This is a genomic window from Gluconobacter sp. (assembly GCF_047723935.1).
GTDB lineage: Bacteria > Pseudomonadota > Alphaproteobacteria > Acetobacterales > Acetobacteraceae > Gluconobacter.
In genome coordinates this window covers 1-55715 of sequence record NZ_JBDOBO010000009.1, presented here as the reverse complement: position 1 = coordinate 55715, position 55715 = coordinate 1, and the positions used below count along the sequence as shown (strand labels likewise).

Here is a 55715-nt window from a genome sequence, read left to right as displayed (position 1 = left end):
CATGATCGGGCAGGGATATTACGATACGGTTCTGCCGCCGGTCATTCAGCGCAATATTCTGGAAAACCCGGCCTGGTATACGGCCTATACGCCGTATCAGCCGGAAATCAGCCAGGGACGCCTTGAGGCGCTTCTGAACTTCCAGACGCTTGTGGCGGATCTGACGGGGCTCGATATTGCCAATGCGTCCTTGCTGGATGAGGGCACGGCCTGTGCGGAGGCTATGGCGCTGGCCAAGCGTGTCTGCAAGTCCAAGTCCGACCGGTTCTTCGTAGATGCTGATACGCATCCGCAAACGCTGGCTGTTCTGAAGACGCGGGCTGAGCCGCTGGGCTGGGAGATTGTGGCGGGTGATCCGGCGACGGATCTGGATGCGGCGTCCGTGTTTGGTGCGCTGCTGTCCTATCCGGGGTCGTCCGGGGCTGTGCGTGACCCGCGCGGTGTGATTGAGGCGGTTCATGCGCAGGGCGGTATTGTTGCCGTGACCTGTGATCCGCTGGCTCTTGTAATGCTGGAAAGTCCGGGAGCTCTGGGGGCAGACATCGCCATTGGGTCCATGCAGCGTTATGGCGTGCCGATGGGTGGTGGTGGCCCGCATGCCGGGTTCATGGCGACGAAGGATGCTTATAAGCGGCACATGCCGGGGCGTCTGGTCGGTGTTTCGCGTGATAGTGCCGGGCGCCCGGCGTATCGGTTGGCGTTGCAGACCCGTGAGCAGCATATCCGCCGGGAGAAGGCGACGTCCAACATCTGCACGGCGCAGGTTCTGCTGGCTGTCATTGCGTCCATGTATGCGGTGTATCATGGGCCGGAAGGCCTGAAGGCGATTGCGGGTCGTACGCATCGTCTGGCGGCTATTCTGGCTGCGGGTCTGAAGGCTCTGGGGGTGACGGTAGAGACGGAAACGTTCTTCGACACGCTGACAGTTCAGGCTGGTTCCGACGTGCAAGGCATCCTTGCCAAGGCTCTAGACGCCGGGATCAATCTGCGGGATGCGGGCGAAGGACGGATTGGTCTGTCCTGTGATGAGACGACGACGCCTGAGACCATTCGGGCGTTGTGGCAATGTTTTGGGGCGGATGAGGCGCGTGTTGCGGTTCTGGAGCGGGAGCTTTCTGTTGAAGACGCTCTACCGCAGGCGCTGTCCCGTCAGGCGGCTTTGCTGACGCATCCGGTGTTCCATGTTCATCGATCAGAAACGGATCTGCTGCGGTATATGCGGTCTCTGTCTGACAAGGATCTGGCGCTGGACCGGACGATGATTCCGCTGGGCTCCTGCACGATGAAGCTTAATGCGACGGCGGAAATGATTCCCATCACCTGGCCGGAGTTCGGGCGGATTCATCCGTTTGCGCCGAAGGATCAGCAGACTGGATATGCGGAACTGTTTGCGTATCTGGAACGGACGCTGTGTGCGATTTCTGGCTACGATGCTGTGTCGCTTCAGCCAAATTCTGGCGCGCAAGGTGAGTTTGCGGGCCTTTTGGCGATCCGTGGGTATCATCAGGCGCGCGGGGATATGAATCGGGATGTGTGCCTGATTCCGGCGTCCGCCCATGGGACAAACCCGGCTTCCGCCCACATGGTGGGGATGCGTGTTGTTGTTGTGGCCTGTGACAGCAATGGCAACGTTGATGTTGAGGATCTGAAGGCGAAGATCTCGCAGCATGACGGGCGTGTGGCGGCCATCATGATTACCTATCCGTCCACGCATGGTGTGTTTGAGGAACGGATTGTCGAGATCTGTGATCTTGTTCATACGGCTGGCGGGCAGGTTTATCTGGATGGTGCGAACCTGAATGCGCAGGTTGGTCTGGCACGGCCGGGTCTATACGGGGCTGATGTTTCGCATTTCAATCTGCACAAGACGTTCTGCATTCCGCATGGCGGTGGTGGACCGGGCATGGGGCCGATTGGTGTGGGCAGCCATCTGGCGCCATATCTGCCGGGTCAGAACGGGATTGCCGTTTCTGCTGCGCCGTATGGGTCAGCGTCCATTCTGCCGATCTCTGCGGCGTACATCATGATGATGGGGGATGAGGGGCTGCGCCGGGCGACGGAAGTGGCCATCCTGAATGCGAACTACATCGCGACGCGTCTGGAAGCGCATTATCCGGTGCTGTATCGGGGCAGCAATGGCTTTACGGCGCATGAGTGCATTGTTGACCTGCGGCCGATCAAGGATGCGGTTGGTGTGACTGTGGACGATATTGCCAAGCGTCTGATTGATCACGGGTTCCATGCCCCGACGGTCAGTTTTCCGGTGGCCGGGACGTTCATGATCGAACCGACAGAATCTGAGGGGAAGGTTGAGCTGGATCGGTTCTGCGATGCCATGATCGCCATTCGGGCAGAAATTGCGGACGTGGAAGCGGGGGCAGTTGCCGTAGAGGATAGTCCGCTACGGTTTGCGCCTCATACGACGGCCGATTTGGTCGGTGAGTGGGGTCGCCCCTATGCGCGGGAGCAGGGCTGTTTCCCGGGTGGGGTTAACACATCCAAGTACTGGTCGCCTGTCGGACGGCTGGATAACGCGTGGGGCGACCGGAATCTGGTGTGTTCGTGCCCGGATATTTCGACTTACGCAGACGCGTAATATTAATCTGTTTTCTGAGTAGAAAAGGGCGCCCTCAAAAGGGGCGCCTTTTTTTATGGTCTATCACGATGTGACGGTGACCCACTGTGCAGACGTCAGTTCTGCCAGACGCCCGGGGGTTAGCATGACGGAAGCATTGGTGGCACCTGCAGCAGGGATTACGATGTTAAATGCGCGAAGAGACTCATCGCAATAAACGGGAAGTGGCTCTGATAGCCCAAAGGGGCAAACGCCGCCGGGCGGATGGCTTGTAAGTGCCAGCACTTCTTCTCCGTTAAGGAAGCGGGGACGCCCTCCCAGAGCGTCTTTTGTCAGACGATTATCCAGACGTTTTGTTCCTGCCATAACGATCAGAACAGTTTTAGCCTGTGGCCCTGAGCCGACCTTCACGCCGAGCGTTTTGGCAATCTGGTCGGGCTCGACATTGTGTGTGGCAGCAGCCTCCTCAACAGTAGCCGTGGAACGCTCCGTCACGATGATGGAAAGATCAGGCGCGCGCTGGGCGAGATCAGTCCTTACGCTTTCAAGACTCATGAATAGGTGCCTCTGGAAATTTCAGGAAGATGTTTCATGTGAAACATGGGGGAGATTTCAGAAAACGTATCTTGTAGAAATGGCAGTGCACAGGGGCGAGGGCCATCAGTTTACCGATGGGAACCAGCTCCTGTATCTTTTTTTGTGAGGAAAACATCGTGAGTCATGCTGCCTGTGTTGTCGCCATTCTGACTGTATCGTCTGACCAGACACGAGAACTGGAGCTGGAACTGGTACGCTGCATTGTTGCATCACGTGCGGAAGAAGGCTGCCAGCGCTACGTAATCAGCCGCGATCAGGACCATGCAGGACGCTTCACGGCGGAGGAGCGCTGGGCTTCGACTGAGGCTTTCGAGCAGCATTTGGAGACGCCGCATTTCCGGTCTCTTGCCGCGTTGCTGGATCGTCTGGACGCTTCGGTGCAGTTGATGAAGGTGACGCCGCTTGATGAAATCAGTGACGCGATCTGAAAGCTGTTTCAATTCCAGCGGGAATATGTCTCTTTTGATGTGTCGCTGTTGGGGCGGCAAACCATGCACGAAGGAGAGACACCCATGACAGCAACCGTAACATTTCAGGTCGAAGGCATGTCCTGCACAGGGTGTTCAGGCAAGCTCCAGAAAGCCCTTGCAGCTGTTCCTGGCGTTTCCGCTGCGGATGTGACGCTGGAGCCAGCACAGGCTGTCATTCAGTATGATGATTCCAAGGTTTCTACGGCGGCGCTAAAAGAGACAGTGGAAGACGTTGGCTTTGACGTCGTTGGCTGATTGAGAGATTGCCTTTGGAGATCAGAGCCTGAGGTGTAGGCTCTGAGCTGCCATGATGAAGTGGACGCCTGTTGTATTGCCCGCTTCCAATTCCTGATGGATGCGCAGAACGGGATTTTTCTGGCGTTTTAGTGTCGGTTTGACGTGCGTGATTACGATGGGCAGATTTTTAAGCGAAACGCCTGTGATCTGCTGAAGGTCTTCCAGTTCTGCCTCTACCCAGTGCGGCGTCAGATGTCCGTACAGGTGGCTATCGGAAATGGAGTTGTCATAAGAGCACTCTATCATGATGGCATGGAGATGTTTCTGACGCACAAGGGGCGCGATAGCCTGCCAGAGACGATGCAGGTGATCTGAGTGCTGTGGGGCGTCTGGCCCGGTATCTCCGAGATAGAGCAGGCCATCTGGGCCATTTGTGAGCAGGAATGCTGTTGATTCCACACCGCCATGGTTCAATGGATAGGCCTGAACCTGCAAAGATGTCCCGCTGATGGGTGTGGGCTTCTCGGGTGTTAGATCGTCATAGCGGTATGTGCCGAGCCGGGGTTTGACGCCTTGGTCGCCCATGTTGGGCCAAATCTGCCAGTTGAAGATATGTTCGGCGAGAATGGCGTTGACGGATGCGAGAGCCATGATCGGTTTGTGTGTGTCATCCGGGGAGATGGCGACCAGACCGGCAATATGATCCAGGTGAGCATGGCTGATCAGATAGGCCGCAATGGTCGTGTGAAGGATTTCCCCTTCCGGTGTCAGTGTTGCGGACTTGAAGGAAAGGGTTTTGAACGCCCCCACTTTTACGGCGTCTTTCAGGCCATGCAGAACGGTTCCCGCATCGCAGAGAACGCCTTTGTCGGAACCTTCAGGCCGGATCAGGTAGGCGCTTAACGTTCCGTCATCCAGGCCTCCGGCGGCTCCCAATACGAGGATATCAAAGTCTGAGGCCTGCGCTATGGAAGCACAAAGAAGCAGAGGGAGAGCGGCTAGAAGTCCCTTCAGGACGGGGGCGATGCGCATGAGCGGACGTTCTTTTCCGTGAGGAGGGGCTATTTTCGATAATGCGGCAGCGACAGTCCCTTGAGAAGGGCAAGTGCGCGAAGGGCAAACCCTGCGAAAATGGCGATGGCAGCTGCCAGTGTGGTGTCACACCCTGCTTTTGTCAGGAGGACATAGCTGCACGATGAGAGGGCAACAGCAGTAACATACAGCTCTGGACGAATGATGATGGATGGGACGCCAGCCAGGACATCGCGAAAAATTCCTCCCATGCAGGCACTGACTATTCCCATGAGAGCGGCTGGAACAGGTGGGATGCCATAAGCAATGGCTTTGGCTGCGCCATACACGCCATAAGCTGCAATCCCCATTCCGTCGAACCAGTCTACGGCGCGCTCGGACCAGAGGCGACCTGGCGTGAACCAGACGAGCAGGGCGCAGACCATGCAGACCGTGATGCCAGTGGAGTTATGCATCCATGAGACAGGTGCACCGATCAGCAGATCGCGCACGGTTCCACCGCCAACACCTGTAATGGCGGCGAAGAACATGAAGGTCAGGATTGTCAGGCGTTCCCGTGCGGCGGCGAGGGCTCCTGAAACGGCAAAGACGGCCGTTCCGGCAATATCCAGAATGGGCAGGACAGAAGTTGAAAAAGCCTCGAAAGCGGGGTGCATCATGACGGGTGCCGTAACAGGGAAAGCGGGTACGAAAAAGCCCGGCGCAAAGGCCGGGCTTCTCCGTTTTGCAGAAGTCTGCTCGGATTAGACCGAGTAGTACATTTCGAACTCGACCGGGTGGGGTGTGTGTTCGAACTTGTAGACTTCAGGCCATTTGATGTCGATGTAGCTCTCGATCTGGTCCTTGGTGAAAACGCCGCCTTCGAGAAGGAATGCGTGATCTTCCTGGAGGGCTTCGAGGGCTTCACGGAGGGAACCGCAGACCGTCGGGATCTGAGCAAGCTCTTCCTTCGGCAGTTCGTAAAGATCCTTGTCCATGGCGTCGCCAGGGTGGATCTTGTTGCGGATGCCATCAAGGCCGGCCATCAGCATGGCTGCGAACGCGAGATATGGGTTTGCCATCGGGTCCGGGAAGCGGACTTCAACGCGCTTTGCCTTTGGGTTCGTGGCGTGCGGGATACGACACGAAGCTGAACGGTTGGCAGCGGAGTAAGCCAGCAGCACGGGCGCTTCAAAGCCCGGGATCAGGCGCTTGTAGGAGTTGGTGGACGGGTTCGTGAACGCGTTCAGAGCCTTGGCGTGCTTGATGATGCCGCCAATGTAGAACAGTGCGTCTTCGGACAGGTCAGCATACTTGTCGCCAGCGAAGGTTGGCTTGCCGTCTTTCCAGATGGACTGGTGAACGTGCATGCCGGAACCGTTGTCGCCCGAGATCGGCTTCGGCATGAACGTGGCCGTTTTGCCGTAGGAGTGGGCGACGTTGTGCACGCAGTACTTGTAGATCTGCATGAAGTCAGCAGACTTCACGAGCGTGTCGAACTTCGTGCCAAGTTCGTGCTGGGACTGTGCAACTTCATGATGGTGCTTCTCGATCGGAAGACCCATTTCGCCCATCGTGGAGAGCATTTCGGCGCGGAGGTCATGCTCGCTGTCCACTGGCGGGACCGGGAAGTAACCACCCTTGACGACAGGGCGATGGCCCATGTTACCTTCCGGGTAGGCCTTCAGAGATGCGCCTGGGCCTTCGATGCTGTCGAGCTGGTACGTGCCGAAGTTCGGGCCGGTGCCGAACTGGACGTTGTCGAAGATGAAGAATTCAGCTTCCGGGCCGAAGAAAGCGGTATCGCCGAAGCCAGCTTCCTTCAGATAGGCTTCTGCAAGCTTGGCCGTCGAGCGGGGATCACGATTGTAGAAGTTGCCTGTCTTGGGATCAATAATGTCACAGAACAGGATGAGCTGCGGCTTTGCGGAGAACGGGTCCATGACGGCCGTTTCCGGATCTGGCAGCAGAACCATGTCGGACTCGTTGATCGCTTTCCAGCCCTGGATGGACGAGCCATCGAACATGAAGCCTTCAACGAACGTGTCGTCTTCAATGGTGGAGACCGTCTGGGTCGTGTGGTGCCACTTGCCCTTGGGATCGGTGAAACGCAGATCGACGAACTCAGCCGCATGTTCCTGGATCATCTCGAAAACGCGGGCAACGGCCTCGGGCTTCGGTGCTGGTGGCTTGCCAGCTGCGGCGGTTGTCTTGGGGGAAGCAGCCTTGGCGGAAGCGCGGCGTGGAGCTGCAGCTTTCGGTTTGGCGGTGGAGGAAGTAGGGGCTTTTCTGGCCATCGATCTGTCGCCTTGCATCGTGTGAACGGCTTCAAAACGATTACGGGACAATTTCCCATCTGTCGAGTACGACATACACCTTCATTTCATCATCAATTGAAGAAAGAAAGTGTCTCAAAATGGCACTTGGCCTGATTGGACGCGTTTTTCTGGCCTATCAGGGATGGCGAAGCTCTGACTTGCCGGGGTGTTGTCCGATCGGGAAAATTTTATTGATCGGGAATTCCATAGTTACTGTGCGGGTACTGATTCCAAAAAGACGTTTGTTTAACTGAGATCGTGAGGTGAGGACCAAAGCGCAGGGAATGGCTTTTCAGGACGAGCGGGTCCTGCAATGGTGAAGTCTCTCTTCCGTTCCATGTCTTAAAAGCGCCGGTCCATGAAAACGCCCAATACCTATCTGTCCTCGCTGCCCACGACCGTTTTCACGATTATGTCTCAGCTTGCTGCCAGGTATGATGCAATCAATCTGGGGCAGGGCTTTCCGGACACTGAGGGCCCGGCGGATATTATCAGCGTCGCGGCCGAGGCGCTGAAGGATAATAGAAACCAGTATGCGCCGCTAACGGGGTTGCCGGAGTTGCGGCAGGCTGTCGCTGAGTCAAACCGGCGTTTTTATGGGCTTGAGATTGATCCGGCGACAGAAGTCGTTGTGACGTCTGGAGCAACGGAGGCTCTGGCAGCCTGCCTGATGGCTGTTGTGGAAGCTGGTGATGAAGTGGTTCTGATCGAACCCCTCTATGACACCTATCTTCCCATGCTCAAGATGATAGGCGCAGTTCCCAAGTGCGTCCGTCTTCAGCCGCCACACTGGAAGCTTCCCGAAGAAGAGCTTCGTGCAGCCTTTGGCCCCAAAACAAAGGCCATGATCCTGAACTCTCCGATGAACCCTGCGGGCAAGGTCTTTTCACAGACTGAACTTGAGCTGATTGCAGGATTGGTGAAGGAACATGATGCCTATGTGATCTGTGACGAAGTTTACGAACACCTGACGTTTCACGTGAAACACATTCCCCTCATGACGCTTCCTGACATGCGGGAGCGCTGCATGCGCATTGGGAGCGCGGGCAAGAGCTTCTCTTTGACGGGATGGAAAGTCGGGTATGTCACGGCGCCCGCGGCTCTGGCGTCTGTGGTTGCCAAGGCTCATCAGGTGCTGGTGTTTGCTACGGCTCCTAATCTTCAGCGCGCCGTGGTGCATGGTCTCAATAAAGACGACAGCTACTACAAAAGTTTGTCCGCTGACCTGGAATTGCGCCGAGACATTCTTGTTGAAGGATTGCATCGCCTCGGTTTTGAGACACTTCCCGCAGATGGAAGCTATTTTGTCGTGGCGGATACGTCGCGTCATGCTCAGGGACGAACGGATGTGGAGTTTGCCGAATGGCTGGTTGAGCACGCAGGCGTGGCAACAATCCCGGTCTCTGCCTTTTATGATCCAGAGGGCGCTGAACCGCCACGCAACATGATCCGCTTTGCATTCTGCAAGAAGCCGGAAATTCTTCAGGAAGCCCTGCGTCGCCTCGAAAAAGCACTCACCTGAAGGCGGCCTCTTTCAATTCGCGTGCTATGACCCATTTCTAGTTCTTCACCATCCTCTCAGCCAGGAGATTACCCCGATGTCCATTGCCGCAGATGCGCTGGGAGCCCTTGCCACAACTGATGCCCTGTTTTTTGACCGCCCCGGTTCCCGACTGACGCGGGAGGGTGCCGAAGCACTGGTTGCACAGGGATTGGCAGGGGTAGATGATGGAGAACTGTTTCTCGAATACCGCGAAAATGAGGGGATCTCGCTGGATGACGGGACAATCCGATCAGCGAGTTTCACAACCTCTTCAGGTTTTGGTCTGCGCGCAGTCCTGGGAACAGAAACGGCTTTCGCCCATTCTGATGAAATGAGTGAAGACGCTCTGGCACGTGCGGTTAGCACGGTCGGTGCCGTGCGACAGGGACGAAGTGGCGTGATGGCGGCGGGCCCGCGATCAACCAATCAGCGTCTCTATTCTGATTCCCGACCGCTGGAAGGAACGGACTTTGCAGCGCGTGCGGCAGTTCTGGGCGAAATTGACGCCTATGCCCGTGGTGTGGATACCCGCGTTGTTCAGGTCAGTGCTAGTCTGAGTTCCGAGTGGCAGGCTGTACAGATCATGCGGCGTTCGGATGCTGGAGATCGCGTTGCGGATCTTCGTCCGCTGGTCCGTCTTAATGTATCGGTCGTGGTTGAAAAGGACGGTCGTCGCGAGAGTGGCAGTCATGGACAGGGAGGACGGTATGAACTGGATCGTCTTCTGGATGGCGCAACATGGAAAGCCGCAGTTGATGAAGCTCTGAGGCAGGCTCTGCTGAACCTCGATGCAGCACCGGCACCTGCAGGAGAAATGGATGTGGTGCTTGGGCCAGGATGGCCAGGTATTCTGCTTCATGAAGCTGTTGGCCATGGTCTGGAGGGGGACTTCAACCGGAAGGGAACATCCTCCTTCACCGGCATGGTTGGGAAGCGGGTGGCTGCTCCTGGGGTGACGGTTATTGATGATGGGACACTGCCGGAGCGTCGAGGATCTTTGAGCATCGACGATGAAGGGACTCCAACAGGACGAACTGTTCTGATCGAGGACGGTATTCTGACGGGCTATTTGCAGGATCGTCTGAATGCCCGTCTGATGGGTGTGTCTTCTACGGGAAATGGGCGTCGGGAATCTTACGCTCATGCTCCTATGCCACGTATGACAAATACGGTGATGCTTGAAGGAACAGCGACGACCGACGAGATGATCAGTTCTACAAAGCGTGGACTGTATGCCGTCAATTTTGGCGGTGGTCAGGTTGATATTACGTCCGGGAAGTTCGTTTTTGCGGCGTCTGAAGCTTATCTGATTGAAGATGGAAAAGTGACGCGCCCGGTGAAAGGGGCGACGCTCATTGGAAATGGTGCAGATGCCATGAACCAGATTTCGATGATCGGATCAGATGTGGCGCTTGATCCAGGAATTGGGACATGCGGCAAAGCTGGTCAGGGCGTTCCTGTCGGAGTGGGGCAACCGACGTTGAAGTTGTCTGGCCTGACGGTAGGCGGCACAGCCTGACAGGGTAAAACTCTCGGGCTTCCCGGCTCTTAAAGTAGCCGTAACTCATTCCGGATATTGCAGCTGGCAGCATCGTGCCTATTTAAAAGGCATCAGATGTTTTGAGCTGTGATGTCCGGTTTTTTATTTTTGCCATGGTCATTGCAGCTCAGGAGTTCACGTTGTGAAAGGAGCTCCACCATGGGGCATAATTACGCCAAGCCACTGACCAGTCAGGTGCGGATGGAGCGTGTGTTAAGCCGCTTGCCTGAAGACTGGTCTGTTCGCATTGAACGTGAGCCGGGAAAAGGGTGGCGCGCCTGGATGCAATCGCCGACGCACTCAGGTCAGTGGAGTGAGCCGCACAATGACTTGGCTGATGCGCTGGAGGAAGTGTGGCGCGCAGTCCGGTGAGGCTTAGAAAGCCGGGTGGTAAATCAGCATGGCGAACACACGGTTGACCAAGGGATAGACCAGAAACTGGATTGCCAGCAGCAGGACCATCGGCGCGAAGTCCATGCCGCCTGTGCTGGGAAGGATATTCCGAATAGGGGCCAGAATCGGTTCGACGACGCGTGCGAGAGTGTTGAAGAGCGAGTAGAAAAACCGGTTACGAATATCCAGCACGCCAAAGCCCAGCAGCATGGACAGGATACAGTAAGCCAGAAGAGCCCATACGAATGCCTGAATGATCATCAGGATAATGGCGTGCAGGGCAAGCATGCTGAAAACCTCGTCGGAAAACGCGGAAGACCGGGTAAGCGGCCAGCCAGGAACAGGTTTTGTATCTGCCTCGGCGAGACAGGACAACCTCATCCGGATTGCTTGACAGAAACCGGGCTGATGGGAACTATCAAAAATACCATGGGGCTGTAGCTCAGTTGGGAGAGCGCCTCGTTCGCAATGAGGAGGTCAGGGGTTCGATTCCCCTCAGCTCCACCATGGCAATTTCCAGGAATTTAGTCCGGGGCGAACATGCCCAGGTCAAGATGATGACCGTTTGAGTAGTTCAGGCCCTGAATACGGCCATATTCTACGATGCTGAGGTTGGTTCGGTTCAATGCATCCCGAAAGGTCTTTTCATCCTTTCGGTCTACCAGAGCGAGGGTGCAGCGAGGATTCTGCTGGAGATAAGCTGCCGCGGCTTCTGGGCCAATCAACTGCGTGTGTTCGCCCACCAGGAAAACTAGGCTTGGCTCTGAATAGGATGTCGAAACCAGCACAGTTTGAGCGCATGGCTTCACGTCTTCAAAGAGTGCAGCCACTCGGGGAGCCAGGCGAATGGTTTGCAGGTTGGGGATTACAGCCAGGAAGAGGCCGGCCTGTGCAATGACAGCGGCACCCATCGCGCAAAAAGCTGCCGGCTGCCGATGATTGCGGATTAAAAGAAGAATTGCCCCTCCCATGAGTGGGAGGGCTCCGCAGAGCGCTAGGCATTCGCGGATCGAAAGCATATGCTGCATTTTATACAGCACGACCGTGCCAGCGAAACAGAAGGCCAATCCAACTGCGGCCCATATAACGCCGTAGAATCCGAGAGCGATTTTGCTCCATTTGGAAAGAGCTGGACGCCCCCAGATCGTTAGAGCCGCAGCAGTCAGGATTGCAATGGCCGGATATGTGGGGAGCACGTAATGCGGAAGCTTCGTGGCGATTAGTTCAAAGACCAGCCAGTGCGGGATAATCCAGCTCAGCAAAAACCGGACCTGCGGCAGTTTGCGATTTTTCCAGACTGAAGGAATTGCCAAAGCAGCAAAAAAAGATCCAGGCCAGAATGCCAGCGCAAAAACAATAAGATGGAACCCTGGTGGCAGGCCGTGAGCTTCCTGGCCATGTGCCACTTTCCCCAGAAAGTTACGGCCAATGGCGCGTGAAAAGAAGTCCCCATGACTGACAACATCAATCGCGACACACCACGGAACGACTACGGCAAGCATGAGCAGCCAACCCCAGCGTGGACGCAGTCTGGACCACCATTCTCGATCACGTTCGACAGCCCATAGGGCCAGTGGGGTACAAAAGCCTGGAATGAGAACAACAGGGCCCTTGAGCATTAGGCCGACGCCCAACGCCAGCCAGTAACCACAGGCAACCCAGACGGATGTCGGACTGTTCTTCTGACGATCGAGAAATGCCCTCAGAAGCATTGTTTCAAAGCACAGGATATCCAAGAGTAGGACTGTATCGATTGTCGCCATATGGCTTTCGGCAACAAAGAGCGTCGAAACCATCAGGAGGCCCGCAGCCATCAGACCGGTGACGGCTCCGAAGAGTGCGCTTCCCATCCAGGCTGTCAGGGGAATGATAAGGGCTGCGGCTATGAGGCTTGGAATGCGATAGGGCCAGGTTTTGCGAAGAACGTCTGAGCCAAAGAGTTCTTCCGCAATTTTTGCTGAAGAGGCTTCAAGCCAGTAGATGCCAGCCGGCTGCAAATAGCGTGGCTTGTCTTGAAAGCGGACGTCTACGAAATTTCCGGATGTGAGCATCTGCTCTGACGCTTCCATATAACGTGGCTCGTCACGATCCAGCGGGGGCAATGTCATGCGTCCCGGCAAGGCAAGCAAAAAGGTCACTAGCCCGAGGAGGGCATAATGCCGAAATGTCAGTTTCATGCAGGGGCTCCGTTCCGGTCCATCAGAGAATGGTGGCCGGAAAGTGTCTGAAAGGCCATCCTCGTTAAAGGATGGATCAGTGTTCGGTCAGACGATCGGGCAGGTGGGTTCGGTTTTGCAGCCACATGACACCCAGAAGATCACGGATGCCAACAAGAGCCCGATTGAAGTTGGTGTATTTTGATGAGCCGTGCAGACGAGCACGGTGCTGAACTTCATGGCAGATCAGCGGGGCGCCATAGTGTCCAAGGAGGGCCGGTAGAAAGCGGTGTACACCCTCAAACTGCGGAATACGCAGGAACATCTCGCGAGAGAAAAGTTTGAGAGGCGCCCCGGTGTCCGGGCAACCATCATTCAGAAGGCGACGGCGTAAGCCGTTGGCCAGCTTTGTCGCAACGCGCCGGGAGAGACGGTCATTCCTTTTTCGACGGACCCCGACCACCAGTGGCGGCTTGGAACTGGCTGAACGCGCCAGCTCAAGCATGCGGATGATGGAAGAAGGATCGTCCTGACCATCGCCATCAATGGTCGCCATCCATTCGCCATGAGCGGCTGTTGCTCCGGTTCTCAGAGCAGCAGATTTACCAAGGCGCCGTGGGTGGCTAAGAATTCTGAGATTTGGAAGATACTGACGTCGTGCTTCAAGAAGCTTCTCGACGGTGGCATCTGTACTGCCATCGTCGATGGCAAGAATTTCAGTATTTTCCGGGAAGCCATCAAGAACTCCAGCGAGTTCCTGACAGACAGGTAGAATATTGTCCGCCTCATTCAGGACTGCCATGACAATGGAAAGCGTCACAGGAGTCTGGGATGGGCGGACGGATGTCATAAACTCAGGCTGCAGAACGGCGTAGTGCTTCAGGAAGGTTCTGAATGCTCTGCTCAATCAACTGAGCAGCAACGTCCGGGCTTTCGGAAAGACGGGAGGCCACAACATCGCGAGCTGCCGAGATGGCAATGGCTGTTGCGCGCTCTTGAACTTCACGGATTGCAGCGCGCTCTGCGGCTTCAATCCGGTCACGCGCCATCTTCTCGTAACGGCCGGCTGCTGCTTCTGCTTCGTGACGGGCGCGTTCTGCCAGAGCAGCAGCTTCCGTCTCTGAGCGGGCAATCATGGCCTGCGTTTCTGCCAGCGTCTTCTCACGCTCGCGGGTCGCATCTTCGAGCATCTGCTCTGCCTCACGGCGGAGACGGGCTGCCTCGTCCAGATCGCGGCGAACGCCTTCTGCACGGGCATCAAGATGGCTCGTGATGACGGCCCAGAGCTTGCGACCAAAGATCACGAAGAAGAGGACAAATGCCAAGGCAGTCCAGAAACGGGGTTCTTGGAACATCGTCGTCTCCTTAGGCGCTGACGCGTTTCACGGCGCTGGCGACAGTCTGTTCATCCTGTTCCCCGATCAGACGGGAGACTAGGTTCTGAGCGGTACCAGTAGCAATCGCGGGGAGGCTGGAAAGAGCCTGCTCGCGGGACTGGGCAATCCGGGCTTCGGCGTTTGCGACTTCAGCTTCGAGACGCTTTGCGGTTTCCCGTGCATGCGTTTCAGCGCTGAGGCGAGCCTCGTTCTGGATGCGCTCTACATTGGCCCGGGCCTGTGCGGCCGCTTCATGGCGGGTGCTCAGGAGTTCGGCGCTTGCGCGGTCGGACTCGGCTTTCGCACGGCGGGCAATATCGAGGTCGTTCTGGATGCGGGTGCGTCGGTTCGACAGCACGCGCTCGATCCGCGGCAGAGCGGAACGGCTAAGGACTACATAGAAGCCGGCAAAAATGACGGCTCCCCAGGCGACCTGTCCGATCAGCAGCGGATCATGGACGTTCAGCTGCGGCATGCCCGCAGCCACAGCTCGGCCCGGCACAGCCGCCAGCGGAGCGGCGAACAGGAAAAGACGTGGCGTGCGGTGCATGTTCGACCTCAGGCGAACAGGATCAGGAAGGCGATCAGCAGCGCGAACAGAGCAACGGCTTCCGTCAGCGCGAAGCCGAGCATGCCGAGGCCGAAAACGTGCGGGCGGGAAGCCGGGTTGCGAGCGATGGAGCTCACGAGCGTCGAGAAAATGTTGCCGAGGCCGATGCCGACGCCTGCGAGGGCGATTACTGCAATACCGGCGCCGATGTCACGAGCGGCTTGAACGTCCATGGTCAGGTTCCTTTAGGGTCGATACAGGGGTTGTGCAAAACCGCGCTCAGTGAGCGACGGCCTCGCGCAGATAGATGCAGGTGAGAATGGCGAAAACGTATGCCTGAAGCACACCCACCAGCAATTCCAGAGCCGTCAGCGCAATGTTGATCGCGATCGGGGCAACGGCCAGGATATGACCGAAGAAGCCCAGACCGGCGAGCATGATTGTGAAGCCGGCAAACACCTCGAGCAGAACGTGACCGGCCACCATATTGGCGAACAGACGGATCGACAGGCTGACGGGGCGAGAAAGAAAAGAAAGGATCTCGATCGGCACGAGCAGCGGCGACAGCCACACAGGGGCGCCAGCTGGCATGAAGTGCTTGAAGAAACCCAGACCCTGAAAGCGCAGGGAAGCCAGGATCGAGATCACGAACACCGTTACGGCCAGCGCAAGTGTCACTGCGATATGGCTTGTATAGGTGAAGGAGAAGGGAAGCAGGCCGAGGTAGTTGCCGGCGAGAATGAAGAAGAACAGAGCGAACACGAACGGGAAGAAAGCAGCGCCTTCTTCACCCATCGTGCCGATGGCAAGGTCATGAATGAAGTCGTAACCAATTTCGGCTGCGGCCTGAAGACGGCCAGGAACGACGGAGGCTGGGCGCATTCCGATGAAGAGGAATGCGAGCACCAGCACAACGGCGATCAGCATGAACAGTGGAGACTGTGAGAACCGCAGAGCTTCGCCCAGAGATCCGAGAACCGGATGGAGCTCGAACTGTCCGAGCGCGTCAATCGTCGATCCGGCTGCCACGCTGGCTTCTCCCGTCATCTTTCAGCTCGGGCACCATGCCCGGCCCATTCAAAACCCGCCAGACATTCATCATGCCGGCACCAAAACCTAGCAGGGCAAAAATCAGAAGGAAAAGAACCCTGTAACCCAGCCAGCGGTCAAGAGCGTAGCCTAATGCCACACCAACCGCCAGACCGGCTACCAGCTCCGTTCCGACCCGGATCGCAACCCCGAAAGATGCGATAGAACCCGCATCTTCATCGGAGGACTTTGTGGAAAGCTCTTCCGCGTGGGGATCAAGCTTTTTGCTTGCGCGCTTCAGGCGCACATCAAAGCTGTCATCCTCGTCGGAAGGGGCGTGTCCCACGCTGTCTGATCCCTTACCCTGTGCGCATCCTGTCCACCGGGCACAATGACCGGATTCCTTCTCAGCGCAGGCGCTAGCTACCGACGTGTCCGCAGGCTGTCAATGTATTCCAGCAGCGCAGACGTCGGAAGGCGCCATATTTTCATCAACTCACCAGTCTGAGGCGTCGACCGCGGGGTGTATCGCCCGACGAATGATCGAACGGCAACATAGGAGATGTATCTTCCGCGTTGGGTTCGATCTGTGGTGCGTCTGGCATGTGCTGCCCGAGATAAGCCTCCGAAAGCGTCCGGAAGGCGTAATCGAGCATCGACGATGCGTAGGCCGCGCCGGGATCACCTTCGACCGTACCCGCAGGCCCGAAGCGGGTATAAGCGAATCGTTCGACAAAAGCGTCCAGCGGGGCGCCAAACTGAAGACCGATGCTGACGGCCTGCCCGAGACAATCCATTAAACCCCGGGCCATTGGCGTTTCTCGGGTCGGGATGATGCTGACTTCACCCAGGGTGCCGTCTTCAAACTCGCTCGTGCGCATGAAGAGACTGTGGCCGCCGACAGCAGTGCGCTGAGTAAAGCCGGTTTGACGCATTGGAAGCTGACGGCGAGCACCCCGTTCCAGTTTGGCACGCAGATTCGCCAGTTCGGGTTCTGGCAACTCCGGAAGAAAATCGACGGAGCGTTCCATGGCCTTATGCATGGCGGCATGGGCTTCCGGCCTTGTCGGAGGAAGGGGAGCTTCACCAGCAAGAGCCATCGCAAGGGCGGATTCGGGTGTCAGGCCTCTGTAAGCCAATCGGGCAAGGGTCGAGGCGCGGAGGTGTCCGTCGCTACGCAGGGGCGAAAAGACTGGCGCCAACCCACAGGATTCAACACCTAGAAGTGCGTCGACAGGCCCAGGGCCGGAAAACCCCGTTTCCACAGGGGAAAGGTGCTGGCCTTCCATGGCCGCGCAGGTCTCTGCCGCGAGAGCGCGTAGCCCCGGTAGAGATGCGCAGGCTGGAATGGTCGGGAGCGAGAGATTTGTGCCTGCATGCGCGATGCTCGTGGCCAGTGCTGCAATGGCTCTGGCGGCCTCTCGTCCTGCATCACTGTCGTAGTCGAGCCCCATAGATGCGAGGCAAGCGTCTAGGTCCGTTAGCAGGATAATGCCTGCGGGTTCTTCTGACGGATCAGCGGGAAGATCAAACAGCGGCAGCTCGCCTGTGCGTTCCACGCGTGTTGTAGCGTGGAGTCGACGCAGGGAATCGCAGGCCAGCTTTAGGCAGGCTACGAAATGCTCTGGTGCGAAACCGTCCTCCTGAACAAAGCCAGACAGTCGCACAACAAAACCTGGAATTTCGTCAGGGTGACGTTCCCACAGGGCAATGTTGGGAGCGAGCTGACGCATCAGCAGAAGATAAGACAGGCTCCGGGCAGGAGAGGGTGCATTGGCTGGCGTTCCGGGGAGAGGCGGACACGCATCAATTGTGTCAACCCAACGTGCCGCTTCCGTCGAAAGGCGGATGGGGCCACCATTTTGCGTGATCTGGGCCAGCGCCTGCGCGGCATCATCCTCCCAGGCGGCCGGAAGGGTGACGGAGCGCGTGGCGCTGTCGTCCGGATCGGTGGTGACCCGAAGCGTTCTCATGCGAACGCCGGTCCAATGAAGACGGGCTGTCATGCTGCGAATCTACGCTGCGTTCCGGTGGCCCGGAAGCGGGAAAACGTGCCTTTTGGCCGGGTTAATGGGTGGGAACATGGGGATATGGGGGATAACATTTTCCCGGGCTGATAATCTCTGTTTCCAAAGGGAGGGTTGGACTGCGGCGATGGAGTCCGCTAGTGCAGGAAAATGATTTTTTCGAAGGTGATGTCATGAGCGCAGCCACGGGAACAGCGCCTGCCGCAGCTCGCCACGATCGGCTTGAGCTTCTGGCTGGGTTTCTGGTGCTGGTCTTTCTGGTCGGGATGCTGGTTCTGGCGATGCTGGGTCATCATCGTCATGATGATGGTGGCTACCAGGTTCATGCGTCTTTCAGCCAGATTGATGGTCTAAATGTCGGATCAGATGTGCGTCTGGCTGGAATTACCGTCGGCCATGTGATGTCTGAGGTTGTGGATCCGAAGACTTTTCAGGCCCAGGTGACGTTCACACTGTCGCCGGACGTGAAGCTACCAACGGATTCTGCAGCGATTGTGACGTCTGACAGTCTGTTGGGCGGAAAATACATTGCGCTGTCACCGGGGGGCGCTGACGCTCTTATCAAGGCTGGTGGGGCGCTGACGGAGACGCAGGGGTCTATCAGTCTTGAGCAGCTTCTGAGCAAATTCATCTTTTCGGTCACGGATACGCTTCAGAAGGCTCAAAAGCCCCAGAAGCCTGCTGGTGGCCTGTCAGACGAGCCGTGAGTTCCGAGGACTTTCCCTGGCTGGATCGTGATGGACAGCCAGTGGCCTGCGTCGAGAAAGTGCGCGTGCTGAGAGAAAATGACGCCGAATTGCGTCAGGCCCTGCAGGATGCGTTTGAGGACGGTATTCTGATGGGGGTTTCCCCAGATGCCATGCGCAAGTCCTTCATCGCCATGCTTGCCGATCTCGTGGACCCAAAATCCCAAGGAAACGCCTGATCATGACCAATCGGTTCCTGTTTGCCGGTGCGGCTCTTCTGGCTCTGTCTGTAACGTCATCGGCGCTTGCCGCTGTAGGGGTTGCCCCGCCGGCGATGTACCCGGCTAATACCTGGCAGGGACGGACACAGGCTGTCATTCGTGTTCTGGATCGGCTGGATGCCCATATTGAGACGCTGACGATTCCAGTGGGTGCAAATGCCTCCTACCGAACGCTTTCGGTCGCTGTTGAGGCGTGTGTCAGTCGTCCGGAAACATTGCCGGCTGACTCTGGTGCGTTGCTGCACCTGCGTGATTCGGGAGATTCGGCTCGACCACCCTTCGACGGGTGGATGTTGCAGAATGAGCCATCTCTCGGGACTTATGGCAGTTCGCTTTATGATGTGCGTGTTGTGGCGTGCACGGGAGATCGTGTTGCGCCGGACGCTGGACCGCTGCCCGTCATAAAAGCGCCTCAACTGGCCGGTACGACAGCAACGGAAGATGAAGGGGGGACCGATCAGTCCGGCTCTTCATCATCATCTGAAGGAGGAGCGGTTCCGCTGGCGCCAGACAGCCACGCACCGATTCCTCTCGCGCCACCCTCTGGTGGTGCGCAGTCTCTTGTGCCTCCCGCACCCCCGGCATCAGCCGGACCGTCCTTGCCTCCTCCCGCAACTGATCCCGGCCTGGAATAAGGAGTGGGCGGAGCGGGGGTACCCCTGAAACTGGAAAGAGAAGCCTATTCATGATCCAGATTCCTTTTCCGCCTTCAAAAGCTGCAATCCTGCTGGATTTCGACGGAACACTGGTCGATATCGCTCCTACTCCTGAAAGTGTGGTTGTTCCTCCGGGACTGGCAGACGATCTCCTTCGCCTGAAAGATATGCTCGGCGGAGCGCTGGCTATTGTGACTGGCCGACCGATCGCCCAAATCGACCATTTTTTGCCCGGCATTCCTCATGCTGTAGCGGGGGAGCATGGAGTAGCCGTGCGGACCTCACCTGAAAAAGACATTACTCACCCCGCTTTACCGTCCGTGCCAGCTGACTGGCTGCAGAAGGCGGAAGATATTATCTCTTTGCATCCCGGTGCGAGCGTAGAACGCAAGAAGGCTGGAATGGTCCTGCACTATCGTCAGGCGCCGGAGGCTGAAATGGCATTTCGGGCGTTGACGGAGCAATGGTCGCCGGAAGCTGGCGGTTTCCGTTTGCAGGACGCTCACATGGCTATCGAGCTTCGTCCGTTGGGCGTGGACAAGGGGGGAGCCGTGCGGGAATTGATGTCTGAAAATCCTTTTCGCGGTCGCTTGCCACTCTTTGTCGGGGATGACGTTACAGACATGGACGGAGTGAAGGCTGCGCGCCAGATGGGCGGTGCTGGCTGGCTCATTCCGGATGATTTTCCTGATGCAGTCACGTTCCGCCGGTGGCTGCACGATTTATCGGAGGGGCATGGATGGGGCGCCTGATAGTTGTTTCCAATCGTACACCAGCGCCCGGAGAACGGACGCAGCCTGCGGGTGGTCTGACTGTTGGGTTGTATGATGCTGTTCAGACACGGGACAGCCTCTGGTTTGGCTGGTCCGGGGAACAGTGCGAAGATGCACTGGACCGGCCTGTCATGGAGGACCGTGCTGGGAATGTGACGTATGCCACATTTGATATGACGCCCCGGCAATATGACAGGTTTTATCTGAACTTTTCCAATGGCGTTCTCTGGCCGTTATGCCACTACAGAACGCAGCTGATCCGTTACACGCGTGAAGATTGCGAGGCTTACTACGAAGCCAATGCCGTCTTTGCCGATCGTCTGGTTCCTCTTCTGAAAGAGGACGATACGATCTGGATTCATGATTATCATCTGTTTCCGCTGGCTGAGATGCTGCGGAATAGAGGGGTCACGGGGCGGATTGGCTTTTTCCTGCATATTCCTTTTCCACCTTGGAGTGTGGCGCGTCTCCTGCCGCAATTGCAGCGCCTTCTGAAAGGGCTTGCAGGTTGTGACCGCATTGGCGTGCAAACGCCGGAAGATGCCCAGAACCTCCGGGGATGTTTCGCGGAATATGGTCTCCAGGCAGAAGTAGAAGCAGTGCCGATCGGGATTGATCCGATCCGTTTCCGGCAGCAGGCTATTGAAAGTGCCTCCACGGAAGATGTGGAACAGATTGTGGACAGTCTGGTTGGAAAGCGCCTGATTATCGGTGTGGATCGGCTGGATTATTCCAAAGGTCTGCCTGAGCGGATGCGGGGGTATGAAATGCTCCTGAAAAATTACCCGGAGTATCGCGGCAAGGTGACGTTCTTACAGATCACGCCTGTCTCCCGGACGGGTGTGGAAAGCTATCGTCTTCTGAAGGAAGAGCTTGATGGCCTGGTGGGAACGATCAACGGGGCATATGGTACGCCGGACTGGGTGCCGATCCGTTATACGACCTGGCCGATTTCCCGGAATGTTCTGGCGGGGCTCTATCGGGTGTCCGATGTCGGATACATCACGCCGTTGCGCGATGGCATGAATCTTGTCGCCAAAGAGTTCATCGCGGCTCAGGATTCCAAGGATCCGGGCGTGTTGGTTCTGTCACGGTTTGCTGGTGCAGCACCTGAGATGCCAGAGGCGCTTCAGGTCAATCCGCTGGACGCTGAGGGGATGGCCGATGCACTTCATGCGGCACTCACCATGGACGTGCAGACCCGTCATGAGGCATGGTCCGCACTTTACGGCGAAGTCTCTCGCAACACAGCGGGAAGCTGGGCCAAGCAGTTTCTAGATAGCCTGGAGGCCTCTCGCACATGACTCTGACCGGAACGAAGCAGCCCGATATGACCAGGATACTGGGAGGGCTGTTCGTTCTGGCCGGGGTTTTGGCGCTCGGGACGGCATGGTTTGCGGAGCACCGGCTTCTGCTGGCGCCGTGTGAACTGTGTCTGTGGGAGCGAAGGCCCTGGCGCGTTCTGATCGGGATTGGCGCTCTGACGTTGCTTTTGCCGCGACGTTACGCACGATATCCCGTGTTCGCGGGGCTGCTGTGCCTTGCTGTCAGTATCGGGTTGGCGGTTCTGCATGCTGGTGTTGAACATAAGTTCTGGCCAAGTCCGGCTCCCGAGTGTCGTGCGCCGGTTTTTCATGGCGGTAGCTTCAAGGACTGGATGGCAGCGATGCCGGCCCGGCCGAACAAGCCCTGTGATTCGCCGGATTATCTATTCGGCCTTCCAATTTCCATGACGGAAACGGGCGGTTTATATGCTGTAGTCGTATTTGTGGTGGCCAGCCTCGGAAGCGTGCGCATGCTGCGCTCCCGAGGCTGAAACCTGTCAGAGTCTCGGGCGACCGCGTCCGAAGATCAGGCTGATGATCAGCAGTACGAGGAAGATGAAGAACAGGATCTTGCCGATATAGGCGAAATCTGCCGAAATCCCACCGAACCCAAGCACGGCGGCGCACAGGGCAAGGATGAGGAAGACAACCGTCCAGCGAAGCAGATCCATTGGTAAGTCTCCTGGGTCATGATGTTCCTCCAGTTGGAGAAACGGGGTGAGCAAGGCAGAACGGGACAAAGACGCTCCGGTTCAATTTCGTAATGGCTGTATCGTTGAACACATTAAAACGTGACGCCCGCTTTCCGGGTCGCCTGGGTCTGAGAGGGACACCATGACCAGATTCCGCTCGCTTTATCATCAGGGTTTTGCCCGGATTGCGGCTTGTACGCTTCCCGTTTCTCTGGCCGAGCCAAAAGCCAATGCGGAGAGGGTTCTTGAGGTTCTGAAGGACTGTGACCGACAGCGTGTTGCTGCGGTTGTTTTTCCGGAGCTTGGGCTGACTGGCTACACGCTTGATGATCTGCGGTTTCAGGATGTGGTGCTGGATGGTGCCCGAACTGCCCTGGAATGGCTTGCCAGGCAGACGGCTGACCTGATGAGTGTGGCTGTGGTCGGATTGCCGCTTTGTCGTGGGGATCTGCTTTATAATTGCGCAGCGGTGATTCACCGTGGGCGTATTCTGGGTATTGTTCCCAAGTCCTATCTGCCGAGGTACCGGGAATTTTACGAGCCCCGACAGTTCACATCCGGCTTGGGAACGTCCGGAGTTGTTAGGACTGGTAGCGCTGAGGTTCCGTTTGGCGCGGACCTTCTGTTTGAAGCGCATGATCTGCCGGGTCTGACGCTGGGCGTCGAGATCTGTGAGGATTTGTGGGTGGCCAACCCTCCCAGCGGAATGCTGGCTCAGGCGGGGGCGAGTGTTGTTCTCAATCCTTCTGCGTCGCCAGTTACAATTGGCCGTACAGATGACCGTTCTCTGCTGTGCCAGGCTCAATCCATGCGGACTTTGGCAGCGTATGCTTATGCAGCGGCTGGGGAAGGGGAATCCACCACTGATCTGGCATGGGATGGTCAGGTTTCCATTCACGAGAATGGCCGTCTTCTCGCGCAGTCCGATCGCTTCCCTCAGGGAGAGCGGCTGGTGGTCGCAGATGTGGATCTTGATCTTCTCCGGCAGGAGCGCTTGCGGACGGGCCAGTTTGGTGTCGGGCGTGACCGTTTCAGAACCATTGGGTTCGCGTTGTCTGCCCCACTGGAAGACCTTGGGTTAAAGCGCGACGTTGCAAGATTCCCGTTTGTTCCTTCTGATCCGAAGACGCTGGCTCGGGATTGCTACGAAGCCTGGACCATTCAGGTGAGCGCGCTTCGTCAGCGGTTGCAGGCGAGTGGGGCGCAGCGTGCTGTCATTGGTGTTTCCGGCGGGCTGGATAGTACGCTGGCGTTACTGGTTGCTGTCAGAGCCGCCGATGAGCTTGGCTGGCCCCGGACGCATGTTCTTGCTTACACGATGCCCGGGTTTGCCACTGGCAGTGAAAGTCGTGGGCTTGCGCATGCGCTCATGTCAGCACTGGGTGTAGAAACCAATGAGCTCGATATTCGGCCTGCGGCCGAGACGATGCTGGCGGGCATTGGTCATCCTTATGCAGAGGGCAAGCCGGTTCATGACATCACCTTCGAGAATGTGCAGGCAGGACTGAGAACAGACTTTCTTTTCCGTCTGGCCAATCATCGAAACGGCATTGTCATCGGGACGGGTGACCTTTCCGAACTGGCGCTCGGGTGGTGCACTTATGGCGTCGGGGATCAGATGTCTCACTACAATGTGAATGCTGGAATGCCGAAGACGCTGATCCAGCATGTGATTCGCTGGTTGGTTCGGGAAGGGGGGCTCTCGGGTGGTGCACCAGAAGTTCTGGAGAAGATCGTCAATGCTGAAATTTCCCCGGAACTCGTCCCGGATGTGGGGCAGGGAATTCAGAGTACGGAGCAAATGATTGGCCCGTATGCCTTGCAGGATTTCACGCTTTTCTATGTGCTCAGATATGGATTTCGCCCATCACGTATCGCCTTTTTGGCAGAAAAGGCGTGGGGAAGTGTTACAACAGGTTCCTGGCCAACGCATTTCCCCGAAGATCGGCGGAAATCCTATGATCTGGAAGAGATCTGTCACTGGTTGAGGATCTTTATTCACCGGTTTTTTGCCACCAGTCAATTCAAGCGCTCGGCCATGCCAAATGGGCCGAAAATCGTTGCTGGCGGCTCTCTTTCTCCGCGTGGAGACTGGAGGGCACCGTCCGATGGTAACGCACGAGCATGGCTGGAAGAGCTTAAACAGAACACGGCTATGTGAACTTTCAAACTTTTGAGGGGTTGGGGGTTCCGTACCATGGCTTTCATGCCAATATGCTGGGTACCATTTTATTCAACGGAGATTTTCCGTCATGGCTTACGCTACGACCAATCCATATACGGGTGAAACGCTTAAAACCTTCCCGGAAGCAACTGATCAGGAAGTGCAGCAGGCGATTACCGACGCATATGAGGCCTTCAAGAGCTGGCGCGACGTTTCCTTTGCAGACCGCGCCAAGGTTATGGCTGCTGCCGGTGCGATCCTTCGTCGCGACATTGATAAATATGCCAAGCTGCTCACCCTTGAGATGGGCAAGCTTTATGAAGAAGCCAAGCTGGAGACCATTCTCTCCGCTGAGATCTTTGAATATTATGCCAAGAACGCTGAAGAGCTTCTGAAGCCGGAAAAGCTTCCGGTTGCTGATCCGAAGGAAGGCGAAGCCATCCTGATTCATCAGCCGCAGGGCATTGTCTTTGCGATTGAGCCTTGGAATTTCCCGTACTACCAGATCGCTCGTATCATCGCGCCGCAGCTTTCTGCCGGTAATACGGTTCTGCTGAAGCATGCATCCAATGTGCCGCAGTGTGCTGCTATCTTTGATGACCTGATGATTGAAGCTGGTCTGCCGAAGGGTGCATTCCACAATCTTTATGCTGCTCGGCATCATACGGCCGTGATCCTGAATGATCCGCGCGTCTGTGGTGTGGCACTGACGGGTTCTGAAGGTGCGGGCGCCATTGTGGCCAGCACGGCTGGTCAGGCGCTCAAGAAGGCAACGATGGAACTCGGCGGTGCCGATGCATTTGTCGTGCTTGAAGATGCCGATGTTGAAAAGGCCGCCAAGTGGGCTGCTTTCGGGCGTCATTGGAATGCGGGCCAAGTCTGCGTGTCTTCCAAGCGCCTGATCGTTGTAGATTCCATCTACGACCAGTTCCTTGAGATCTATAAGGCTGAGGTTCTCAAGTTCAAGGCTGGTGATCCAATGGATCCGGCTACGACGCTTGCGCCACTGTCTTCACAGAAGGCTGCTGACGATCTGAAGGCTCAGGTTGAAGAAGCCAAGAAGCATGGTGCTGTTGTGGAAGTCATCGGTGCGCCGGTTCCTGAGAAGGGTGCCTTTTTCCAGCCGCTGCTGATGACGAACCTGCATGGCGACAATGAAGCCCGTCACTGGGAGTTCTTTGGTCCGGTCACGCAGCTTTATCGTGTGAAGGACGAGGCTGAGGCGATCCGCGTTGCCAATGACTCTCCGTTTGGTCTGGGCGGTTCCGTCTTTACCAAGGATACGGCGCGTGGCGTGAAGGTTGCCGAGAAGATTCACACAGGTATGGTTTATGTGAACCATCCGACGATGGTGAAGGCTGATCTGCCGTTTGGTGGTGTGGCTCGTTCTGGCTATGGCCGTGAGTTGATTGGTCTGGGCATCAAAGAATTTGTGAATCACAAGCTGATTGATGTCGTGGATATCGACGCACCGTTCTGATTGTGAGTTGGCTGGATCTGGCGATCCGGCCTGTTCATGAAAAAACCCGGACAGGAAACTGCCCGGGTTTTTTTGTGTCTGAAAGACTGATCGGGGAAGGTCAGGCTCTCTGATGGGCCTTCTCTGCGGTCAGATTAATCCAGGGATGTCTGTCCTGCACATATGCAACGACACGCGCTTTGTGGGCGGCCCGCTCTGTTGAGGCGTTGGTCATGGAACTGCTGTGCTGCCTGTAATCCGCCAGAATGGCTGGAACCTGCCGTCCGGGTAATCCCAGTTCAGCGAAAGTGCACCAGAGGTCATAGTCTTCCCAGCCCATTGCTTCACGTGAAACATAGTAGCCGCCAGCGGCTGCCCACGCCCATTTGGCGACCATTGCCATGGCATCAATGCGATTGCCTGAAACCAGTGTCAGGGGATTCGAGGGTAGATCGCCGAGAAGAACAGGTGCGCCGGGTGGTGTGATCAGATCAGGGTTTTTCTTTGTGACGAGTGGCCCGTTCTCGTCAAAGCACTGGATCAGCGGATAGGCGTAGGCGATGCCAAATGTCATGGCGGCCAATAGTGTTTCACAAGCATCCGGGCGCAGGATGTTATCGGCGTCCAATTGCAGAGTGTGCTGGGTTTCAGCAGCATCCATGCCGATGTTTCGTGCCCCACCCAAGCCTGCATTGCGGATGGACCGTCTGAAGATCAGGCGGTTGAAGCGGCCGGTGTGCCGTTCCATCCAGATCCTGATGAGGTCAGCGGATTCATCCGTTGACCCATCATCCACCACGATGAGGTCCAGGATCTGAAGTGTCTGCGTAACAACGGAGTCCAGAGCATCCAGAACGTGATTGGCGTAATTATATGATGTTACGATGACCGTGACGTCTGCTTCGCCCAAGATGTCATGGTGGAAGAGCGTTTCACTCTCTGGAACGACCGGCAGCGCAGGAGGCTTTACGCGGCCGCGGGCCAGAAGAGTTTCCGCCGCTTGAGCCGCTTCCACATCGCCGTTGAGGGAAGACAGGGCGAGTGCCATGCGCCGGGCTTGAGCTTCCGGGCTGAAGGGCCAGAGAACGTCATGATAGGCGTTACGGGCCAGAGTGCGGCGCAGATCGGGGTTGTCGACCAGTTTCAGGAGCGCGCTGGTCCATTCTTCCTGGGTTTCAGCCAGGAGGCCGGTTTCATTGTTTCTTACGACCCGACGGAATGGGCCGGTTGGAGAAACGATGGAGGCGTTGCCTGCAAGAGAGGCTTCAAGGAATTTTATCTCGCTTTTGGCTTCGCAGAAGATGTTGCCGACTTCCAGTGGCGCAATGGAGATATCAAATCTGGCGAACTCTTCCCCAAGTTCGGAAAGGGGAACCATATCTCGCCATTCGATCTGGCTTTCTACGGCCTTGAGGGCCGGGAACTCCTCCATCAGAAGGACGGGACGGTGATTGTCTTTTTCCCTGAATAGAACCAGTCGCGTGTTGGGGCGTGCTTTCAGCACGCTCGTCAGAGCAGGATAAGCAATGGTGAAGTCACGCTGATGGGTGCGAGAACCCGTAGCATATCCAATGCGGATCAGTCCGTCGTCAGACGTTGAACGACCAGGTTCTCCGCGGAGGCGACAGCCCAGGCGGGATCGACGCAGTGTCTCATGGTCATAGACATTCGGAAGAAGATGGATGACGGGGCGCAGTTCATGCATCGCAAGAGCCAGCTCCCGGGTTGTTGCTGATCCCTGTTCACAACGCACAAGAGTCCGGCGCATGTCTGCGAAGCAGCGCTCAATGCGCTCTTCCGTCGCGCCCACAGAGCGAATGCCGTCAATGAAGTCAATACGCGCGTAATGCGGAACAAAAACGATATCGTCGGCGTCAAAAATGGTTCTGACGCCTTCCTGCTGCGCCAGATCAAGAATGGTGCTGACGTGGCCGCTATACTCCACGCGCCAGAAGATCATGACGTCAGCCCACCGGATGTCTTCGTACCCGACTGTGGCGCAAGGCTGGATACGTGCCTCATATCCTGCGTTACGGACGGCTTCGGCATTTCGGTCACATCGATAGGCAACGCCAGGTGTATCGGGCTCACCGGCGACGAAGAGAACGCGCTGTATGACTTCAGGCGAACAGGTTCCATCATCGGGAACTGTAGAAGGTTCTACCAGAGCGAAAGACTTACTGGATGAAAAGTCTTCCTGCTCCGAACAAGACTGCAAGGCGAGAGGTTCGGGAAGTGTTGGGATATGTGGAATAAAGGGTTTTCGAAAAGCCCGAAGAACCCGGCGCCATAAAGGTGCGGGTTGCGACAGAAAGATTCTTAGGGAATCCAGACCCTCGCGGTTTTCTGTATAATGGTGTTCGATCGTTGTCCGCTTGTGTTTTTCTTCCGCCATTTTTATGCGGAAAGCGTCACGTTCTTGGCGTATCGGGTCAAGAATATGCGTCAGGGACGCAATCTTTTCATCTCGAATGCGGATGCCTCTGGAGAGAGATCGGCTCTCGATCCGGAGAGCGTGAGTTGTGCGTTCTGCGTGTTCAGCAGCCAGCTTGTATTGTTGAAGCTCTGTAGCGCTCTGTCGTGTGGCTAGGTCATGAGCAAAAAGCTGGCGAACCCTGTGACGGAAATCGCGGGATTTATCGGACTGACCCACCAAAAGCTCAATGAAGGGATGCGTCCCTGCGGGGCGGAGCGCAATATAGTCTGACAGAACGACTTCATTCGGGCGGCTCTGAGTTGTTTTCCCTACCAGAACCACGGGAATACTGGAGTTTGCCCTTTGTTCCTCATGGGTTCGGTGACAGAGCAATATGCCGGAATCACCATCGTTGTGGATTCTCGCGAATGTTCTTTCTGAATGATGACTTTCAAGTTCCTGCCAAGCTCTGAGCTGGGAGCCAAGTTCATCATCCAGCGCCGGAGACAAAAGGATAGTGGCCACCTGTGGGAAGGCATCATTTTGCAAGACGCTTCCTAGCCAGAGAATTGCTCTGGCAGCGTGGTCAGCCCCATCTCCCTGGGGGCCTGAATTTCTTTCGGGTAAGGGCCTCTGGATAAGCAAAGTGGCTAATTCGGCCAGATACCTATCCTGCAGAGAGGGCGAGGGGGAGGTTGAGGATGGGTTTGTCACAGGTGCAATTTACAGATTCGTAAAGGTATGGTGTGAAAACATCTTAAGGCATTGTAGAGACACAATCCCTATTTCTGTTTGTTTTTTATGAAGTATTTTAATTTTTTATTGATTGCGTGCTGTAAAGTTTATCCCGTCATTGCAACCATTCGTAAAATGCTCCCTTCTGTGATGGGGCATTCCTGCCCCAGCCTTTCTGTGTCTTTCAAATCACAGTAGGGAATTGCACTGTGAGTGGGTCTCTATATTGCTCCGATGCTCGGGTAGGTCTTGCACAGATACGTCAAATCCTTATTGCTTTTGGTAAATAGGCTTTGGTATATGCAAGACTCGTCACTCGATCATTTGGGTGGTCTGAGGGCCGCCAGTGCGAGGCAACCTTTTTTAGGAGTGCATGGTAATGGCAATCACTACCGTGGTTGGCGCCTCCGGCCGGATCCTTGCGGTCACGGTCGACGGTGCGCAGGCCCACGCTCTGGCCAGTCAATATTCGTCTGCTATCGCTGGTGTCAGCGGTCTGACGAGTTATGATCTGGTTCCAGGCAGTAACAGCAGCCTGAGCGACGCAAGCGTTTCTCAGGGCGTTATTACTCAGGGCGGCAGCTATAGCATCGACGGGGATGTAGCTTACATCGCCGCCGGTTCATACGGCGCTACAGATACACTGAATGGCGCTGTTTCAATTGACCTTTCCAATGATACCGCTTCGAACATCAGCCTGCTGACAGGTAGCTGGGTTGGCGTTTCGGTTCAGGCTGGAAACCAGAACGGCACGTTCATCGGTGGTGTTGGTGACAACACGTTCACGGGGACAGGCAAGACCGGTAACTGGAACATTGCTACAGGGTCGGGCAACGACACGATTTCCGGGACAGATGGTAACAACACCATCGGTGGCGGAACAGGCAATAACCTGATCACCCTGGGTGCAGGCACGAACGCTGTTCGTTCTGAAGGCCAGGACACGATTGATGGCTCTGCTGGTACGGATACTGTTACCCTTCTGGGTGGCAGCTCGGTCGTAACTCTTGGCAACAATGCCACGGTTTATGACACGACGTACGACAACAACGTAACGGTTGGCAGCAACGGCTTTATCACGGGCGGCAGTTCCAGCACGTACTTCGCGACTGGAACGACCGCAACGGTTGCTGGTGGCCTGAACGATACGATTTCTGCTGCAGGTGACTTCCAGCAGGTTCGTGGTACTGGCAACAGCATCAGTGTCGGTGGCTCCCTGTCCTTCCTGAACGGTACGGGTAACACCACCATCACGGCTGGCAATGCCACCATGTTCGGTGCATCTGGCCTGAACGCTCAGTTCGATGGCACGTCCGGCTACAGCCTGTTCGTGGGCAACGAGGGCGACGAAGCAATCTCTGCTGCGTCTTCTCATGGTGTTCTGCAGGCTTTCGCAGGTACCGGCAACACGACCGTCATTGGCGGAACCGGTGCTGATACGCTGGTTGGTGGAACGGGCAATGCTACCCTTGAGGGTGGTTCCGGCTCTGCGAACCTGTTTGCTCTGAACAAGGGATCCGCTGGTGGCAACTACACCATCAGTGACTTTGGCAGCGCAGCAGGTAACCTGATGGCTCTGTACCAGTACGGTCTTCAGAACAACGGTGGGCTTGAGAACGTTCTGTCCAATGCAACTGTTGCCGGTGGCAATACGACCATTGCTCTGTCCGATGGCTCCAACATCACGTTTGTTGGCGTTACGGATCTGAAGGCTTCGAACTTCAATCTGAGCTGATCTACCCTGTCTGTTGGTTCGCCAGCATTCATGAAGGGAGCTGGGTTCGTAAGAACCCAGCTCTTTTTGTTTGTACCTCTCCGTTTCCAGACTTTGGCCTTTTCTTTGATGACAGTGGATTCCGGTTCCAACGTGACACTCCTTCCAGAGGCAGCCGAAGAAGATTCGCGGCGGGTCCTGCTTGAGAGCTACCGCAGTTCTGCACGTCTGAACGGAATGAGGGCTGAGGGACTGCAAATTGAGAACACGCACCTCCGGGAGCAGATGGCTCTTGTTCAGAGCTCCCTCTCATGGCGGGTTACTGCTCCACTGAGGCTCATAAGAGGGTTGACGCTAGGTCGTCTGCCTTCTGGCAGGTCTCTCAAAGACCTGCCTGACCGCGTTCTCGAACTTTGGGGCAAAGGGGGCGCCAGCGCTTTAGGGAATGCTCTGGTACGTCAGGTTTTGCCTCGTTCCGGCAGAAAGAAAGGGCGGAAAGTTTCTGATTCTCTTACCTCTGCCAAGAAGGCCTCTCCAGATGAAGCTGTGTCGGGGCTTTCCGTTTACAGTGATCCACTCGATAAAACGGCGACCGCACTGGCCCCGAAAGTTCTGATTATTGCAGAAGTTTCTTTGCGGCAGTGTGCGAAGTATCGTGTGTGGCAAAAGCGGGATCTGCTGGAACGCCTTGGATGGTCTGTTCAGGTTGTAGACTGGCGGGACATTGGTGTTGCGATGTCTGGGTTACAGCTTTGTACGCGGGTTATTTTTTACAGGGTCCCTGGCTTCGAGACTGTCATGAAGCTGGTCGCCGAGGCCCATCGCCTGCGTCTTGAGCCGTGGTGGGAAGTGGATGATCTTATTTTCGATGCTGAAGAGTATCTTCAGAATGGGAACATCAGCAGTTTGCCGCAGGCAGAGCAGGATCTGCTCATGTCGGGTGTTACCTTATTCCGGCGTTGTATGCTGGCTTGTGGCCGTGGCATCGCTTCGACCCCGGCATTGGCGCAAGCCATGTTGGACGCAGGCCTGACTGACGTCTCAGTGCTGGAAAATGCTCTTGATCATGAGACGCTTGAGATCGCGGCGTCTCTTCCGACCCACGAAGGTACGGACGTGGAGCGTGTGTGGGTTTCTTATGGATCAGGAACCAATACGCACGATGAAGATTTTCGGCAGGCTCAGGCCGGGCTGATTGCTGCGATGGAAGATGAGCCGCGGTTATGTCTGCGGGTCATTGGTCAGCTTAAGCTTTCGGATGACTTTGATAGGTTCGGAGACCGTGTAGAGCGGCTCACTGAGTTGTCCTATCGCGACTATCTGGGCGTGCTTTCCCGAACGGATATTGCCATTGCACCTCTGGAACCGACGCTCTTCAACGACTGCAAAAGCAATATCAAATTTCTGGAGGCGGCAGTCGTCCAGGTTGCTTCGGTTTGCTCCCCCCGGAGTGGTTTTCTCTCTGTGATGCGGCATGGCGAGAATGGTCTGCTGGCCGTCACCGATGATGACTGGAAACAGAGTTTTCTGACCTTGGCCCGAGATATACTGCTGCGTCGGCGCCTTGCGGCTCAGGCCCTGCAGGATGTGATGGAACGGTACGCGCCCGATGCGATGGCGGTTACGCAGGGGCAGGCTGTTTTCGGTATGCCTGTGATGCCGGATCGGCACGCTTTGCGCGTCCTTATGGCAAATGTTTATTACGCTCCACGCTCATTCGGAGGGGCGACGATCGTTGCAGAGGAGTTGGCAGAAAGGCTCACGCAGCGTGGTGTTGAAGTGGGAGTCATGACGTCTCGTCCACGTCTGGACGAAAATCTGTCAGGAAGTATTCGCTACGTCATCAACGGTACGGATGTGTTATCCGCGGTGATTCCGGAGGGGACGGACCTCATAGGAGCTCTCGACAATCCGCAAATGGCTGAGGTGTTTGCCGATTGGTTGGACGCTTATCAGCCAGATGTCGTGCATGTGCATGCGGCCCAGGGGTTGGGTACTGCAATGCTGCGGGTCTGTCAGGAGCGCGGGGTTCCGTATGTTCTGACACTGCATGATGCGTGGTGGCTATGCGACCGGCAGTTCATGGTTCGGGAAGATGGGCATTACTGCTTCCAGACCCGTATTGACCAGCAGGTTTGCCAGATGTGCCAACCTCATGCCCGACACTTACGGGATCGCGTGACGATCATGCATCAGGCGTTGGCTGAGGCGGCGTTGTTGATAAGTCCGTCTGAGGCACATCGTCAGCTTTATCTTGCTAATGGCGTTGAGCCGGAGCGGATCGTTGTGAACAGGAATGGCTTTCGGTGGCCTGAACGCTCTCGTCGCCAGAGAATTCTGGGCTCGCGGCTACGCTTCGGATTCGTTGGCGGAACTGAGGCAGTAAAGGGATATCCACAGCTTAAAAAATGTATGGAGTCTCTTGAGCGATCTGACTGGGAGCTGGTTCTGGTTGATAACAAGATCAATCTTGGTTTCAGGTCCATTTATGCTGAAGACTGGTCAGTAAAGGGGGATCTAAAAATTGTACCTGCCTTCACGCAGGCTGGACTCGATGATTTCTATGATCAGATTGATGTTCTTCTGTTTCCTTCCCAATGGAAAGAGAGTTATGGCCTGACTGTTCGTGAAGCTTTGGCGCGCGACGTCTGGGTTTTGACGACTGCTCCAGGGGGGCAGTCAGAGGATGTTGTGGACGGGATCAACGGGACGCATCTTCCTCTTGATGGGCGTCCTGAAACACTCGCAGCGGCTGTTGAAGCCTTGCTCAATCAGGCCGAAAAGTTTGACGGATATGTCAATCCATTCAAGGGCGATCTGGCAACGTATGAGGCGCAGACAGAAGAGTTGCTAGGCTTTCTGGAGCGCGTGGCCAAGCGTAAAACCAAGTTAGTGACCCATTAAAAGAGCTGGTAAGGCACGCAGTCTGTCTTCACTGGCAAGGGCCTGCACCAGTCGTGCCCGGAAACCGGCCTTCTTGTGCTGAACGCGCGGTGGGTTATTGGCCAGATAGAGTGCGATCCAGTCTGGGTCGAAAAAGGTTTTGTCAGGAATTTCGCTTCGCCACAGATGGACTGACGCGACCCCGCTTGGGTTATCTCGCAGAAGCTCTGTCTTAATGAACGGTGCTTGCCCTGAGTGGAGCACAGTGCGCCAATCTGTATGCATTGGGTTCAAGGATAAAAGGCGTGCCAGCCCCCGTGTGCTGCTCCATGAAGCTGCGATATCCAGTTTGGCGGCCTGTATGGCCAAGCCGAGACCGAGTTCACCATGCAAGACGATTTCCGGCTTGCTCATACTGTTGAATGGCTGCTGGAACACGCGCCTGATGGCGGGATGATCGAGGACATCGCGTGTCATGACGAGAAACCAGGACTGAAGATGAGCTGTAATAGCTTCTGATCGTACCATGCCCCAGATAGGGGAGCGGGTGGCGCGCATGTTTTCCATAATGGGCCGTAAAGGTGTCATGGGCCCGAACACGCTGTCATTCGCGAAGAGGATTTCACTCGCTCCCGCGTCGCAGTGGTTATTGAGCAGGTCCTGCCAGGCTCCAAAATCAAGACCAGAATTCTTTCTGGCGTACAGGTTAGCCCTGATCGGGATCGGACCGGAGGCAAAGCTGTTTTCGAGGGCTGTCATTCTCGCCGTGTCATTTGGATCCAGTCCGGAAACCGCGACATGAAGTTCGAACCCGCATCCTGCAATCTGGCTCAGGAGGTGTCTGGTGTGTGGAGCCAGTGTTGCTGATGGGTCGTGATAGGCGAAAAGGCAGATAGAACGCGACATGAAATCCCTGACGATGGAACGCTAAGGCTGTTTGCGCGATTATATCATCGTTGCCCGATTGTATTGTAAGAAATACTGAGGAATGCTGTAAAAGATGATGAATGTTCAGGTGTTGAAGGTACATCCTGAGATAGGTCCGCAAAAGAGGAGAAGCATGCGCCCATGAGTAAGGCATTTCTCGCAGCCGTTCTTCAGGACTCTATCGACTGTACAGGTGTCGCTGCACAGCGTGCGGCCAGCGATCTTGTAGATGCTATTATTGATGAACTAAAGCGCGAAGGGGGATTTACTATCTCTTCTTTCGGGACATTCACTGTGTGCGAAACAAAAGCACGACATGCCATAAACCCACGGACAGGAGAACCTGTTGAGGTTCCCGCCGGGCGAACGGTCCGATTCAAGGCAAGCCCAGGACTGAAGCAGAATTTATAGAGGTTTGGCTGGGGCGGGAGGATTCGAACCTCCGCATGGCGGAATCAAAATCCGCTGCCTTACCGCTTGGCTACGCCCCAGTAGATCGCGCTTACGAACGCGATGGATCGGCTTTTAATCCGAACCGACGCGTCTCGTAAAGCCCAATATCAGAATTCAAGTTCCAGTTCGTGATCTGGCAGCCCTGTAGTGCGCAGGGCTTCGTCCATTTTGCGGCGGGCTGAGGCCTTCAGGATACCGAGGCGCTCAGCTTTGTTGAGCGCCCGATCTAAGGCCGCCATTGTGCTTCCGAGATCCTGGCTTTCGTCTTTTTCCCAGGCCCGGAGCGCGTGTCCCCAGACGGCGGTTAGGGCATTAATGCGCCAGATGCCGCCGAGACCAGAGCAGTCCATACCTGCTGCGTCCGCAAGCCAGCGCATGGAATCCACAGTTGCTCCGGCGAGAAGGGCTGCCAGAGCGGGGTCATAGGGAAGGGCGTGAAGAACAGCCCTGACGCCTGTGCGGTATTCTTCGAAAATATCGAATCGGCGCATCATCAGGTCGAAGAGATATTCGCGGAGGGTACCGCCATTTCCTTCGTCTCGGAGTGCGCTTTCATCGGCGAGCCTTCCCAGACGCAGCAGGAGCAGCGCCTTGACTGGATATCGGGAACGTACAGCATCGACAGGAAGTCCTGCTTCTCGTGCCGCATCGACCAGAGAAAACCGGTGCCAGCCGTCTGAGCCAGCCAAGCTCAAGGCAGACTGGAGGAGAGCAATGTCGAAGGCTTCCCTGTCCAGTTCCGGTGTGCTGTCTGATGCCAGCTCATCGGTGTCAAATGGGTCCTGCCGCTCTTCCATGCCGGTCTCCTGTAGAAATCTTGTTTCTTAATGGTGGGAGCGTTTGCCAGTGTCAGCAAGTTCCCACCAGAGAGAAACGATCAACCGGCGAGTTCGTCGGCCCGTTTTGTGGCGGCGTCAATGGCTTTTGAAATATTTGACGGCCATGCGTCTGGAGCCATGAGAACATTCAGGGCAGCAGCGGTTGTTCCGTTCGGGCTGGTGACAGCTTTGCGCAGATCGGCAGCGTCGTCAGGCATGTCATCCAGCATCCGGCCTGCGCCGTAGATTGTTCCGCGTGCCAGACGGCGTGCTGTCGTTTGGGAAAGGCCGTGTGCTTCTCCGGCCTTTTCAAGCAGTTCAGCAAGAAGAAACACATAAGCAGGACCCGAGCCGGAGACGGCTGTTACTGCTAAAAGGTCTTCCTCACTATCGACGCGGACAACATCGCCAACGGCGAATAGCAGTTCGTGGCAGAGGCTTGTCTGTTCTTCTGTCGCCTGAGGGGACGCATAAAAGCCGCTGATACCTGCACCGATTGCTGACGGTGTGTTCGGCATGGCGCGAAGAATGGGGAGAGTGGTGCCGCCTTTAGATGTCGCATCTGACAGGGCGGCACAGGTTCGGCCGGCCATGACGGAAAGCAGAGCAGCCTTGTTCATGCGAGAGCCCAAGGACTCCCCTAGGGCGCTGATCGCGTCTTCCGCTGTCGCAGGTTTTACGGCCAGAACGATAATATCCGGCGTAAAGGTCGATGGAATGTCAGACGCGGCTCGAACGACTGAAAAAGTATCGTCCGAACCGGATCTGTGTCGATCAACGACAATGATATGGGGCGGTGTGGGAGAGGCGAGCCACCCGTCGAGAAGCGCGCCTCCCAGTTTTCCACAACCAACCAGCAGAATTGAAGGTGTTGATGGCAAGGTCATGCGTCTCCGACACAATCAAGCATGGCAGCGTCCAGTGCATCCTGAGGAGATTTTCCGCCCCAGAGAGTGAACTGGAAGGCGGGGTAAAAGCGCTCACATTCTGACATTGCGATATCGATCAGGTCTTCCATGCTTTCACCTGGAGGGGTTGAGACACCACGCATCAGGAGCGTATGGCGAAAGGAGGGAACACCGGTTTCCGGATCAATAATGAAATGACCAACCCAAAGCTTGTTGTTGGCGAGGGAGACCAGTTCATGCACATCTGATCGACGTGCTGTGGGGGACCGTAGATCCAGCGTGCAGTTCAGGTGCAGGGCTGAAAGCTCGTCTGACCAGGTAAAATAGAGAGAGTAGTCACACCATTGACCTGGGGCCTGAGCCGCCATTTCGGACTGGCCAAGGCGCTCGAATTCCCATTCGTAGAGGCCCATGACCTGTTCCATGAGGTCAAGCGGATGGGATTCTGTTTCTGTGGTGAGTGAGGTGCTCAGGGCAGGCATGTCGGATCTCCCAAGGCCGTGGAGGCCGGAACCGGTCATGCACCGGTACGGCGCTCCAGATGTCTGCGGCCAGGAGGGGAATGACCTCTCCTGACGTTGATCACGTTATGTGGCCTTGGTGAAGTGTGCAAGTATCACGCACAGCTTCAATCAGTTCGTACGAAGATGTGTTGCATCCGGAGCGCAACGAAAGCGACCGTTTCAGCCCTGAGGGCCACCTTTTTCTTCAGTTGCGAGGTCTTCGAGTGCTGTCAGGCGCGATTCGATGGCAGCAAGGCGTGCTTCTGCCTCGTCCTGTGCCATGCGCGCACGCGTCGCCATTTCCTGAACGGCATCGAACTCATCACGACGAACCAGTTCCAGCGAATTCAGGACTTCGTCAACGCGGGTGCGGATGATGGAGTGAAGTTCTTCGCGTGCGCCGGTAACAGCCGAAAAAGCATTGCCGGCAAGACCTGCGAGGTCATCAAAGAAGCGGGGTCTGTCAGACATGGGAGAAACTCCTGCAGAGAGGCGGCGTGTCGTGTGTGGCGCGTCGCTTGGATCGTTTTCGGGGGCAGACTATACAGGAAGGATGATTATCGTCACCGGCGGAGCCGGATTCATTGGATCGTGCCTTCATGCCGCCCTGCGTCAGCGCGGGCTGCGGACGGTTGTTGTGGACCGGCTTCGTGAGGGCGTGAAATGGCGCAACCTTGCGTCTCATGCGCCGGATCAGATCATCACGCCTGAGGCGCTCCCGAGTTTCCTCGAGACAGCGCCAAAGATCGAAGCGGTCTTTCATATGGGCGCGATCAGCGCAACGACCGCACGAGACGGAGACCTTGTCTGGTCGACTAATGTGGCGTTATCGCAGTTTCTCTGGCGTTGGTGCGCCAAGAACGATGTCCGGATGATTTACGCTTCATCTGCGGCGACATATGGCGCTGCAGACCAGCCTGAGATGTTCCGTGACGGGCTGGAAGCGATTGATCATCTCAAGCCGCTGAACCTCTACGGATGGTCAAAACAGGTTTTTGATCTGTGGGTGAAGCGTGAACTGGAAGCTGGGCATCCGGCCCCACCGCAATGGGCGGGACTAAAATTTTTCAATGTTTATGGCCCGAATGAGTATCACAAAGGGTCCATGATCTCCGTCGTGAAGGTCAAGTATGATGATCTTCAGCGTGGGGCTGCGGCACGACTGTTCAAATCTGACGTTCCTGGAATGGCCGATGGCCAGCAGAAGCGTGATTTCATCTGGGTCGGGGATGTTGTGAACGTCATGCTATGGCTTTTCGACCATCCGGATGTCAGTGGTCTTTTCAACTGCGGAACCGGTGTGGCGCGGAGCTATCTGGATCTTGCGCATGCAGTCTGTGACGCGGCGCATCGGGCGCGGGACGTGGAATTCGTTGAGATGCCTGAGAAGCTTCGTGGGCAGTATCAGTCCTTCACCTGTGCGGACATGAGCCGTTTGCGTCAGGCAGGATATGATGCGCCGTTTACGTCTCTTGAAGACGGAATACGGCAGTATGTGCGTGATTATCTTTCCCGAGCGGAGTCAAACCTTTGAGCCAGCCCTTGATGTTCCCTGGGTTTGACCCCGTTGCGTTTCATGTCGGCCCGCTGCCGGTGCGCTGGTATGCCTTGGCGTATATGGTCTCGTTCATCATCGCGTTGCCGATTGCGAGACGATTGAACAGGCTGGCACCGGAAGTAGCGACCAGTGAACAGGTCGATGATTTCCTGTTTTACGCTATTTTGGGTGTTTTGCTGGGTGGTCGTCTTGGGTACGTGTTGTTCTACCGACCTCTGGATTATCTCGCGCACCCAGTGGACATCATCAAGACATGGGACGGCGGAATGTCGTTTCATGGTGGGGCCTTGGGCGTCATTCTGGCTCTGGCGTTCTTCTCTTGGAAAAACCGTCTGAGTTTTCTGGCTTTTGCGGACCGGATCGTGCCGGTGGTTCCGATTGGGCTGGCGCTAGGTCGTTGCGCCAACTTTGTGAACGGGGAACTGTGGGGCCGTCCAGCATCGCCTGATCTGCCGTGGGCCATGGTATTCCCCACAGGTGGGCCCGTGGCACGGCATCCTTCCGAGCTTTATGAGGCGTTGACGGAAGGCGTTCTCCTGTTGTGGGTCATGCTGTTCGCGGCAACCCGTCCAAGATTGCGGGCACATTTCGGATTTCTGTCAGGGTTATTCCTCTTTGGATATGCCTGCGCGCGGAGCTTCTGTGAGTTTTTTCGGGAGCCGGATGCGAATATTGGCTTTCTGGTCGGTGGGGTCACGATGGGGCAGATCCTTTGTATTCCGATGGCGCTCGCCGGGTTAGGTCTGATGACGTATGCCCTTCGTCGTCCGGCGCAGGAGAGCGCACATGTCTGAGGCTATTCTCAGAAGTGATGGTCTTGGCGTGCCACATGGCTTTTTTACGCGCCTCGGCGGCGTGTCCCCAAAACCTTATGACAGCCTGAACTGCTCTCTGTCGTCTCCTGATGACCTGGCGAACGTGAGCGAAAACCGTGCGCGTGTTGCGCGGCAGATCGGGGTTGAGCCAGAAAAGCTTCTGGGTCTGAAGCAGACGCATAGTGACATTACGGTTCCAGTGACCAGGGAGACGGTTCTCTGGGCTATGGGGCATGGGCAGGATGGCGATGCGCTGGTGACGGATCGCCCTGACGTCGGTGTTGGGGTGATTACGGCAGACTGCGGGCCTGTTCTTCTTGCGTCTGAGGATGGACGGATTGTGGGAGCCGCGCATGCAGGATGGCGTGGAGCAGTAGGCGGCGTTCTCGAATCTGCTGTGACGCAAATGAAAGCTCTGGGCGCCACGAATATCCGGGCAGTAGTCGGACCTTGCATTGGGCCTGAGAGTTATGAAGTTGGCCCGGATATGCGGGATGCCGTTCTGGCTCAGGACGGGAACGCAGGCGTGTTTTTCCGCGTGGCGGAACGGGCAGGGCATTTCATGTTCGATTTGCCAGAATACTGCTTGGCGCGTTTGAAAGCTGCTAGTGTTCAGCAGGTTGAAGTACTGGGTGTGGATACATTGACGGACCAGAGGTTCTTCAGCCATCGCCGAAGGACACTCGCAGGCGGTGGCCATATTGGTCATCAGATCTCAGCAATCCGGCCTCGCATTTCATCATAATATTGCAGAGTGCCCCAGCGCTTGTGCGGATCGCTGGGACTGTTATCGTTCCGGCATGAAAATGCTTCGTCCTGCTCAGATTCTCTGTTCCATGCTGATGGCCGCCTGTGCTGGGGGCGTAGCCTACGCCGAGCCGTCTCATCTTCTGGTTCGTAACGCCCTAATTTTTTCGATGGCTGATGGGCAGAAAGCGCCTTTTAAAGGATATTTTTCTGTTCGTTCAGATGGCGTGATCGATCATATCGGCCCCGGTGCTCCTCCAAAGGATCTTCAAGTGGATCAGGATGTGGATCTGCATGGACATTGGGTCATGCCAGGGTTCATTTCCGCTCATAGCCACCTCTGGCAGGCCGCGTATCGTGGCCTCGCGGCGGATCAGACGTTGATGGGATGGATTACGGCTTTGTATTCCGGCAAGGCGAGTGTGGCGCGAGCTGAGGATATTTATTGGTTCACTCTCGATGGCGCGCTGGATCATCTCGCTCATGGCGTCACGGCTGCCTATAATTTCAATTATGGCGGAGCGAGCCCGAAGATGGTCGTGCAAACGGATCGTTTGCAGTTTCAGGCTGAAACAGTCTCCGGCATTCGATTTGTACATGGTCTTGAGCCATTGCCGGGTAAAGCCGATGTGTCATTCGCAAAGGCTCGTCAGCATGTTGGGGATTTTCTGGCGTGGTCCGCTGGGCAGCATGTGGGGTCTACATTCCTGTCCGTGATGATTAATGGTGGGACGGGATTTCACGACACCGGAGACGTTGCGAAGATCGAAGGCGCGTTGATGCGGGAGTATCATCTGTCCAACCAGAGTCATTATCTGGAGCCACCTGAGAACGTTTCAGCTCAGCAGGCCCGGTTCCACTGGTTTGAGGATGAAGGCATTCTCGGGCCGCATCTGATTTTCGGGCATTTCATCCATACGACGCCTGAGATCATTGCCCGATCCGTAAAGGCTGGGGCGTCCATGGTCTGGAATCCGCTTTCAAACGGTCGTCTGGCGTCAGGGACGGCGGATATTCCGGCCTATCTGAAAGCTGGTTTGCGGGTTGGTATGGGAGAGGATGGGGAAGCCAGTGCGGATCTGGCAGATCCTTTCGAGAACATGCGGACCGGGCTTTATGCCATCCGGGACAAGTATCAGAGTGCCGCGATCATGAGCCCGTATGATGTGGTGCGACTGCATACGCGGGGGAGTGCGGATGTTCTGGAGGTCGGGGACCGGCTTGGAAGCCTGGAAGCCGGGAAATTTGCAGATTTTCTTGTGATTGATCCGACCAATCTTGGGTATGTGTTTGATCCGTATGCCACGTTGGTTTTTGCTGCGGCTCAGGAAAATCTGGAGCAGGTGTATGTGGGGGGCGTGCTGATGGTTGAGCATGGAAAGCCGGTGAAGCAGGATTTTGCGCATGTTCGGCAGGAAGCTGATCGGCGGGTTGCGGCCTCTGTTCAGCATTAAAAAAAGAGCCGGGGATTACTCCCCGGCTCTTTTTGTGTGTCAGACGCTGTGGGTTTTGGCTTCACGATCCCAGAAGCGGAGCTTCTGGCAGGTTTTGATGAAGGGTTCGAGATCTGCATCGCTTTTGATGGCGATCACACCCTCGTCCATCTCGTCGGGCGTGATGCCGCCTTTTGCTAGAAGCGGGGCAGCGTCCGGGCCGTAGGCGATGAATTTGGCGTGGGCGAAGGCATCCGCCACGAAGTCTCGGGCTGTTGCTTCCCTGCTCAGAAGTTTTGTCCCCTCGGCAGAAGAGAGCAGCACAACGGCGTCGTAAAGAACGGACGGCGCACCGACGATTTTCTGGCCAGCCGGGATGGTTTTGCCGTCTGTCAGTGTTACGCCGCCCACAACGGGAGCTATCAGCTCAATCAGTGTACCTTCTGCCTTTGCGGCATTCTGGAGAGCGTCCAGTAGGGCTGCATCCGTACCGTCTGTAATCACGACGCCCAGTTTACGGCCTGCGAAGGAGGCTGGCCCGTTCTTGAGGATGCTGAGCGCTGTTGAGGCGGCAAGGTCGGTGATGGGTGTACGGGCAGCCGGAGCTGGTGCAGGCAGGTCTTTTAGGCCCAGACCTTCAGCTACACTCTTGGCCAGCGTTTCATCCACGTTCAGAAGATGAGCGACGACGCGGGACCGGATGTTTGGTGTTTCAACCTTGCTGAGCTCGAAGACAAACGCGTTCTTGATGTGCGTTTGTTCGGGCTTTGTCTGGCTGATATAGAACTGGCGTGCCTGGCTGTAGTGATCGGCAAAGAGTTCACCGCGTTCGCGGGTCGTGCGACCGTTGTCATCGGGGAAGTGCCTGTAGCCAGTCTTGGGGTTTTCACGCGGACCTGCACCCCAAGAGTTGGGTTCGTAGTTTACGCGACCCTTCGGGTTGTGCATGGCGGCGTGGCCGTCCTGCTGGAAGTTGTGGAACGGGCATTTGGGCGCGTTAATGGGGATATGCGTGAAGTTCGGGCCACCGAGGCGCTTTGTCTGTGTGTCCAGATACGAGAAGTTTCGGCCTTGCAGGAGCGGATCGTTGGTGAAGCCGATACCGGGGACGACGTTCTGGGTGCAGAAAGCGACCTGTTCGGTTTCGGCGAAGAAGTTGTCCACCATGCGGTCTAGCACGAGGCGACCGATCCGGCGGACAGGGACGAGTTCTTCCGGGATGAGTTTGGTCGCATCCAGAATGTCGAAGTCGAATTTGTCGGCGAAGGCGTCATCAAAGAGCTGGACCCCCAGTTCCCATTCCGGGTAGTCGCCGGATTCGATGGCCTGCCAGAGGTCGCGACGGTGGAAGTCAGGGTCGGCGCCGTTAATCTTGACGGCCTCGTTCCAGACAACTGACTGAAGACCCTGCTTCGGCTTCCAATGGAACTTCACATAGGTGGATTTTCCTTCGGCGTTTATGAGCCGGAAGGTATGGACGCCGAAGCCTTCCATGAAGCGGAAGGAGCGGGGGATGGCCCGGTCTGACATGATCCAGAGGAGCATGTGGACGGTTTCGGGCGAGAGGGATGCGAAGTCCCAGAAGTTGTCATGGGCGGACTGCGCCTGCGGGAAGCCGCGATCGGGCTCTTCCTTTACGGCGTGTACCATGTCGGGGAACTTGATGGCATCCTGGATGAAGAACACGGGCATATTGTTGCCCACGAGATCCCAGTTGCCCTCTTCGGTATAGAGTTTCACGGCAAAACCACGGACGTCGCGCGCGAGATCGAATGAGCCCTTGCCACCTGCGACGGTTGAGAAGCGGACGAACGCCGGGACGCGGGTGCCGGTTTTTCCAAGGACGCTTGCGGTCGTGTAGTCGGACAGGGAGTCTGTGAGTTCGAAGAAGCCATGAGCGCCGTAGCCGCGCGCGTGAACAACGCGTTCAGGAATGCGTTCGTGATCGAAGTGGAAGATCTTCTCCCGGAAATGGAAATCTTCCAGAAGCGTTCCGCCGCGCGGGCCAGCTTTTAGGGAGTTCTGGTCATCCGCGACGGGAACGCCTTGCTGGGTGGTTAGGGTCGGTGTGTCGCCATCCGCCGTCTGATGAGTCGCGCCTTGAGGGCCGCGCTCGAAGGTCTGGTCACCGATGGTCACGGTGGTGCGTTTGTCTGCCGTGTCGCTCATGGTTTGGTCCGATCTGCTGTCGTCTCGAATGTCCGGCGCAAATAACGCCGGGTGTTTCGATTCAATTCCTGTGCGTTGATTTCCTTTTTTGGAAATCTGTCACTTTAGAAGTCCGAGACGAGGGCAAATGTTCCGGAAAATAATTTGAGGAAATGTTCTGAACTGAAAGAAAGAGCGGACCGTTAGAGACTTACTTGCATCGTTTTCGCAGAGCAGGAGGCTTGAATGCCTGTCGATCCTCGCAACCGTTATCCTCGGCCGCCTTTTGAAGCACAGAGTCAGCCTTTTCCAGGACTCTCAGCGAAGATGACGCCGCAGCCCGATTATGGCGAGAAGACTTACAAGGGGGCTGGCAAGCTGAAGGGACAAGTGGCTCTGATAACTGGTGGTGACTCTGGTATCGGGCGTGCTGTTGCGCTGGCTTTTGCACGGGAGGGGGCGGACATTGCAATTTCCTATCTTGAAGACGAAAGCTCGGATGCCAAGGAGATTGCAGCCCAGATTGAGGCAGAGGGGCGTCGTTGTCTGTTGTTGCCCGGAGATATTCGGCATTCAGCCCATTGCTCAGCTCTTATAGATAAGGTTCTCGCGGAGCTGGGGCATCTCGATGTCCTTGTTAATAATGCAGCTTTCCAGAATTGGGCGGAGCATCTGGAGGATATCAGTGAGGAGGAGTGGAAGCGGCATTTTGACACGAATACGCACGCACTCTTCTACCTGACGAAGGCTGCCTTGCCGCATTTGAAGGCAGGGGCATCCATCATCAATACGTCTTCAGTTAATCTGAAAACTCCTCCTGAGATCTTGGTGCCGTATTCCATGACGAAAGCGGCGATTGCGAATTTCACAGTTAGTATGGCGCAGCAGCTTGCGGCGCGTGGGATCCGTGTAAATGGCGTTATGCCGGGACCGATCTGGACGCCTTTCATTGCCACGGGGATGCCTGAAGAGGCACAGAAGAAAGTGGGCTCCGATGTCCCGCTAGGCCGTCCGGGTCAGCCAGCAGAACTTGCGGGTGCCTATGTATATTTTGCAGACCCGCTGAACAGTTACACGACTGGTGCGCTGCTGGCGGTCAATGGTGGGATGCCGATGCTTTGATGTGCTGAAAGTATTGGTAAATTATGGAAACACCTGCTCCTGATCGAGCGGGCGTTTTTCAGTTTTGGGACCAAACAGTAATGTGACACTCGCGCCTAGCAGGAGCAGGCAGGTTGTGAGGCCAAAAATGCCGGGGAAACCTGCTGTGGGGTAAATCCAGCCAATCAGGATAGGCGAAGATATGGCGCCTAGCCGAGCAATAGCTGAGGCGAGACCCATTCCCCGTCCACGGAGGGCTGTCGGAAAGAGCTCGGGTGTATAGGCGTAAATGCCGCCATAGGTTCCGTTCATGAACATGGACAGCAGGATGCCGAAGACCAGAACCTGAGCGGGGGTCTGACTGGCCGCCATGCCGATGGCGCTAATCCCGCCAGCGATCATGAAGGTTGCTACGGTCGTTCTTCGGCCGAGCCGTTCGGTGCAATATGCCGAAGCAAGATATCCTGGGAGTTGGGCTGCATAGATGGAAATGGCGTAGGCGAAGCTGCGTGTGACCGTCATGCCGCGTTCGATCATGAGAGTGGGGATCCATGTGAAGAACGCATAGAAACAGAAAGTGATGGTCAGCCACATGACCCAGCTCAGGAGAGTTGAGCGTCTGAGATCTGGAGCAAACAGGTCCTTCAGGGGGCGGATCGCCTGAGGCTCTGAGTGCGATGTCGTTGTGAGACCTGCGGCCAGACCTGCGCTCTGCTCGATCAGTCCGACGATATGGCAGGCTTCGTGTGTCCGCCCGCGTTGGTCCAGCCATCTTGGAGATTCCGGAAGGGTGCGCCTCCACCATAATAGCATCAGGACAGGCAGGGCTGTGGCCATCAAGGCCCACCGCCAGCCGTCAGGAGACGATGGAACGAGCATGAAGCCGAGAATGGCTGCTGCTACGTATCCAAACGAATAAAACCCGGTGAGGCTTGCCGTGAAGGCGCCTCGATAGCGGGAAGAGACAAACTCGCTCAGATAAGGTGCAATAATGGTTGCTTCCGCGCCTGCGCCTAGTCCTGCAAGAAGACGGACTGAAAAGAAGCTGCTGAAGGAGCTGGACACAGCTGAAAGCAGAGAGCCGATAGCATAGAGGGCAAGGGCGCTCATCATGACGGATTTTCGTCCTGATCTGTCGGCCCACCAGCCAGCAAGGAGCGAGCCCATGCCGTAGCCCAGATACGTAGCGCTTCCGAGAAGGCCTAGAGAGGGGCCAGACAGGTGCCACTGCGTTTTCAGGACGGGGAGTGTGAAGGCTACAATCGCCGAGTCCAGGCCGTCGAACATATATCCGCAGCCACCCAGGATCAGCAGGCGGCGATGGAAGGGTGTGAATGGCAGATGTTCGATGCGGCGGGCGATGCTCATGGATTCTCTGGGACGCAGGCTTCTGAGGGATGTGTGACAGACTATCTGGACGATCAGGGAAGGGTCCAGTGGGGTGGAGACCTGGGTTTCCTGGAATGTTGAATCTGGGAAAAAGGTTGTGTCTGGCGCAGTTTTCCGCTATTTCGCCGCTCGCACAGGCACCCCTGGAGGTCTGTGTGATGACAAAATTCAATACGCAGGAGCGTAACAGTGGCTAATTTGACGACACTTGCTGTCTCGACGCGCGCGAAGGCTGGTAAGGGGGCAGCGCGCGCAACGAGACGTGCCGGGCTGGTTCCGGCAGTAATCTATGGTGGCAAGCAGGAGCCTTCCATCATTGCTCTTGATCCGCGCGTTATCATGAAGGAACTGCATCGTGGTGGCTGGTCCTCCCGCGTGTACAACCTGGCAGCAGAAGGCGCAGAGCCGGTTGCAGCTCTGATCCGTGACGTGCAGTTGCACCCGGTGACGGATGCTCCGATTCACATCGACTTCCAGCGCGTTGCAGCGGGCACGAAGGTGCACGTTCAGGTTTCCATCATCTTCGTTGGCGAAGAGAAGGCTCCTGGCATCAAGCGCGGTGGCGTTCTGAACGTTGTCCGTCATTCCGTGGACGTTGCTGCTGATGCTGCCAGCATTCCGGAAAGCTTCACTGTTGATCTGAGTGTCCTCGACATTCATGACAGCGTTCGCTGGTCCGACCTGAAGGGCACGGAAGGCGTAAAGCTGACGGGTCATCAGGCTGCTGATCTCGTGATCGCTTCCATCGCTCCGCCGACCATTGATGCGGAAATGGAAGCTGAAGCTGCTGCCAAGGCTGCTGCTGCTGCTGCTGCAGCTACCGCAAAGCCGGGCGCAAAGAAGAAGTAAGTCATGAGGCTCTGGACCGGTCTCGGCAATCCCGAGCCGGGGATGAGCCGTCATCGACATAACATCGGCTTTATGGCGGTTGATGAAATCGCCAGGCGTCACGGGTTTTCCCCGTGGCGCAAGCGCTTTCGGGGGGAGACGTCCGAAGGCGTTCTTGGGGGGCAGAAAATTCTGCTCCTCAAGCCGATGACTTACATGAACCTGTCGGGCGACAGCGTTCAGCAGGCCGCGCAGTTCTTCAAGGTCGCGCAGGCCGACATTACCGTTTTCCATGATGAACTCGATCTTGCTTTCGGCAAGCTGCGCATCAAGCGTGGCGGCGGAGCGGCTGGGCATAATGGCCTTCGCTCAATGGATCGCTGTCTTCCTGGACCGGATTACTGGCGTGTGCGGATGGGCATTGGCCATCCGGGGCATAAGGACCGGGTGCATGGGCATGTTCTGGGGAATTTCGCCAAGGCGGAAGAGCCGGAGCTTGAGCGGTGGCTTGAGGCAGTTGCGGATGCTGCGCCTATTCTGGCCAAGGGTGAGAATGAAGCGTTCATGACGAAAGTGGCGCTGCTTACGGCCTGAGTGCCGCGAGACTTCAGGTCTCTTATGGTCAGCTTTTTTCACTGTTATAACGTGCGGATATCGTTGCCAGAGAGAGTTCTCGGGCGGGAATCGTATTCTGCTGCCTGTTTTGCAGGGTGCAGGTGTTGTCCGTGGGCGTGGATTCTGCGAACACAGGGCAACTGAATTCTGAGACTGGGCTGACCGATGTGGCGGCCTGAAAGATGGAGAGCACAATGGGTTTCAATTGCGGCATCGTTGGTCTGCCCAATGTTGGCAAGTCCACGTTGTTCAATGCTCTGACGGAAACAGCCGCAGCGCAGGCAGCGAACTACCCATTCTGCACCATTGAACCGAATACGGGCCGTGTTGCCGTGCCGGACCCTCGGCTGGATATTCTGGTGAAGATTGGTAAGTCCCAGAAAGAGATTCCGACCAGCCTTGAGTTTGTTGATATTGCGGGTCTGGTCCGTGGCGCGTCCAAGGGTGAAGGGCTGGGAAACCAGTTTCTGGCGAATATCCGCGAGACGGATGCGATCATTCATGTTCTGCGCTGCTTTGAAGACGATGACATCACCCACGTTGAAGGTGGGGTCGACCCGGTTCGGGATGCGGACATCATTGAGACCGAGCTGATGCTTTCGGATCTGGAAAGCCTTGAGAAGCGCCAGATCAATCTTCAGAAGCGTGCGCGTGGAAATGATCGCGAAGCACAGGCGCAGCTCGAACTCATGGAGCCGCTGATTGTGGCACTGCGTGATGGCAAGCCTGCCCGCACCGCCGTGCCGAAGGGGCAGGAAGGTGAGGCTGCGCGTCTTCAGCTTCTGACGACGAAGCCGGTTCTGTATGTCTGTAACGTCGAGGAGGCTGCTGCGGCGACCGGCAATGCTCACTCTGAGGCAGTTCGGAAGCGGGCTGAGGAAGAGGGCGCTGGCGTTGTGATCGTGTCTGCTGCGATTGAGGCTGAGGTTAGCCAGTTGCCGCAGGAAGATCGCACGGAGTTCCTTGAGGGGCTTGGTCTGAGCGACAGTGGTCTGGATCGCGTGATTGCAGCGGGCTATCGCCTGCTGGGTCTGCGGACATACTTCACGGTCGGCCCTAAGGAAGCGCGTGCCTGGACCATTACGGCAGGTGTGAAGGCGCCTCAGGCTGCTGCTGTCATTCACAATGATTTCGAGCGTGGCTTCATTGCCTGCGAAACAGTTGCTTTTGACGACTATGTGGCCTGCAATGGTGAAGCAGGCGCTAAGGAGGCTGGGAAGTTGCGGATCGAAGGCAAGGAATATGTTGTGCAGGACGGAGATATTCTCCTGTTCCGATTCAATGTCTGACGCTGCGGCTATTCTGAAAGGGCTGACGGATAAGGCCCGTCAGGCTGCTCGTGGATTGGCGCGAGCAGATGAGGCGACGCGTAATCTGGCACTAAATGCTGCTGCTCAGGCACTTCGTGCCAACAGCGCAGCAATCGTTGCGGCAAACGAGCAGGATCTAGCCGGGCTTTCTGATGATCGGACTGCTGCATTCCGGGACCGTCTGACGTTAACGCCTGAGCGCGTTCAGGCCATGGCAAAGGGTCTGGAAGACGTTGCAAAGCTGCCTGATCCGCTTGGACGCGTTCTTGCAGAATGGGAGCGCCCTAACGGGTTGCTGTTCCGTCGTGTTGCTGTGCCGCTCGGTGTCATCGGTATGATTTACGAAAGCCGGCCGAATGTTGGGGCTGATGCTGCTGCTCTTTGCATCAAGTCTGGCAATGCTGTCATCTTACGTGGTGGAGGCGAAAGCCTGAATTCGGCGCGCGCAATTCATGCGGCAATGGTTGACGGGCTGACGGCTGCGGGTCTTGATCCGGCTTGTGTGCAGATTTTACCGTCTGCCGATCGTGCTCTGGTGGGTGCGCTCCTTCAGGCTGCTGAGGGCGTGGACCTCATCATTCCACGTGGTGGAAAATCTTTGGTGGAACGCGTCCAGCGTGAGGCGCGGGTGCCTGTTCTGGCCCATGCCGATGGGCTGAATCACACCTATGTTCATGCCAGTGCTGATCCTGAGATGGCGCGTCGGGTTCTTCTGGATGCCAAGATGCGCCGTACGGGAATCTGTGGGGCGACAGAAACGCTTCTGATTGATCGGGCGATTGCTCCGTCACTCCTGCCGCACATTGTGGATGATCTGGCTGCCAAGGGCTGCACATTCCGGGCGGATGAGGCTGCCAGATCTATAGTTTCAACCTTGCCTCCTGCCAGTGCCGCCGATTTCGATACGGAGTGGCTGGATTCGATTCTCTCCATCGCTGTTGTTGATGGCGTTGAGGAGGCTCTCGACCATATCGCGCGTCATGGCAGTGCTCATACGGAAGCGATTATCGCTGAAGATCCTGAGATTGCCGCCGCGTTCCTGAATGGGACTGATAGTGCGGTTGTGCTGTGGAATGCATCGACTCAGTTCTGTGATGGTGGTGAGTTTGGCTTTGGGGCTGAAATCGGCATTGCCACGGGACGGATGCATGCGCGAGGCCCGGTGGGGCTCGAACAGTTGACGTGTTATCGCTATGAAGTGCTTGGCAACGGACAGGTGCGAGGCTGAATACGATCCCGACGTTTGGCGATGGCCGACGTATGCGGATTGGGCTGTTGGGTGGCTCTTTCAATCCGGCGCATTATGGTCATCTGAAGGTGGCTCAGCAGGCGTTGCGCTCTCTGCGGTTGGATCAGGTGTGGCTGATGGTCTCACCTGGGAATCCTCTCAAGCCTCGAAAGGGCATGGGATCGTTCAGGGCGCGCCTTGCATCAGCCCGGAAGATCGCTGATGACCGTCGAATCTGTGCTACGGATATAGAAGCAAGGCTGAAACAGCGTTTTACAGTGAAGACTGTGGCATTGCTTCAGAAGCGCTTTCCTCATGTTCAGTTTGTCTGGTTGATGGGAGCGGATGGGCTGGCGCAATTCTCTCGCTGGAAAAACTGGAGGATGCTGGCCCGTATGGTGCCAATAGCGATTCTGCCGCGGCCAGGGAGTGTAACGCCTGCTTTGCACGGGGCTGCGGCGTCGGCTTTACGGCGAAATCGACGGCCTTCTAGGGAGGCTGCTATACTGGCGCAAAGAAAAGGATGCGCATGGACGTTCCTTTCTGCGCCGCAGAACGATATATCGGCTACAGCGTTGCGAGAGTCCGGGCAAATCTGTCTGGAACCGGATCAGGAGTAAAAGCCATCACCAAGACGACCTCAACCGACCCGAAGGCCAAGACCACGCGTCGGAAAACCAGCACCCCTGATGCGGCACTGGCCGAGGCTGCCAAGGTGCCTGGAACGCCTCGCAAGAAGGCTGCTGCTGCTGGCCCCAAGAAGACTGCCGTCAAGCGCGAGCCTGTGCAGCCTGATGTTCTGACAAAAATGCTGTCCATCATCACGGGCAGCCTTGAGGAAGACAAGGCAGAGGACATTGTGGTTCTGGATCTGGTTGGCCGTGCCAACTTTGCAGACCATATGGTTGTGGCAACGGGTCTGGCAGATCGGCAGATTGCAGCCATGGCGCACCATATTGAGAAAAAGCTGGGCGAAGATGGCTTCAACCGGGTTCTGGTTGAAGGCGCGAATGGCAGTGACTGGGTCCTTCTGGATGCAGGGGATGTTGTTGTTCATCTCTTCAAGCCAGAGAGCCGTGAGCTCTATGCTCTTGAAAAAATGTGGGGCTCTGATCTGGATTCGAGCGAATCCGAAGTGACTGTCGGTAAGGACGAAGAGCAGGGCTGAATGAAGCTCGTTGCTATTGGGCGGCTGAAGTCCGGCCCGGAACGGGAGCTTTTCGACCGTTACGCTGCCCGGATTCGGCCTGCGTTGACTGTGGCAGAGATTGCGCCGTCCAAAGGTTCCGTTATGGAGCAGAAGCGCAAGGATGCTACGGGGCTTTTGGCAGCCTGTCCTGAGAATGCTTTTGTCATTGCCCTTGATGAGGGGGGCAAGACGTTTAGCAGCCTGCAGTTTGCAGCCACGTTTGCTCGGTGGCAGGAAACTAGCCGTCCGTTATATTTTTTGATTGGTGGAGCAGAAGGGCTGGATGGATCAGTAATCCAGAGAGCTGATGCCGTTATTGCTCTCGGGGCGATGACTTGGCCCCACATGCTAGTGCGCGTGATGATTGCCGAGCAGGTGTTCCGCGCTCAGGCTATCAATTCGAACCATCCGTATCATAAAGATAGCCGGCCTGATTAAGCAGTTTCTGAGCGATTGGGTATAAAAAAAGCGGGGCTCTTGGCCCCGCTTTTCGCTTCTGGAGTATTCTTATCGGATAGACCGGTTCGGCGCGTCAGATGTAAAGGCATCGTCCGGGGCTTCCGCCACTTCTGTGTTGCTCATCGGATGACTCAGAGCATTCGATCCTCTGAAGATCGCACGATGACGGAAGGTGGTTGCATGGCTTTCGCGGGCGACCATGACCTGCGGCGCCTGACGACCATCGTCTGCGCGGCCATAGATGAATCCGTATGTCGGGTAGATGCTACCAAGACGGCCGCTACGGTCGTTAAGGGCAACGCGAACTGCGCTCCAGTCATTGTTGGGTGATACGTCAACGACGCGCACGTTGTGCGCAATGCCATTGGATGCCCAGTGAGACTGGTCAATGTAGATTGTGCGATTGTTCTCGACGGAACGGACAACAGCGACGTGACCCAGAGGCATACGACGGATGCCACGGAAATTTAGAACTGATCCCGCCTCAGGAGCGTTACCACGAGCATAGCGGCCCGCGGCGTTATACCACCAGTCCCGTGCGTTGCCGTGCAGCACGACGGAAGAAGCTTCCTTAGCGTAAGCTACGCACTGAATAACGTGCGCCGCTGAAAAGGTGTGGTGGTAGGAATGAGAGGCTCGATGAGAGCGGAAGACACTATGACCGCCATGTGAACCACGAAGGTGTTTGGCCTGTGCATGACTCGCAAAGAACATGACAGCTGAGAGCGCCAGGGCAGAGAAAAATGTTTTCCGGCAACTTTTATGCGTCACGATCTTTTTGATCCTGAATAGGCTTGTGTCGTTCGGGTGACAGGGAGCTAACAATCTTCATGCAACCCTGACAAGGGCAGAATGCATCACTAAGGGTTAAATTTTCATTTCTAATGAAAATCTTTCTCGTGTCGCATTCTGCCTTAATTGTGCCGTATTTGGTCGGGTGGCTTATTTTGTGGTTGTCAGCATGATTTCCACGAGGATGCGTGGGTCAGCCATGACAGCCTGAACGCAGGCGCGTGCAGGAGCTAGTCCTTCCGGGAGCCATGCGGACCAGTGCGTGTTGAGAGCATTGCGGTCTGCAATGTCTTTAAGCCAGATCTGTGCCTGAAGAATGCGGGTATTGTCTGTGCCGTGTTCTTCAAGAATGGCATCGAGTTGAGCCAGGACGTCTTTGGTCTGGCCGTCGATATCTTGTGACAGGTCTGAGGCGACAACGCCTTGGGTGAAAACAAAGCCATGATATTCCACAGCCTTGGAAAGAATGGCGTTGGGTTCTGTGCGAATGATGCGGCTCATGGGGGTATCCTGATCCCGGAATTGAAAAGCCCAGAGTGAGGTGCCTTTAAGAAGCGGTCAATCACCTCTTGTCTCCCTTGTCGTAGGGGATGGGACGCGGTATCGCCGGGAGGTATCGCTAAACTGGCCGTGCGGGAGAAAAAACCGTGGTTCCTTTGAATGTCAAAAGAGTGCCTGTGACGCCGATCCGGCAGAATTGCACAATCCTCTGGGACGAACGGAACCATGCCGTGGTGGTCGATCCAGGGGGGGATGTGGATGAATTGCTCTCTCAGCTCCGTGGGCTGACGGTTGAGGCTATTCTTCTTACCCATGGACATCTTGATCATGCTGGCGGCGCTGATGAGCTGCGGGAACGCCTGAATAAAATTCAATCAGAGCCTGTGCCTGTTCTCGGGCCAGATCGGCGTGATGCGTTCCTGCTGAGTAGTATTGAGAAGCAGGCTGCGCATTTTGGTATGACAGGGATGGTGAGTGTTGTTCCGGACCGCTTTCTGGAAGGCGGTGAGACACTTCAACTTCTAGGTCATGATATTGAGGTGCGTCATATTCCCGGACATACGCCAGGGCATATCGTGTTTGTGGATCATGACAGTGGCCGTGCCATTGTCGGTGATACATTGTTCCGCCGGACGGTGGGCCGAACCGATTTTGCTTATGGGGATGCTCCTGCGCTGATTGCAGGTATTCGCCAACATCTCATGAATTTGCCGGATGAGACCGTGGTGTTGTGTGGACATGGAATGCCCACGACCATTGGGGAAGAACGCCGGTCTAATCCATTTCTTGTTTCTGGATTGTAAATTTCAAAGAGGATTTCCTATGCGTTTAATCGCTTGTTCCGTATTGGCTGCGATAGGTGTTTTCGCGAGCGGTATGACGGTTTCTGCCCATGCAGCAGAAGAACCTATTCGTCAGGCTCAGCCTGTTCTTCCGACAGCACCTTTGACAATCACTACGCAAGATGGGGTTAAGCACGCGTTTACGGTGGAGTTAGCCAAAACCTACAGAGAACAGGAAGTAGGCGAAATGTTCCGCAAGGAGCTGCCCAAAAACAAGGGAATGCTTTTCCTTTGGCCGCAGCCACAGGTTTCCGACATGTGGATGAGGAACACACTGGTATCCCTCGATATCGTTTTCATTGATTCCACTAATCATGTTCATGCCATTGCGGAGAAGGCAGTTCCGCTGAGTGAGGCAATCCTGAGTAGTGACGGGGTTGTGGCCAACACCCTTGAGCTTGCTGGAGGGGTTACGGAAGAGTTGGGTATCCGTGTGGGGGATACCGTAAGTAGCCCGGCACTGAAGCACTGATACGTGAAGGTTTTAGTTACCGGAGCAGCGGGATTTATCGGTTTTCACGTCTCGCATGCCTTGCTGGCGCGAGGCATGGAGGTAGTCGGCGTTGATACGCTGAATGATTATTATGACCCGCTCTTGAAAACGGCGCGCCTGAACAGACTGACGTGTCAAAAAGGGTTTGTGTTCGAGCAGAAGGACGTGTCTGACCGCGAGGCTATGCGATCAGTCATGGATGGCCATTCTGATATTGAAGTCATCATTCACCTGGCAGCTCAGGCGGGAGTTCGATACTCACTCATAGACCCATATTCGTATGTACAAGCGAATGTCATGGGGCAGGTTGTTTTGCTGGAGGCATCCAGAAGCCTGAAAAGGTTGAAGCATTTTGTCTATGCGTCTTCGTCCTCAGTCTATGGTCGCAACCAGTCGTTGCCTTTCAAAGAGAGTGATCGCGTGGATGAGCCGGGCTCACTTTATGCGGTTACAAAGCGCGCAGGTGAGCTGACGGCCTCCGCATATGCTTATCTTCACGGTATTCCACAGACAGGCTTGCGGTTCTTTACCGTCTACGGGCCGTGGGGTAGGCCAGACATGGCTTATTACGGTTTCGCGAAAGCTATTTGCGAGGGGCGTCCGGTCACCCTTTATGAGGGAAAAGGACTGTCTCGGGATTTCACCTATATAGATGACATCACATCGGGTGTTCTTTCGATCATGGACGTTCCTCCTCAAGTAGGTGAGGCGCGCATCTTGAATCTGGGGGGAGATCGCCCGGAGAAAGTGACGACACTGATTGCTCTGCTGGAAAAACATCTCGGGCGATCTGCATGCATAGAACATCAAGCTCGCCCCGTGGCGGATATGGAGAAAACTTGGGCGAGCCTGGAGGATGTGAAAGCATTATGTGGCTGGACTCCGAGCGTCTCGCTTGAGGATGGGGTTATGAAATTTGCCCAGTGGTTCGAGGATTTTCATAAAAAGTCAGTTTTTTGATTTTTCTATGATTTTTTGATTGACGGTGATGTGTGTGGGCCGTATAAGCCCGTTCACCGACGCGGCGGGGCCTTCTTCGAGGGTCTGGCCGG

At 56.1% G+C, this 55715-nt stretch carries 56 protein-coding genes and 2 tRNA genes (1 of these 58 running past the window's edge); 33 read left to right on the top strand and 25 right to left on the bottom strand.

Annotated elements, in window-relative coordinates; translation table 11 throughout:
* Positions 1-2596: the 3' portion of an aminomethyl-transferring glycine dehydrogenase gene (gcvP, locus tag ABF979_RS06145; RefSeq protein WP_415558542.1), read on the top strand. Its footprint begins 242 nt before the window's first position; 2596 of the gene's 2838 nt are visible here — the last part of the coding sequence; its start codon lies off the left edge, out of view; the stop codon is at positions 2594-2596.
* Positions 2597-2659: 63 nt separating this feature from the next.
* Here gcvP and ABF979_RS06140 read toward each other — a convergent pair whose 3' ends face one another.
* Positions 2660-3130, bottom strand: a complete 471-nt coding sequence (locus tag ABF979_RS06140; RefSeq protein WP_415558540.1) for a YbaK/EbsC family protein — start codon at positions 3128-3130, stop codon at positions 2660-2662.
* 158 nt (positions 3131-3288) lie between these two features.
* Here ABF979_RS06140 and ABF979_RS06135 point away from each other — a divergent pair, with 158 nt between their 5' ends.
* Positions 3289-3600 carry a putative quinol monooxygenase gene (locus ABF979_RS06135; protein WP_415558538.1) on the top strand — a complete coding sequence of 104 codons (312 nt, stop codon included), beginning with the start codon at positions 3289-3291 and terminating at the stop codon, positions 3598-3600.
* 84 nt (positions 3601-3684) lie between these two features.
* Complete coding sequence (locus tag ABF979_RS06130) at positions 3685-3897, top strand: heavy-metal-associated domain-containing protein (RefSeq protein WP_415558536.1); 213 nt, start codon at positions 3685-3687, stop codon at positions 3895-3897.
* Positions 3898-3918: 21 nt separating this feature from the next.
* On the opposite strand, the gene ABF979_RS06125 is transcribed toward ABF979_RS06130, so the two are convergent.
* The 3 genes from ABF979_RS06125 to glnA all read right to left on the bottom strand — a co-directional run bounded on the left by ABF979_RS06125 (position 3919) and on the right by glnA (position 7037).
* A complete protein-coding gene (locus tag ABF979_RS06125) occupies positions 3919-4911 on the bottom strand; it encodes an MBL fold metallo-hydrolase (RefSeq protein ID WP_415558534.1) in 993 nt (330 codons plus the stop codon).
* Positions 4912-4940: 29 nt separating this feature from the next.
* Entirely contained in the window at positions 4941-5570 is a 630-nt protein-coding gene (locus ABF979_RS06120) for a trimeric intracellular cation channel family protein (protein ID WP_064275503.1), read from the bottom strand.
* 84 nt (positions 5571-5654) lie between these two features.
* Positions 5655-7037: a type I glutamate--ammonia ligase gene (glnA, locus tag ABF979_RS06115; RefSeq protein ID WP_046900948.1), complete on the bottom strand. Its 1383-nt coding sequence runs from the start codon at positions 7035-7037 to the stop codon at positions 5655-5657.
* Positions 7038-7566: 529 nt separating this feature from the next.
* On the opposite strand from glnA, the gene ABF979_RS06110 reads away from it, so the two are divergent.
* From ABF979_RS06110 to ABF979_RS06100, 3 genes are all read left to right on the top strand, one after another.
* Positions 7567-8730: an aminotransferase gene (locus ABF979_RS06110; protein WP_415558532.1), complete on the top strand. Its 1164-nt coding sequence runs from the start codon at positions 7567-7569 to the stop codon at positions 8728-8730.
* Positions 8731-8806: 76 nt separating this feature from the next.
* Complete coding sequence (gene tldD / locus ABF979_RS06105; RefSeq protein ID WP_415558530.1) at positions 8807-10270, top strand: metalloprotease TldD; 1464 nt, start codon at positions 8807-8809, stop codon at positions 10268-10270.
* A gap of 180 nt (positions 10271-10450) precedes the next feature.
* Positions 10451-10663 (top strand): hypothetical protein, encoded by a 213-nt coding sequence (locus ABF979_RS06100; RefSeq protein ID WP_415558528.1) that lies wholly within the window; start codon positions 10451-10453, stop codon positions 10661-10663.
* A gap of 3 nt (positions 10664-10666) precedes the next feature.
* On the opposite strand, the gene ABF979_RS06095 is transcribed toward ABF979_RS06100, so the two are convergent.
* On the bottom strand, positions 10667-11065 hold the full coding sequence (locus tag ABF979_RS06095; protein ID WP_235271739.1) for a YggT family protein: 399 nt from the start codon (positions 11063-11065) through the stop codon (positions 10667-10669).
* A 50-nt stretch (positions 11066-11115) separates the two neighbouring features.
* On the opposite strand from ABF979_RS06095, the gene ABF979_RS06090 reads away from it, so the two are divergent.
* Positions 11116-11191, top strand: a tRNA-Ala gene (locus tag ABF979_RS06090).
* Between the two features lie 17 nt (positions 11192-11208).
* On the opposite strand, the gene ABF979_RS06085 is transcribed toward ABF979_RS06090, so the two are convergent.
* The 8 genes from ABF979_RS06085 to ABF979_RS06050 form a co-directional block, all read right to left on the bottom strand.
* Positions 11209-12861: an ArnT family glycosyltransferase gene (locus ABF979_RS06085; protein WP_415558526.1), complete on the bottom strand. Its 1653-nt coding sequence runs from the start codon at positions 12859-12861 to the stop codon at positions 11209-11211.
* A 76-nt stretch (positions 12862-12937) separates the two neighbouring features.
* A complete protein-coding gene (locus tag ABF979_RS06080; RefSeq protein WP_415558524.1) occupies positions 12938-13690 on the bottom strand; it encodes a glycosyltransferase family 2 protein in 753 nt (250 codons plus the stop codon).
* Between the two features lie 4 nt (positions 13691-13694).
* Entirely contained in the window at positions 13695-14195 is a 501-nt protein-coding gene (locus tag ABF979_RS06075) for a F0F1 ATP synthase subunit B (protein WP_415558522.1), read from the bottom strand.
* 10 nt (positions 14196-14205) lie between these two features.
* Positions 14206-14766: an ATP synthase F0 subunit B' gene (locus ABF979_RS06070; RefSeq protein ID WP_046900359.1), complete on the bottom strand. Its 561-nt coding sequence runs from the start codon at positions 14764-14766 to the stop codon at positions 14206-14208.
* An 8-nt stretch (positions 14767-14774) separates the two neighbouring features.
* Positions 14775-14999 carry an ATP synthase subunit C family protein gene (locus ABF979_RS06065; RefSeq protein WP_007284348.1) on the bottom strand — a complete coding sequence of 75 codons (225 nt, stop codon included), beginning with the start codon at positions 14997-14999 and terminating at the stop codon, positions 14775-14777.
* A gap of 46 nt (positions 15000-15045) precedes the next feature.
* Complete coding sequence (locus ABF979_RS06060; RefSeq protein WP_046900946.1) at positions 15046-15795, bottom strand: F0F1 ATP synthase subunit A; 750 nt, start codon at positions 15793-15795, stop codon at positions 15046-15048.
* On the bottom strand, positions 15773-16141 hold the full coding sequence (locus ABF979_RS06055; protein ID WP_415558520.1) for an AtpZ/AtpI family protein: 369 nt from the start codon (positions 16139-16141) through the stop codon (positions 15773-15775). Before ABF979_RS06055 ends, ABF979_RS06060 begins: the two co-directional genes overlap by 23 nt.
* Before the next feature lie 145 nt (positions 16142-16286).
* The gene (locus tag ABF979_RS06050; RefSeq protein WP_415558519.1) at positions 16287-17801 is read right to left on the bottom strand and encodes a vitamin B12-dependent ribonucleotide reductase; all 1515 of its coding nucleotides are present in this window, start codon (positions 17799-17801) and stop codon (positions 16287-16289) included.
* A gap of 194 nt (positions 17802-17995) precedes the next feature.
* Between ABF979_RS06050 and mlaD the strand changes: the two genes are divergently transcribed.
* From mlaD to ABF979_RS06020, 6 genes are read left to right on the top strand one after another with little or no spacing between them, the layout of a single operon-like run.
* Positions 17996-18529: an outer membrane lipid asymmetry maintenance protein MlaD gene (mlaD, locus tag ABF979_RS06045; RefSeq protein ID WP_207204216.1), complete on the top strand. Its 534-nt coding sequence runs from the start codon at positions 17996-17998 to the stop codon at positions 18527-18529.
* Positions 18526-18747, top strand: coding sequence for a hypothetical protein (locus ABF979_RS06040; protein ID WP_415558517.1), 222 nt, complete (start codon positions 18526-18528; stop codon positions 18745-18747). Before mlaD ends, ABF979_RS06040 begins: the two co-directional genes overlap by 4 nt.
* A gap of 2 nt (positions 18748-18749) precedes the next feature.
* Positions 18750-19424, top strand: coding sequence for a DUF2155 domain-containing protein (locus ABF979_RS06035; protein WP_415558515.1), 675 nt, complete (start codon positions 18750-18752; stop codon positions 19422-19424).
* A gap of 50 nt (positions 19425-19474) precedes the next feature.
* Entirely contained in the window at positions 19475-20197 is a 723-nt protein-coding gene (gene otsB / locus ABF979_RS06030; protein WP_415558513.1) for a trehalose-phosphatase, read from the top strand.
* Positions 20185-21522, top strand: coding sequence for an alpha,alpha-trehalose-phosphate synthase (UDP-forming) (locus ABF979_RS06025; protein ID WP_415558511.1), 1338 nt, complete (start codon positions 20185-20187; stop codon positions 21520-21522). The genes otsB and ABF979_RS06025 overlap by 13 nt, the downstream gene beginning before the upstream one ends.
* A complete protein-coding gene (locus ABF979_RS06020; RefSeq protein ID WP_202206830.1) occupies positions 21519-22034 on the top strand; it encodes a disulfide bond formation protein B in 516 nt (171 codons plus the stop codon). Before ABF979_RS06025 ends, ABF979_RS06020 begins: the two co-directional genes overlap by 4 nt.
* A 6-nt stretch (positions 22035-22040) precedes the next feature.
* On the opposite strand, the gene ABF979_RS06015 is transcribed toward ABF979_RS06020, so the two are convergent.
* Positions 22041-22214, bottom strand: a complete 174-nt coding sequence (locus tag ABF979_RS06015; RefSeq protein WP_046900350.1) for a DUF1328 domain-containing protein — start codon at positions 22212-22214, stop codon at positions 22041-22043.
* 163 nt (positions 22215-22377) lie between these two features.
* Between ABF979_RS06015 and ABF979_RS06010 the strand changes: the two genes are divergently transcribed.
* Both ABF979_RS06010 and ABF979_RS06005 read left to right on the top strand, forming a co-directional pair.
* Positions 22378-24396, top strand: a complete 2019-nt coding sequence (locus ABF979_RS06010) for an NAD(+) synthase (protein WP_415558509.1) — start codon at positions 22378-22380, stop codon at positions 24394-24396.
* Between the two features lie 91 nt (positions 24397-24487).
* Positions 24488-25879, top strand: coding sequence for an NAD-dependent succinate-semialdehyde dehydrogenase (locus ABF979_RS06005; RefSeq protein WP_215769323.1), 1392 nt, complete (start codon positions 24488-24490; stop codon positions 25877-25879).
* A 100-nt stretch (positions 25880-25979) separates the two neighbouring features.
* On the opposite strand, the gene ABF979_RS06000 is transcribed toward ABF979_RS06005, so the two are convergent.
* The gene (locus tag ABF979_RS06000; protein ID WP_415558507.1) at positions 25980-28823 is read right to left on the bottom strand and encodes a glycosyltransferase; all 2844 of its coding nucleotides are present in this window, start codon (positions 28821-28823) and stop codon (positions 25980-25982) included.
* A 565-nt stretch (positions 28824-29388) separates the two neighbouring features.
* Here ABF979_RS06000 and ABF979_RS05995 point away from each other — a divergent pair.
* Together ABF979_RS05995 and ABF979_RS05990 are read left to right on the top strand one after the other, a co-directional pair.
* Entirely contained in the window at positions 29389-30744 is a 1356-nt protein-coding gene (locus ABF979_RS05995; RefSeq protein WP_215749519.1) for a beta strand repeat-containing protein, read from the top strand.
* Between the two features lie 108 nt (positions 30745-30852).
* The gene (locus ABF979_RS05990) at positions 30853-33627 is read left to right on the top strand and encodes a glycosyltransferase (protein ID WP_415558505.1); all 2775 of its coding nucleotides are present in this window, start codon (positions 30853-30855) and stop codon (positions 33625-33627) included.
* Here the strand turns inward: ABF979_RS05990 and ABF979_RS05985 are convergent.
* Positions 33613-34512, bottom strand: coding sequence for a rhamnan synthesis F family protein (locus tag ABF979_RS05985; RefSeq protein ID WP_415558503.1), 900 nt, complete (start codon positions 34510-34512; stop codon positions 33613-33615). The two genes, ABF979_RS05990 and ABF979_RS05985, sit on opposite strands and share 15 nt — an antisense overlap.
* A 162-nt stretch (positions 34513-34674) precedes the next feature.
* Here ABF979_RS05985 and ABF979_RS05980 point away from each other — a divergent pair, with 162 nt between their 5' ends.
* Positions 34675-34944, top strand: a complete 270-nt coding sequence (locus tag ABF979_RS05980; protein WP_202206824.1) for an HU family DNA-binding protein — start codon at positions 34675-34677, stop codon at positions 34942-34944.
* Between the two features lie 5 nt (positions 34945-34949).
* Here ABF979_RS05980 and ABF979_RS05975 read toward each other — a convergent pair.
* From ABF979_RS05975 to ABF979_RS05955, 5 genes are all read right to left on the bottom strand, one after another.
* Positions 34950-35024, bottom strand: a tRNA-Gln gene (locus ABF979_RS05975).
* Between the two features lie 69 nt (positions 35025-35093).
* Positions 35094-35783: a TetR family transcriptional regulator gene (locus ABF979_RS05970; protein WP_415558501.1), complete on the bottom strand. Its 690-nt coding sequence runs from the start codon at positions 35781-35783 to the stop codon at positions 35094-35096.
* 80 nt (positions 35784-35863) lie between these two features.
* A complete protein-coding gene (proC, locus tag ABF979_RS05965) occupies positions 35864-36691 on the bottom strand; it encodes a pyrroline-5-carboxylate reductase (RefSeq protein WP_415558499.1) in 828 nt (275 codons plus the stop codon).
* Positions 36688-37194, bottom strand: coding sequence for a YbjN domain-containing protein (locus tag ABF979_RS05960; protein WP_086634776.1), 507 nt, complete (start codon positions 37192-37194; stop codon positions 36688-36690). The genes proC and ABF979_RS05960 overlap by 4 nt, the downstream gene beginning before the upstream one ends.
* A gap of 201 nt (positions 37195-37395) precedes the next feature.
* Positions 37396-37686 carry an accessory factor UbiK family protein gene (locus ABF979_RS05955; RefSeq protein WP_099211189.1) on the bottom strand — a complete coding sequence of 97 codons (291 nt, stop codon included), beginning with the start codon at positions 37684-37686 and terminating at the stop codon, positions 37396-37398.
* Between the two features lie 82 nt (positions 37687-37768).
* Between ABF979_RS05955 and rfaD the strand changes: the two genes are divergently transcribed.
* From rfaD to ABF979_RS05935, 4 genes are read left to right on the top strand one after another with little or no spacing between them, the layout of a single operon-like run.
* The gene (gene rfaD / locus ABF979_RS05950; protein ID WP_415558497.1) at positions 37769-38749 is read left to right on the top strand and encodes an ADP-glyceromanno-heptose 6-epimerase; all 981 of its coding nucleotides are present in this window, start codon (positions 37769-37771) and stop codon (positions 38747-38749) included.
* A gap of 11 nt (positions 38750-38760) precedes the next feature.
* Positions 38761-39567, top strand: a complete 807-nt coding sequence (gene lgt, locus ABF979_RS05945) for a prolipoprotein diacylglyceryl transferase (RefSeq protein WP_415558559.1) — start codon at positions 38761-38763, stop codon at positions 39565-39567.
* On the top strand, positions 39560-40333 hold the full coding sequence (pgeF, locus tag ABF979_RS05940) for a peptidoglycan editing factor PgeF (protein ID WP_415558495.1): 774 nt from the start codon (positions 39560-39562) through the stop codon (positions 40331-40333). The genes lgt and pgeF overlap by 8 nt, the downstream gene beginning before the upstream one ends.
* 55 nt (positions 40334-40388) lie before the next feature.
* The gene (locus ABF979_RS05935) at positions 40389-41789 is read left to right on the top strand and encodes an amidohydrolase family protein (protein ID WP_415558493.1); all 1401 of its coding nucleotides are present in this window, start codon (positions 40389-40391) and stop codon (positions 41787-41789) included.
* A gap of 39 nt (positions 41790-41828) precedes the next feature.
* Here ABF979_RS05935 and ABF979_RS05930 read toward each other — a convergent pair whose 3' ends face one another.
* Entirely contained in the window at positions 41829-43937 is a 2109-nt protein-coding gene (locus ABF979_RS05930) for a catalase (RefSeq protein ID WP_415558491.1), read from the bottom strand.
* A gap of 225 nt (positions 43938-44162) precedes the next feature.
* Between ABF979_RS05930 and ABF979_RS05925 the strand changes: the two genes are divergently transcribed.
* The gene (locus ABF979_RS05925) at positions 44163-45038 is read left to right on the top strand and encodes an SDR family oxidoreductase (RefSeq protein WP_415558489.1); all 876 of its coding nucleotides are present in this window, start codon (positions 44163-44165) and stop codon (positions 45036-45038) included.
* 21 nt (positions 45039-45059) lie between these two features.
* Here the strand turns inward: ABF979_RS05925 and ABF979_RS05920 are convergent, their stop codons facing one another.
* The gene (locus ABF979_RS05920; RefSeq protein ID WP_415558488.1) at positions 45060-46385 is read right to left on the bottom strand and encodes an MFS transporter; all 1326 of its coding nucleotides are present in this window, start codon (positions 46383-46385) and stop codon (positions 45060-45062) included.
* Positions 46386-46595: 210 nt separating this feature from the next.
* Between ABF979_RS05920 and ABF979_RS05915 the strand changes: the two genes are divergently transcribed.
* From ABF979_RS05915 to ABF979_RS05885, 7 genes are all read left to right on the top strand, one after another.
* A complete protein-coding gene (locus ABF979_RS05915; protein ID WP_086634762.1) occupies positions 46596-47255 on the top strand; it encodes a 50S ribosomal protein L25/general stress protein Ctc in 660 nt (219 codons plus the stop codon).
* Between the two features lie 3 nt (positions 47256-47258).
* Positions 47259-47828 carry an aminoacyl-tRNA hydrolase gene (gene pth / locus ABF979_RS05910; protein WP_415558487.1) on the top strand — a complete coding sequence of 190 codons (570 nt, stop codon included), beginning with the start codon at positions 47259-47261 and terminating at the stop codon, positions 47826-47828.
* Positions 47829-48043: 215 nt separating this feature from the next.
* A complete protein-coding gene (gene ychF, locus ABF979_RS05905) occupies positions 48044-49138 on the top strand; it encodes a redox-regulated ATPase YchF (RefSeq protein ID WP_099211167.1) in 1095 nt (364 codons plus the stop codon).
* A complete protein-coding gene (locus tag ABF979_RS05900) occupies positions 49131-50387 on the top strand; it encodes a glutamate-5-semialdehyde dehydrogenase (RefSeq protein ID WP_415558485.1) in 1257 nt (418 codons plus the stop codon). Before ychF ends, ABF979_RS05900 begins: the two co-directional genes overlap by 8 nt.
* Before the next feature lie 32 nt (positions 50388-50419).
* A complete protein-coding gene (locus ABF979_RS05895; RefSeq protein WP_237389865.1) occupies positions 50420-51007 on the top strand; it encodes a nicotinate-nucleotide adenylyltransferase in 588 nt (195 codons plus the stop codon).
* 95 nt (positions 51008-51102) lie between these two features.
* Entirely contained in the window at positions 51103-51555 is a 453-nt protein-coding gene (gene rsfS / locus ABF979_RS05890; protein WP_415558558.1) for a ribosome silencing factor, read from the top strand.
* Positions 51556-52014: a 23S rRNA (pseudouridine(1915)-N(3))-methyltransferase RlmH gene (locus ABF979_RS05885; RefSeq protein WP_415558483.1), complete on the top strand. Its 459-nt coding sequence runs from the start codon at positions 51556-51558 to the stop codon at positions 52012-52014.
* Between the two features lie 69 nt (positions 52015-52083).
* On the opposite strand, the gene ABF979_RS05880 is transcribed toward ABF979_RS05885, so the two are convergent.
* Positions 52084-52806: a CHAP domain-containing protein gene (locus ABF979_RS05880; RefSeq protein ID WP_202206811.1), complete on the bottom strand. Its 723-nt coding sequence runs from the start codon at positions 52804-52806 to the stop codon at positions 52084-52086.
* Positions 52807-52977: 171 nt separating this feature from the next.
* Positions 52978-53328 carry a RidA family protein gene (locus ABF979_RS05875; RefSeq protein ID WP_046900317.1) on the bottom strand — a complete coding sequence of 117 codons (351 nt, stop codon included), beginning with the start codon at positions 53326-53328 and terminating at the stop codon, positions 52978-52980.
* A gap of 146 nt (positions 53329-53474) precedes the next feature.
* On the opposite strand from ABF979_RS05875, the gene ABF979_RS05870 reads away from it, so the two are divergent.
* Genes ABF979_RS05870 through ABF979_RS05860 form a run of 3 tightly spaced genes read left to right on the top strand, consistent with a single transcriptional unit; the run spans position 53475 to position 55623 of the window.
* Positions 53475-54131, top strand: coding sequence for an MBL fold metallo-hydrolase (locus tag ABF979_RS05870; protein ID WP_415558481.1), 657 nt, complete (start codon positions 53475-53477; stop codon positions 54129-54131).
* Between the two features lie 19 nt (positions 54132-54150).
* On the top strand, positions 54151-54642 hold the full coding sequence (locus tag ABF979_RS05865) for a DUF192 domain-containing protein (RefSeq protein ID WP_415558479.1): 492 nt from the start codon (positions 54151-54153) through the stop codon (positions 54640-54642).
* A 3-nt stretch (positions 54643-54645) separates the two neighbouring features.
* Positions 54646-55623 carry an NAD-dependent epimerase/dehydratase family protein gene (locus ABF979_RS05860; RefSeq protein ID WP_415558477.1) on the top strand — a complete coding sequence of 326 codons (978 nt, stop codon included), beginning with the start codon at positions 54646-54648 and terminating at the stop codon, positions 55621-55623.
* Positions 55624-55715 lie beyond the last annotated feature (92 nt).

What these genes read in the sequence shown, in the direction of transcription:
- ABF979_RS05895 (WP_237389865.1), top strand. Translation starts at nt 50,420, where the DNA reads ATGCGGATTGGGCTGTTGGGTGGCTCTTTCAATCCGGCGCATTATGGT.
- ABF979_RS05900 (WP_415558485.1), top strand. Translation starts at nt 49,131, where the DNA reads ATGTCTGACGCTGCGGCTATTCTGAAAGGGCTGACGGATAAGGCCCGT.
- pgeF (WP_415558495.1), top strand. Translation starts at nt 39,560, where the DNA reads ATGTCTGAGGCTATTCTCAGAAGTGATGGTCTTGGCGTGCCACATGGC.
- ABF979_RS06020 (WP_202206830.1), top strand. Translation starts at nt 21,519, where the DNA reads ATGACTCTGACCGGAACGAAGCAGCCCGATATGACCAGGATACTGGGA.
- pth (WP_415558487.1), top strand. Translation starts at nt 47,259, where the DNA reads ATGAGGCTCTGGACCGGTCTCGGCAATCCCGAGCCGGGGATGAGCCGT.
- tldD (WP_415558530.1), top strand. Translation starts at nt 8,807, where the DNA reads ATGTCCATTGCCGCAGATGCGCTGGGAGCCCTTGCCACAACTGATGCC.
- ABF979_RS06085 (WP_415558526.1), bottom strand. Translation starts at nt 12,861, where the DNA reads ATGAAACTGACATTTCGGCATTATGCCCTCCTCGGGCTAGTGACCTTT.
- ABF979_RS05970 (WP_415558501.1), bottom strand. Translation starts at nt 35,783, where the DNA reads ATGGAAGAGCGGCAGGACCCATTTGACACCGATGAGCTGGCATCAGAC.
- ABF979_RS05955 (WP_099211189.1), bottom strand. Translation starts at nt 37,686, where the DNA reads ATGTCTGACAGACCCCGCTTCTTTGATGACCTCGCAGGTCTTGCCGGC.
- ABF979_RS06080 (WP_415558524.1), bottom strand. Translation starts at nt 13,690, where the DNA reads ATGACATCCGTCCGCCCATCCCAGACTCCTGTGACGCTTTCCATTGTC.
- ABF979_RS06095 (WP_235271739.1), bottom strand. Translation starts at nt 11,065, where the DNA reads ATGAGGTTGTCCTGTCTCGCCGAGGCAGATACAAAACCTGTTCCTGGC.
- ABF979_RS06005 (WP_215769323.1), top strand. Translation starts at nt 24,488, where the DNA reads ATGGCTTACGCTACGACCAATCCATATACGGGTGAAACGCTTAAAACC.
- ABF979_RS06120 (WP_064275503.1), bottom strand. Translation starts at nt 5,570, where the DNA reads ATGATGCACCCCGCTTTCGAGGCTTTTTCAACTTCTGTCCTGCCCATT.
- ABF979_RS06065 (WP_007284348.1), bottom strand. Translation starts at nt 14,999, where the DNA reads ATGGACGTTCAAGCCGCTCGTGACATCGGCGCCGGTATTGCAGTAATC.
- ABF979_RS05985 (WP_415558503.1), bottom strand. Translation starts at nt 34,512, where the DNA reads ATGTCGCGTTCTATCTGCCTTTTCGCCTATCACGACCCATCAGCAACA.
- ychF (WP_099211167.1), top strand. Translation starts at nt 48,044, where the DNA reads ATGGGTTTCAATTGCGGCATCGTTGGTCTGCCCAATGTTGGCAAGTCC.
- ABF979_RS06050 (WP_415558519.1), bottom strand. Translation starts at nt 17,801, where the DNA reads ATGACAGCCCGTCTTCATTGGACCGGCGTTCGCATGAGAACGCTTCGG.
- ABF979_RS05995 (WP_215749519.1), top strand. Translation starts at nt 29,389, where the DNA reads ATGGCAATCACTACCGTGGTTGGCGCCTCCGGCCGGATCCTTGCGGTC.
- ABF979_RS05865 (WP_415558479.1), top strand. Translation starts at nt 54,151, where the DNA reads ATGCGTTTAATCGCTTGTTCCGTATTGGCTGCGATAGGTGTTTTCGCG.
- rfaD (WP_415558497.1), top strand. Translation starts at nt 37,769, where the DNA reads ATGATTATCGTCACCGGCGGAGCCGGATTCATTGGATCGTGCCTTCAT.
- otsB (WP_415558513.1), top strand. Translation starts at nt 19,475, where the DNA reads ATGATCCAGATTCCTTTTCCGCCTTCAAAAGCTGCAATCCTGCTGGAT.
- ABF979_RS05960 (WP_086634776.1), bottom strand. Translation starts at nt 37,194, where the DNA reads ATGCCTGCCCTGAGCACCTCACTCACCACAGAAACAGAATCCCATCCG.
- ABF979_RS05885 (WP_415558483.1), top strand. Translation starts at nt 51,556, where the DNA reads ATGAAGCTCGTTGCTATTGGGCGGCTGAAGTCCGGCCCGGAACGGGAG.
- ABF979_RS05875 (WP_046900317.1), bottom strand. Translation starts at nt 53,328, where the DNA reads ATGAGCCGCATCATTCGCACAGAACCCAACGCCATTCTTTCCAAGGCT.
- mlaD (WP_207204216.1), top strand. Translation starts at nt 17,996, where the DNA reads ATGAGCGCAGCCACGGGAACAGCGCCTGCCGCAGCTCGCCACGATCGG.
- ABF979_RS05925 (WP_415558489.1), top strand. Translation starts at nt 44,163, where the DNA reads ATGCCTGTCGATCCTCGCAACCGTTATCCTCGGCCGCCTTTTGAAGCA.
- lgt (WP_415558559.1), top strand. Translation starts at nt 38,761, where the DNA reads ATGTTCCCTGGGTTTGACCCCGTTGCGTTTCATGTCGGCCCGCTGCCG.
- ABF979_RS06130 (WP_415558536.1), top strand. Translation starts at nt 3,685, where the DNA reads ATGACAGCAACCGTAACATTTCAGGTCGAAGGCATGTCCTGCACAGGG.
- ABF979_RS05930 (WP_415558491.1), bottom strand. Translation starts at nt 43,937, where the DNA reads ATGAGCGACACGGCAGACAAACGCACCACCGTGACCATCGGTGACCAG.
- ABF979_RS06025 (WP_415558511.1), top strand. Translation starts at nt 20,185, where the DNA reads ATGGGGCGCCTGATAGTTGTTTCCAATCGTACACCAGCGCCCGGAGAA.
- ABF979_RS05920 (WP_415558488.1), bottom strand. Translation starts at nt 46,385, where the DNA reads ATGAGCATCGCCCGCCGCATCGAACATCTGCCATTCACACCCTTCCAT.
- ABF979_RS06140 (WP_415558540.1), bottom strand. Translation starts at nt 3,130, where the DNA reads ATGAGTCTTGAAAGCGTAAGGACTGATCTCGCCCAGCGCGCGCCTGAT.
- ABF979_RS06110 (WP_415558532.1), top strand. Translation starts at nt 7,567, where the DNA reads ATGAAAACGCCCAATACCTATCTGTCCTCGCTGCCCACGACCGTTTTC.
- ABF979_RS06070 (WP_046900359.1), bottom strand. Translation starts at nt 14,766, where the DNA reads ATGCACCGCACGCCACGTCTTTTCCTGTTCGCCGCTCCGCTGGCGGCT.
- ABF979_RS05990 (WP_415558505.1), top strand. Translation starts at nt 30,853, where the DNA reads ATGACAGTGGATTCCGGTTCCAACGTGACACTCCTTCCAGAGGCAGCC.
- ABF979_RS06035 (WP_415558515.1), top strand. Translation starts at nt 18,750, where the DNA reads ATGACCAATCGGTTCCTGTTTGCCGGTGCGGCTCTTCTGGCTCTGTCT.
- ABF979_RS06010 (WP_415558509.1), top strand. Translation starts at nt 22,378, where the DNA reads ATGACCAGATTCCGCTCGCTTTATCATCAGGGTTTTGCCCGGATTGCG.
- ABF979_RS06100 (WP_415558528.1), top strand. Translation starts at nt 10,451, where the DNA reads ATGGGGCATAATTACGCCAAGCCACTGACCAGTCAGGTGCGGATGGAG.
- ABF979_RS06015 (WP_046900350.1), bottom strand. Translation starts at nt 22,214, where the DNA reads ATGGATCTGCTTCGCTGGACGGTTGTCTTCCTCATCCTTGCCCTGTGC.
- ABF979_RS06125 (WP_415558534.1), bottom strand. Translation starts at nt 4,911, where the DNA reads ATGCGCATCGCCCCCGTCCTGAAGGGACTTCTAGCCGCTCTCCCTCTG.
- ABF979_RS06075 (WP_415558522.1), bottom strand. Translation starts at nt 14,195, where the DNA reads ATGTTCCAAGAACCCCGTTTCTGGACTGCCTTGGCATTTGTCCTCTTC.
- glnA (WP_046900948.1), bottom strand. Translation starts at nt 7,037, where the DNA reads ATGATCCAGGAACATGCGGCTGAGTTCGTCGATCTGCGTTTCACCGAT.
- ABF979_RS05935 (WP_415558493.1), top strand. Translation starts at nt 40,389, where the DNA reads ATGAAAATGCTTCGTCCTGCTCAGATTCTCTGTTCCATGCTGATGGCC.
- ABF979_RS05980 (WP_202206824.1), top strand. Translation starts at nt 34,675, where the DNA reads ATGAGTAAGGCATTTCTCGCAGCCGTTCTTCAGGACTCTATCGACTGT.
- proC (WP_415558499.1), bottom strand. Translation starts at nt 36,691, where the DNA reads ATGACCTTGCCATCAACACCTTCAATTCTGCTGGTTGGTTGTGGAAAA.